We start from the raw sequence: 57,671 nt of genomic DNA, 5'->3' as shown, positions 1-57,671 counted from the left end.
GATCGCCCAGATCCAGCCGGGGACCCGGCCCGGCCCGAGCGCGAGCAGCACCAGCCCGGTGATGATCGCGGGTACGACGGCAGGCACCACCGCCGCACCGCGCACGGTCAGACCGAGCACGAGGGCGAAGAACACGCAGGCGCCCAGCCAGACCGCTCCCAGCAGACGAGGCGAATCCCATGTGTTCTCAGGCGTTTCCCCGACGTCGCCGGTGATGAAGCGCTCGATCTCGTCGAGGTGGGAGCCGATGTCGAGACCGGCCGGGGCGGTCAGGTCGGGGGTGACCGCGGGCGGCAGCCCCGCGGCCGTCCGCTCGTCGAGCGCGGGCTGGGCCGCCGCGACGGCCTGCGCCCAGAGGCCCTCCACCCGCTGGTCGACCTGGGCGACCTCGTCGGCGGCGCCCAGTTCGGTCATGGCCCGGCGGTACTGCTCGATGGGGTTCATCGGGACTCTCCTGAACGGGCCGGTGCGAACGGCACGAGCGGCCGGGGCCTGTTGTGAGCGGCGCGGTCGAACCACAACCCGCGCCTCGGCTGGGGATGCCACGTGACCAGGTCGGCTCCTGGCAGGCCGGACAGTTCGCCGCCGTGGACGTCCAACGCGACCCAGACCCCGATCTGGTCGTCGATCTGGGAGCCGAAGTCGGACAGGTCCTGCTTGAGCCGGTGCACTCCGCGCCACCAGCCCACCAGGTGCACACCGGATTCCGGTGCGTCGGCGAGGATCTGGCGCAGCAGCTCGTGTCCGGTGGCTGAATCCGAACAGGGTTGGCGCAGAACAGAATGGGCCGCGTCCACGCCGACGAACACGACGTAGTGGCGCGGACCCGGTGCGGTGGGCTCGGCGAGTTCCTTCAAGAAGGCCGGAATGTCCGACCGCGCAACGAAATCCGGCCGGTGACCGTGCGCCGAGAGCAGGTCACGGAGGTCGACGGCGATGCTGTCGGAACTACCGGACACCACCGTGAACCGCGCGTCGGCGACCGTGCACTGCTTCGCGATCGACGCCGTCGCGGCGGACAGCACGCCGTGCACCTCGTCCGGCCTGGTGCCGATGACCGCGATGTTGCGGCCGGGAGCACCGTTCAGCACGACCTGAGCACTGCGATCGGCGACGTCGAACGTGCGCCCGAGCAGCGCCGCCCGCTGGTCCGCCGAAACCGGCCGCAGTGCCCGGTAGTCCGCCGCGCACACCAGCTCGGGCACGTGATCACCGTCGAAGACCGAGGGCTCCGGCGAATCCGCGCGGCGCCGTTCCCACAGCTGGAGTTGGGTCGCGGCAAGCATGTCGTCGTCGAAGTGCGGGATGCGGACCTTGCGGTCGTGGCCGCGGACACCGGACTGCTGGTTGACGATCGCGTGGAACCGGGGCAGGGCCAGGGCCGCCTCGTTGTCGTCGGCCAGCACCCGCGTCGCCCCCGGCAGCGCGATGCGCAGGGTCAGCTGCGCCACCAGGGCGGGCCGCCCCCACAGCGCCTCGATACCGGAGACGTCCTGGCTGGACAGCACCAGGTGGATGCCGAACGAACGCCCTCGCCGGGCGAGATCTTCCAGCAGCGACGCGGCTTCCTCGGTCACCGCGTCCCGATCGGCGAGCAGCACCTGGAACTCGTCGATCACCGCGACCACCCGCGGCCACCGGCCCGCCGGGTCAGCCTCGCGCAGACCGGCGATGTCCTTGGCCCCACGGCGTTTCACCTCGGCGGAGCGGATGCGCAGCTGCTCGGCCAGGTGCCGCAGCATGGCCAGGCCGAACTCCCGGTCCTGGTTGATGTTCACCCCGATCAGGCGGGCGTGCGGCAGCCAGCCGGGATCGGCGGCGCTCGGCGCGAAGGCGGCGAAGGACACGCTCTCCTTGAAGTCCAGCAGGTGGAACTCGACCTCGTCCGGGCTGTACCGGGTCGCCAGGCTGAAGAGCAGCGCGTAGATGAAGTTCGTCTTGCCCGAGCCGCTCGGCCCGCCGATGAGCGCGTGCGGCGGCGAGTCCCCCAGCCGCACCTGCTCCACCGCTCCCCCGACGTCACCGATGTCCGCGACCAGTCCGTCCTTTGTGGACTCCGTCCACCAGTGCTCCGGCAGCAGGCCGGTCGCGGGCACACCGCCGCGGCTCAGTCGCTCGTCGAGGGCGGCCATCGCGGGCGATCCGGGAAGCGGGACGCCGTCCGGCCGCACGTCCAGCAGCGGTCCGGCCGTGGAGGCGCGGATCCGGCGCGGGCTGACGTGGACGGTCTCGGCGACCACCCCCGGCGGCACCGGCGTGTCGATCAGGATCGCGTGCAGCCCGCATTCCGGCCCGGCGCGCAACAACCACGCCAGCTCCTCCATGTGCTGTGCGCTGAGCATCGAGCCGAGATCGGAGAGGATCAGCAGCCGCCACTGCTCCGGCCCCGTCCGCCGGATCCGCTCGACGTCGTCGTTCAGCCGGGCGAGCAGGTTGTCCATTTGCCCGGGACCGGTCGGGTCGATGTCGAAGACCAGCCGCTGCTCGTAGACGTCGTCGCGGTCCAGGAACGCTGGCATGAACCGGTCCCCGATGACCAGCAACGACTTCGGCGGGGTGCTCGCGAGGGCGCGCAGCACGAGGTTGTCCACGATCGCCGACACCTCGGCGGCGCACTCGTGCGCGAGCGTCCCGTGCCAGGAGGGGTCCGGCGGGTTGATCACGACGTGCCCGCTGCCGAGCAGCGGGACGACCACGGGGACGTCCGCGCACCGCCCCGCGCCGACCCCGACGCGGGCGGTGCCGAACCGCAACGGCCCCGGCGCGCCCGCCTCGGCGAAGCGGGTGACGTGGTCCCAGTCCGCGAGGGCCTCGGCGGGGCCGAGCTCGCGGAGCATCCCCAGCACGTGCCCGACGGGCCCGCCGACGCCCTGGGCGGGCACGGCCGCGCCGCGCCGGGTCCGCGCGCTGCCCCGCGCCAGCGCGAGGCCGTCGTGGACGCGCGTGAGCGTCATCAGGTACTCGGCCTGGTCCTGGTCCATACCGGCGGCTCAGATCGACTTGGCGTAGCGCTGGGCGGAGTCCTGCGAGTGCGCGATCGCCTTGCGCGCGTCCGCGATGCTCGACTTCGCCTTGCCGAGCGCCGCCCGCGCCTGGGTGATCAGCTCGTTGCCCGCGCCCTCGGCGGCCTTGCTCAGCATCGACATCGCCTCGTCGAGCTTGGCGGATGCCTGAGCCAGTCCCTGCGCGCCCTGCCCCGCCTGCTCGTTCGCCCGCGCGATCGCGCTCTTCACCTCACTGATGGAAGCCACTTCCGCTGCGTCCTTTCTCCCGGTCGGCACGGCCGGTGCCGCGCTCCGAGTGCAGAACAGCAACTGATCCATTCGGTGTGAACACACTGCGCTACCGTGGCCGCGAACGCCGAACCCCGTTCGAGCCCTCGAACGCAGGTCAGGGCACATTTCCGAGCAGTCACCGGGAGAAACGGACCGTGGGCGATAAAGAAGGACCGATACCCCCGACGACACTCGTGTTGGAATTCCGCCAGCGATTGAAAGATCTTCGCGTCGAGGTGGGCGATCCGACCGGGGCGGAAATGATCCGCGCGGTGCGAAACACCAAGGGACCGCGGCTGCACCCGTCGACGCTGTCGGAGTTCGCCACCGACAAGCGGCCGACGTCGTTGCCCGGACAGGACTTCGTCCACGCGTACGTGCGCGCGTGCCTGCGCCACCGCGGTGACGCTCCCGAGGAGATCGAACGGCAGGTCTACGGCTGGCTCGCCTCGCGCACGGGCGTCGTCGTCGCACTCGGCACGAGCATCACCCCCGTCGAGGAGGAGACGCCCGAAGCCGAAGGGACTCCGGAGCAGGCCGTCGACCTCAACCTCGTCTGCCATCCGGCGGAACTCGGCGACGCGCTGCGGTGGTTGGTGATCACGTCCGGCCGCGAGCCGTCGTGGGTGGCCGCAGGGCTCGGGAAGAGCCCCGCGTGGTTCGAGAACGTCCTCGGCGGGCGCGAGCTTCCCTCGGCGGACGAGTGGGCCGAGATGCTGTCACTGCTCTCGGTCGACAAGGCCGATCTGACCGCGTGGCAACGCACCTACGAGCGCGTCGAGCACCACGCGGGCCGATGCACCGCGGTAGCGCCGAAACGCAGGCCCGCCCTCCTGATCGGAGCCGCCGCCGCGATGGTTCTCGTGGTCCTCGGCGGCGCCGCGTACCTGTGGTGGGGCGGCGACAGCCGCGACGCGAACGCCGAGCTGGCGCAGAACAGCCCCTGCCTGCGCGGCGGCCCCGGCTTCACCGTGCTCAACCACCACAGCAGCATGTTCGTCAACAACCAGGACCGGCCCCGGATGGGAATGCAGCGCGGAGTGACCGAACTCGGCGTGCGTTACGCGAACGCCCACCCGCACGATGAGTACAAGAGCTGTCTGTTGTCGTTGCGCGCCAACACTTCCAGCGGCCCGCAGTGCCTCGCCTCGGGCGGCGGGGCGGAGATCGTCTGGCAGCCGTGCGACGACGCGCGGCGCACGCAGCAGTGGGTCCACGAACCGCACTGGAACCACGAGTCCGTCCAGTGGGACCGCCTGCACTCCGCGGCCGATCCCGAGCGGTGCCTGCAACAGGCCAGATCGGGCAGCGCGGGCACACCACTGGTGCTCGCCGCCTGTTCGACCGACTGGTTGCAGCACTGGAGGTTGCTGCCACCACCCTGATGCGCAGCGCGTTGGCGGAGTCGGCGGGGAGCCGGAAATTGTAGTCTGGCCCCACCCGCGAATGCGCCGAGAGAAGGCGTGAGGTCCTCATGGCGACGAATCTGTCGAGGCCGCTTGAGCACGTCACGGCCTCCTACGACGATCCTGCCGCGTGGTCCCGGCCGACGCGCGACACGACCGCCGATCTCCGCGACGCCCCCGACCTGGCCGCCGCGCTCCCCGAACTGCTCACGGGGGCGATGGCGCTCATGGGTACCGAGGCGGGGAACATCCAGCTCCTCGACCCGAGCCGCGATTCGCTGGTGCTGGTCACCCAGGCCGGATTCGGCCCCGAGTTCGTCGACCACTTCGCGGTCGTCGACAACGACGACGGTTCCGTCTGCGGCCGCGCCGCCTCGCACCGCGCCCAATCGGTCGTGGCCGACGTCCGCCGCGACCCGGCGTTCACACCGCACCACAAGGTGTTCCGCGCGGCGGGGGTTCGCTCGGTCCAGTCCACCCCCTTGGTCGACAACACCGGCAGGCTGGTCGGCATGATCTCGACGCACCTGCCGCGCCCCGGTCGGCCGTGCGAGCGGAAACTGCGGCTCATGGGGCTCTACAGCCACTTCGCCGGTGAGCTCGTCGCCCGGCTCCTGGGCCGCCCCTCGCCCTCGGTCACGGCCGAGGGCGCGACGGTGCGCCTGCTGACCGAGACGGTCACCCAGATCTTCGGCGCTGGGCTGAGCCTCGCCGCCGCCCAGTCGCTGATCACCGATGACGCCGCCGCGCAGCGCGTGCGGGCGGGCATCGCCAAGCTCAACGACGCCGTCCGGACGATCCACCGGGTCAGCGGCGAGATCCAGACGGGCGCGGCAGCGGCTCGGAAACGGCGACGTGCCTCGGCCGGGTGACTCAGTTCTTCTTCTGGATCGCGTGGTAGCTCACCCAGTCCCGCCGGTTGCACACCGCGGCGCTGTCGTTCGGCAAGGGCGGCATCCACCGGCCGTCGCGGAAGTAGACGCTTCTGTCCGGTCGCGTGCAGGTGATCGTGATCCGGTGGAAGCCGTCACCCCTGCGACAGTTCGATGCCGCCCCGGTCCCGTTCTCGATCAACCTGATGTAGCAGGAGGTCGGGGCGGCCTGCGCTTCGGTGGTCGCGCCGAGCACCGTGGTGCCGCTGATGACCGTGGTCAGCGCGAGTACATGGGCGAACTTCTTCACGACGTGTGGCCTCCTTGGTAGTGTATCGATTTACCACCTGTTCGGCGCACGACAGTAGGGTCATGCGGTTACCGCGTCAACTCACGTATCGCGGGTGCTAGAGCGCCTGGGCGGACGGGCGCAGCAGCAGCTCGGACACGGCGACGTGCCTCGGCCGGGTGACCAGGTAGGACACCGCGTCGGCGACGTCCTGCGGTTGCAGCCACTCGAACTCCGCCGTGCTGGCGTCGGTCAGCTCCGTGTCCACCATGCCCGGCTCGACCAGTCCCACCCTGACGCGGCCGACCAACTCCTTGCGGATGCAGTCGCTGAACGCGCCGACGGCGTGCTTGGTCGCGGCGTAGACGCTGCAACCGGGCGCGGTGATCCGGCCCGCGACCGAGCTGATCGTCACGACGTCCGCGATGCCGCGCGGTCCCTCGGCGGCGGCGACCAGGTGCGGCAGCGCGGCGTGGGTGCAGGAGAGCACCGCGAGCAGGTTGATCTCCACGGTCTGCCGCCACCGGTCGAGGTCGGCCTCCAGCGCCTCCTCGACGAACCCGATCCCGGCGTTGTTGACCAGGATGTCCAGCCGCCCGGTCAGCTTGACCGCCTCCAGCACCGCCGCCGTCGCCTGGTCGCGGTCGGTGAGGTCGGCGGGCACGGCGAACGCGCGGCCGCCCTTGCCCTCGATCTCGGCCACCACGCGGGCCACCCGCTCCCGGCGCCGCGCGACCACGACCACCGTGGCCCCCCGTTGGGCCAGGTCATGGGCGACGGCCTCGCCGATTCCGCTGGACGCGCCGGTGACCAACGCGACGGTTCCGGCCAGTTCCCTGTTCATCACCGGCGGATGGTTTCACGGGGGAAATGGGGCGACAAGGCGGTTCGAGTTCTCGCGCATTTTATTGAGGCGCACTCACGTTTTTGTGGATTCCCCGAGGTCGAGGAGGTCATTAGCGTCAGCCCCCCATGATGCCTGAGGGGGTATTCGTGAACTTCGCTCGAATGATGGTGGCTGTCACGGCGGCGGCGCTGGTCGCCGTTCCCGGAACCGCCGAGGCCGCGGCGTGCGCGTGGAAGCCCGTTCCCCTGCCGATGCCCGCCGGGGCCGTCCAGGCGGACGCGACCGCCGCCGACGGGGTCGGTGGTCACGTCGGCACGGCCGAGTTCGCCGGTTCGGAGCAGCACGTCGTGCGCTGGAGCGGCTCGACGATCACCGACTACGGCCGCGTGCCCGGGACCTTCCCGAACGGCCTGACCGCGCGCGAGGTCAACCGCGGCGGCGTGATCGTCGGCAATGCCAGCCAGCTCTACTCGTCGGTGGCGTTCCGCTCCGCCGGGACCGCGCTGGCCCGGCTGCCGCTGCCCGCGGGCACCACGTCCAGCCGCGCGAACGCGATCAACGACAGGGGTGACGCGGTCGGCTGGGCGGTGCTGCCGGACCGAACCCGCAAGGCCGTGCTGTGGCCCGCTGACCGTCCAGAGACCGCAGTTGAACTGGGGGGACTGCCCACGGGGTTCGTCGAGGCTGTCGACATCGACGAGGACGGCACCATTCTGGTCCGCCACTCCAACGACCAGTACAACTCCACCTCGTACAAGTGGCGCGACGGCGTGGCCACCGCGCTGCGCGCTCCGGCCGGGGTGAAGAGCGCGGAGGCCACCGGGATCGCGGCCGGTCGTGTCTCGGGCACCTTCGTGTACCAGGACGACAGCAGGCGCGCGGGTCTGTGGGACGCGGCGGGCGCTCCGCAGGTGCTGCCGCAGGGCAACCGCGCCGAGAGCGTCAACCGCGGCGGCTTGGTGGTCGGCGTGATCGACGCGGGCGCGGTGCCGATCCTGTGGCGCAGCACCACCGTCGAGTCCGTGGTGCGCACGTCGGAGCCGCTGTACCTGGGCAAGGTCGGTGACGACGGCACCATTCCGGGCCACTACACGCGCCAGCCGAACAACCGGCACTCCCCCGTCGTTCTCCGCTGTTCCTGACTCCCCTGTTCCTGACTCAGTCGTCGCGCGCCTGACCCGCCACGTCGGCCAGGCGCGCGACGATCTGCTCGACGTCGTGGCGCGTGGTGCGGAAGTTCGTGACGCAGGCACGCATCCCGTGCTGACCACCGAGGCTCGCGGGTCCGAGGAGCGCCGTGCCCTCACCGGCGAGGGTGGCCAATGCCGCGGCGTGCTTTCCGTGCTTCATCCGGAAGCACACCGCGGTGAGCGACACCGGTGCCATGAGCTCCAGATCTCGTTCTGCGTCAACAAGATCGGCCATGTACTGAGCCAGGTCGAGCATGTGGTCCATCGCGGCCCGAAAGGCTCCGACACCGAAAGTCCGGAGGGCGCTCCAGATCTTCAGCGCCTTGAATCCGCGCGACAGCTGGGGCCCGTGGTCCATGTAGTCGATCATCAGCGCGTCCTCCGCGACCGTGAGGTACGAGGAGGAGAACGCGTACGCGTCCGTGAGCGTGCTGCGATCGCGCACCAGCAGACAACCCGCGGCCAGCGGCGCGAAGAGCAGCTTGTGCGGGTCGACGGCAATGGAATCCGCGCGGCCACACGCTTGGAACTCCTCCCGTTTGTGTTCGGAGAGCACGAAAAGCCCGCCGTACGCCCCGTCGACGTGCAGCCACAAGTCCTCGCGTTCGCACACGTCCGCGATGTCGGCGATCGGGTCGATGGAGCCGCTGGTGACCGTTCCCGGGGTGGCGACGACGCAGAACGGCTCCCGCCCCGCCGCTCGGTCCGCGCGGATCTCCTTCTCCAGCAAGTCGACGCGCATCCGCCACTGGTCGTCCGTGGGGATGCGGCGGACGTTGTCGAGGCCGATGCCCAGAATCGCCGCGGCTTTGTCGACGCACCGATGCGCTTCAGCGGAGGTGTAGACGACCAGTATCCGCTCGCCCATTTGCAGGCCCTGTTCACGAAAACGCGGGCGTCGCGCGTGCAGGGCCACGGTCATCGCGTTGAGGGTGGCGATGGAACCTCCCTCGGTGAGAATCCCGCCCGCGTGCTCCCCCTGGCCGAACAGCGCGGAGAGCCACGCGACCACGCCCCGTTCGACCACACTCGCCGCCGGTGAGAGCTGCCAGAAATTGCAGTTCTGGTTGATGGTGGCGGCAATCGCCTCCGCGTACGGCGCGATGCCGTTGGGCGGTCCGAGCACGTAGGCGAGGAATCGCGGGTGAGCCACCGTGGTGGAATTCGGCAGGATCTTCTCGTTGATCTCCCGGAAGAGCCCTTCGACCCCGATCCCCTCTTCAGGAATCGCCAGCAACGCCTCAAGGGCATCGCGGTCCACGTCGGGCACCAGGGGACGTTCGGGGATCGAGCGCTCGTAGTCGTCGAAGAAGGCGGTCAGCAGCTCTCCGGCTTTCTTCCGCTCCGCCTCGTCCAAGTTCAGCATGGTTGGTCACACTAGGAAGAACCCGAGGGCACGCGATGCCAAATCTGCCCCTGATGCGCCCTTCCGTAGCATCACGTGCCGTGGACAAGACAGATCGCGCAATTCTCGCGCACCTGATGGAGAACGGGCGCCTCGCCAACATCGAGCTCGCCGACCTGGTCGGCTTGTCGCCTTCCCCGTGCCTGCGGCGCGTGCGCCAACTCGAACGCGACGGCGTGATCACCGGCTACCACGCCGCGATCGACCCGGCCGCGATCGGTCGCGGGTTCCACGTGCTGCTGCACGTCGAGATGGCCCTCCAGGACCACGCCACCATCGAGGCGTTCGAGGCCGCCGTGCGCGAGATCGACGAGGTGGCGCACTGCCTGCGGATGTTCGGGCGCCCCGACTACCTGTTGTGGCTGGCCGTCCCCGATCTCCACGCCTACGAGCGGGTCTACATGGCCAAGCTCACCGGCCTGCCGGGGGTGGCGCGGACCAACTCCCAGTTCGCCATGGCCACCGTCAAGAGCACCCCCGGCCTCCCCGTGCCGTCCTAGCCCACATCCCGCCAGCGGCCATCAACGATCGCGAGCACCCCCCACACTCACCCCCACCACATCCCCCCGCGCAGCCCAATATCCCGTTTCGTACTCAAAACGGGCTATGGGAGCGCTCTTTTTCCCGCTATGAGTACGAAACGGGAGATCTCTAGGTTGAGGCCGCCTCACGTTGGGTCTGGGGGCGGTTGGGATGCATGGGCACAGTTTACTTGGTGTACGGGCATGCGGAGTGCGGCTCCGCCGGTGAGCAGCACCTTGGCTCCACCGCGGATCGCCAGGATGGGGGTCAGCGCGGTGGTCACCAGGGTGAGACCGCGGCGCCGGGCGAGGAGCGCGCGGACGGCCGCGGTGGTAGCGCAGCCCGTCGTGCCCACGGTCACGCGGCCCGGCGGTACCAGGGCGGCGACGCGCTCGGCCAGGAAGTCTCGCGACACCTGACAATTCATAGCGTTGCGCGGCGCGCACCGGTACAAACCATTGGCCTCGACCGAACAGTGGACGCTACGCTCGCGTACGTGAACGTCCTCGCGCGCCGATTTACCGGCCCCCTGACCCCGAACGGGCGTCGTGGGGCCAGCGCCGTGCCGCGCTGACGGAGCCCACCGGAGGAGCCCGCGGGTCAGGGGGAGTCGCCACCCGCTCGCCCCCTTCGGAAGAGGCCGTCATGCTCACCTCGGAACAGCTCGCCCGCGATCTCGCGATTCGTGATCTCACTGATCCCGCAACGGGTCCGCACGCCGTCCAGCTCATCGTCGACGACCTCGTCGACGTGCTCGCACGCCTGTGGGAATGCGAGGTCCGATGGTGTCGCGGGGATCGCGTGGTCAGTATCGCCGACAACTACGACAACCTCGGCTACGACGCCGCAGCGGTGACCCGCGACGCACGCTACACCCGCTACGTCGACCCGGATCGCATGCTGCGCAGCCATTCCAGCGCCATGATCCCGTCCGCCCTGCGCGCGCTCGCGGCGAATCCGGCCGACGACGTGCTGCTCGTGTGCCCGGGGATCGTCTACCGGCGGGACTCCATCGACCGCCTGCACACCGGGACCCCGCACCAGCTCGACCTGTGGCGGATCGGCCGGAAACCCTTGGGCCCGCTGAAAGAGATGATCGGAGCCCTGGTCGGCGGCGCCGAGCACCGCGTCGAGCCCCGCACCCATCCGTACACAGTGGACGGTCTTCAGGTCAACATCGTCCACAATGGAGAGTGGGTTGAGGTCGCGGAGTGCGGCCTCGCCCATCCCCGAGTGCTCGCGCGGGCCGGGCTGGACGAGTCGTGGAGCGGCCTGGCGATGGGACTCGGACTGGACCGGATGCTCATGCTGCGCAAGGGAATCCCTGATATCCGCATCCTCCGCTCCGACGATCCCCAGCTGCTGGACCTGCTCCCCTACCGGCCGGTCTCCGCGATGCCGTCGATCACCAGGGACATCTCCGTCGCGGTGGACGCCGACGATCTCGCCGAGGACCTGGGTGATCGTGTGCGCGACGCGGTGGGCGACGACTGCGTGGAGTCGGTGGAGATCGTGCGGGAGACGCCGTGCGCGGAGCTGCCGCCGCGGGCGCTCGAACGGCTCGGCGCGCGTGCGGATCAGAAGAACCTTCTCGTCCGGATCGTGCTGCGACGGTTGGACCGCACGCTCTCCGACACCGAAGCGAACGTGCTCCGGGACCGGGTCTACGCCGCCGTGCACCGCGGCAGCGCGCACCAGTGGGCGGCGGAGCCGCGATCCTAGGTGGACGCATCGACCGCACCCGCCGGGACACGGCGCCCGTAACCAGTTCGAGTGAGCCACTCTGCGTGACGACTGGAATGGGGTGATGCTGACGATCCGCGTACCCTGATGACCGACGGGAGTGCAGATGGCGGTCTCGACGCGAATTGTGCTCGCAATAGCGATGCTGATGACGGCGACGCTCAGTAGTCCTATCCGCGCGTTGTCTGAAGAAGTGCCCGGCGATGCCGCGATGGGCTCGCAGATCGCCAAGCACGAGGGGCGGGAGCCCGGAGCCGCACGCAGCTCCGCCCCGCCCGTGGACCCCGCGACCGGCGTCGCCGTCTTCGGCATCGACGTGAGCCGGTGGCAGGGCGATGTGGACTGGCCGCACCACTGGCACAACGGGGTCCGCTTCGCCTACGTCAAGGCGACCGAGGGCACGGGCTACACGAACCCGCACTTCGGCCAGCAGTACAACGGGTCCTTCCACGTCGGCATGATCCGGGGCGCCTACCACTTCGCGCTGCCGGACCGTTCCTCAGGCGCCGACCAGGCCAACTACTTCGTCAACCACGGCGGGGGGTGGTCGCGGGACGGCAAGACCCTGCCCGGTGCGCTGGACATCGAGTACAACCCGTACGGCGAGAACAAGTGCTACGGGCTCGACCAGCCGACGATGACGCGGTGGCTCAAGGACTTCTCCGACACCTACCACCACCGCACGAGCCGGTGGCCGGTGATCTACACCAGCACGAGCTGGTGGGCGATGTGCACGGGCTGGCACGCCGGGGACTTCAGCAACAACAACCCCCTGTGGGTCGCGCGCTACGCCGCCGCGACCGGGACGCTGCCGCACGCCTGGCGCGTCTACACGATCTGGCAGTACTCGTCGACGCCGATCGACCAGAACTCGTTCAACGGCAGCTACGACCGGTTGGTGGCGTTGGCACTCGGCTGAAGCCCGCGGGCGGCGTCGACATCGCGGTTCGGCACGGTGGTCGGGGCCTCCAGGTGCACGGCCCCGCTGGGCAGGATGCCCGCGCCGCCCGCCCGCGCCATCACGCGGTGCTGGGCGAGCACGTCCTCGCCACTGTGCTCCTCGGGCAGCTCGGTCCAGAAGTCGAAGCCGCCCACCGCTTCCAGCTGCGCACGGTCGAACAGCACGCACCCGCCGACCCACGCGATCTTGTAGGCGCGCCAGTCCCCCGGCCGCAGGCGCAGCCGCTGGGCGAGGTGCGTCGGATTGGCCGCGTTGTGCAGCGTCCACCGCGACCACTCCGTCGATCCCGGTTCGACCGACTCCGGGATCGGCGGGGTCTGCCATTCCTCGTACGGCGCGAGCTCCTGCGGGCGCACGTCGTCCAAATAGGACAGACCTTGTACGGCGTTGCCGACGAAACCGCAGCGCAGCGTGGTGATCGCCTCGTGCAGCTTGTCCAGGGTTCCGGGCTCCAGCCACACGTCGTCGTCGAGGAACAGCACGTACGGCGCGCTGGCGCGGCTGAGCAGGAAGGCGCGTTGCTGCGCGAGGCCGCGACGCGGCAGGTTGCGCAACAGTGACACCCGCTTTCCCTTGTACCGCAACACTCTCACCATGCACGACGCGGCCGGGCAGGCGTAGCCCGGTTCACCGTCGGACTGGTCGCTGATGGTCACCGTGAAGTCCGGCCCGTCCTGCGCGGCGAGTCCGGCGAGCGTGGTCGCCAGCTCGGCCGGGCGATCGCGGCTCGGCACGAGAACGTCGATGGCGGTCATGACGAACCGGTCCGGATGCGGTCGATCACGGCCGTGGTGGAGTGGTCGGAGAGGTAGTCGAGGATGTGCACCTCACCGCCGAGCGCGCGCACGATCGGAGTCTCCGGCAGCATGTCCGGCGTGTAGTCGCCACCCTTCGCGTACACCTCGGGCCGTAGCGCGCGTAGCAGCTCGGCCGGGGTGTCGTCGTCGAAGAGCACCACATGGTCCACACAGGACAGTGCTGCCACCACCGCGGCGCGGTCGGATTCGGTGTTGACCGGGCGCTCGGGTCCTTTGAGCCGCCGGACTCCCTTGTCGGAGTTGAGGGCCACGATGAGCACGTCCCCCAGCCGCTTCGCCTGGTTGAGGTAGGCGACATGACCGCGGTGGAGCACGTCGAAGCACCCGTTGGTGAACACGATCCGCCGCCCGGCCGCGCGGTGTTCCTCCACCGCCTTCGCCAGCTGACGCGGTTCGGAGAGCGCACCTTGGTCGCTGCCAAGGCGTTCGGCGAGTTCGGCCCACGAGCAGACCGCCGTTCCGGGCCGGTGCACCACGACATCGGCGGCGGCCTGCGCGAGCTCCGCCGCGGTGCTGAGCGGGACACCAGCTGCGGCTGCGATCGTCAGTGCCGCAACGAAAGTGTCTCCCGCGCCCGCCGTGAAGTTGTCCGGGGCCGGGCGCGCCCAGGTGCGGTGGGGCGGCTCGTCACCGTCGAACAGGACGGCTCCGTCGCGGTCGAGCGTGGCCATCATCGCGCGCGAGCCGGTCAGCTTGGCGAGCTTGCCGCGTTCGCGTTCGAGCACCGACAAGCGGCCAGACGCCTCCGCGGGAAGCGCGGCACCGAGCAACGTGGCGATCTCGTTCGCGTTGGGCGTCACGACATCCGGCTTCAACTCTTGCCAACGCGACAAGGAATGCGCGTCGACGACGAGCAGCGGGATGCTGTCGCGCACGGCCTTGATCGCCTCGATGACCTCCGACCCGAGCACGCCGATCCCGTAGTCGCAGACCAGCACCGCGTCGATCCCGGCAACCGCGCAGCTCACCGAGTAGGCCAACCGCGCCGAGACGTCCGGTGCGAGCGGACCGCGGTCACCGTCGTCGAAGCGCAGCATCAGCTGATCACCCGCGATGATCCGGCGTTTCGTGGTGGTGATCCGGCCCGGCGCGCGGACGACCTGTTCGGTGCGCACACCCGCGCTCCGCAGCGATGCCACGAGCCGATCACCCGGAATGTCATCCCCGACCGCCGTCACCATAAGGCTTTCCGCGCCGAGCGCCGCCAGGTTCACCGCAGTGTTCGCCGCCCCGCCGGGCACGAAGTCCTCTTTGGACACATCGACGACGGGCGCGGGGGCTTCGCGGCAGAGCCGGTTGCAGCTTCCCGTCATCCACCCGTCGAGCAGGGCGTCGCCGATCACCGCGATCCGGGGACGGCGCGCCGCGAGCGACCGGGGCAGTTCCGGCGTGAGTGCGCGGGGATTGCTCATCTACGGCCTCCGGCGATCGCCATGTGCAGAACCTTCGTGGTGGTCATCTCGTCGAGCAGTTCGGGCCCGTAGCCGTAGCCGGTCCCGCTCGCCCCGCGCGGCTGGGCGGCTCCCCCGGGCGCACCGCCGAACACGGCGTTCACCTTGACCGTGCCGACGGGCAGTTCCCGCCACGCGCGCTGTGCGTGCTCGGCCGAATCCGTGAGCACAGTCGCCGCGAGCCCGTACGGCCCGGACGCGGCTTCGGCAAGGCCCTGCTCGAAGTCCCGGACCACGCGCACCGGCGCGACGGGCCCGAAGGTTTCCTCGGCGAGCACCGCCATGCCGGGCTCGCATCCGGTGAGCACCGTCGCCGGGTACTGCGCCCCCGCACCGGACGGGATTTCCCCTCCAGCAACGCGTTCCGCCCCGCGTGCCAAAGCTTCCATCACGTGGCCGTGCACGTGGTCGCGGTGTCGCCGGTCCACCAGCGGCGGCAGCTTCGTGTCCACCGCGAGCCGGGTCAAGGCGGTGATGAACGGCCGCGCGATGTCCTGGTGGACGTAGATCCGTTCGACGGATGTGCAGATCTGGCCGCAGTTCGCGAACGCGCCGAGCGCGGCCTGTTCCGCCGCCCACTCCGGGTCCACGTCGGAGTCGATCAGCAGCGGGTCGTTGCCGCCGTTCTCCAGCAGGGTCTTCGACCCGGTGCGCGCGGCGGCTTCGGCGATCGCGTGGCCCGTCGCCGTGCTGCCGACATGCGCGATCACGTCCGCGTCCGAGTTGAGCACGAGCCGCGCGCCCACGTCGCCGTCCCCCATCAGCGTCCGCATCACGCCGTCCGGCACGTGGGCACCGAGGACTTCGCCGAGCACCAGGCCCGTGCGCGGACACCGCTCACTGGGCTTGTGGATCACCACGTTGCCCGTGACCAGCGCCGCGCCGATCAGCCCGCACGACACCGCGACCGGGTCGTTCCACGGCGTGAGCGCGATGACCACGCCGCGCGGTTCCGGCACCATCATGTCGACCGCCTGGTGCGCGCCCAGCAGGCTGCGGCCCCGGTGCAGCGGCCCCAGCTCGGCGTACTGGACCAGGGTCGAGGCTCCGGCCAGGACTCCTTCGCGGGCTTCTGCCGTGTCCCGCCCCGTTTCTTCGTGGTTGAGCCGGGCCAGGTCGTCCGCGCGGTCCCTCAGGTGCGCCGCGGCGGCGTGCAGGGCTGCCCCGCGCTCGGCGGCGGAGGTGCGCGCCCACCCCGGAAACGCGCTCCTGGCAGCGGCGCAGGCGTCCGAAACATCTTTCTCAGAGGCCATCGGCAGCTCCCACACGGGCGAACCGTCTTCGGGGCTGCGGATCTCGATCACCCTGGCGTGCACCACGTCGGTCATGCGGCCGGAATACCCCGCAGTTCGCCGCGAACACTTCGTTTGCCGCCGTTCACCAAGGGAAATCGAGAACATGCCCGACGTCACCCTGGGACCTCTGTGCGCCCCTGTTCCGGACGTGCGGCGGATCGCCGTGCTGCGCGGCGGTGGACTCGGCGACCTGTTCTTCGCCATGCCCGCCATCGAGTCCCTCGCCCTGGCCTACCCCGACGCGGAGATCACTCTCGTGGGCACCGCGCTGCACCGCGACCTCCTCGCCAACCGCCCCGGCCCGGTCAGCGAGGTGCTCGTCCTGCCTTCCCCGGAGTCCGAGGGCGAGTTCTTCGCTTCGCTGCCCCCTTTCGACCTCGCCGTCCAGCTGCACGGCGGCGGCAGGTGGTCCAACCCGTTCCTGCGACGGCTCGGCGCGCGCTGCACTGTCGGCCCGAACACCTCCGACGCCGTCGCCCTCGACCGGCCCGTACCGTTCACGTACTTCCAGAACGAGACCATGCGCTGGCTTGAGGTGGCGGGTTTCGCCGGTGCTCCCGTCGCCGCCTTGGAGCCGTCCCTCGCCGTCACCGAGGCCGATCTCACCGAGGCTGCGGCTCACTTGTCCGGGCTCCCCCATCCTGTAGTGACCGTCCACCCCGGAGCCACCGACCCCCGCCGCCGCTGGCCCCATTTCGCTGAGCTGATCACCGCTCTCGGCTCGCGCGCCGGGGTCGTCGTGATCGGCACCGAGTCGGAGCACCCTTTGCTGGAAGGGCTCCCCGCCCGCACGTTGACCGGCCTCAGCATGTCCGGCCTCGTCGGAGTCCTCGCGAGCAGTGCCGTCGTCGTCGCCAACGACAGCGGCCCCCGCCACCTCGCGCACGCCGTGGGGACGCAGACCGTGTCGATCTACTGGATGGGCAACGTCATCAATGCGGGCCCGGCGGGGCGGTCGCGGCACGGCGTGCACATCTCGTGGACCTCTCGCTGCCCCGTCTGCGGCACCGACTGCACCCGCCACGACTTGGGCCGGTGCGAGCACGACGCTTCCCTCGTCGCCGATGTCCCCGTGGCCGAGGTCCTCGCCGACGTGCTGTCCCGCTTGCCCGCACCTTGAGTTCTGTTCAGCCCACTCCCGAAGCAGCTCGTCTCCCTCGCGGAGCCACAGCAGGGCATCGTCGGCTTCGGTGAAGCAGTTTGGTGTCGTCGACGAACGCCTGCATGTCCGAGTAACCGGCTTTCGTAGATTTCCCTTCGGCTCCAGCGATATCGCGCACCCTCGTGGTCATCCGGCCCGGGGGACGAGTCCCTTGTCCCACAAGGAATCCGCTCAGAAGGGTGCCGGTTCCGCGATCGGTTCCGCTTCCGTTTCGGCGGTCTTGCCGTTCGGTGTCGTCCACACATGCCGCCCGTCCGGCAGGTTCTCGCACTTCCAGTTGGATTCGTGCTTCATCCGGTGGTGGCGCCTGCACTTCGGGCGGAGGTTGGTGATGGTGGTGTTCGTGCCGTCGAAGGGGCAGCAGTGGTCCAGGTCGCAGCGGTGTGCGGGCCTGTTGCAGCCGATGGCGGTGCAGGTGGGGTAGCGGGCGTGGATCAACTCCCGCTGCTTCGCAGACGGCCGATACGTCGTCACGTCCTCGGCTATCCCGGTAACCGGGTCGGTCAGGATGCGCTTCCAGATCCCGTTCGCCGCCACATCCCGGGCGATCTTCGCGGGCAACGGTCCGTAGCCGTGGAGCATGGCGGGCTCGTTGTCGAGGCCGAGGAAGGAGCCCATAGGCATCGTGAGGTAGACGGTGACCTGGCCTTGGGGTGCGCCGGTTTCCTTACCCATCAACAGATCCATCGTCACATCGGCACGCTTCTGATCCAACGTCCGGTGATCCTTGGGTAGGGCTCTGGCGATGCGGTCGATCCGGTCGTAGATCAGGGAGGCTTGCAGGGCGGGGAAGAACATCCTCAGTAGGCACATGCCGTCGTCTTGGGGAATCTTCTCCACCAACCTAGCCTTGCGCTTCTCCTTATGGCGACGCTCAGCGGCCTTCGGGTCCAGCTTGTCGATGAACCGGACCGCATGCCGACGTGTCGCGGTGTAGTCGTGGGTTTCGGCAAAGGCGAGGAAGTCCTGCTCGGCGATCGCGGCGTGCACGGCGGTGAGGGTGGAGAGCAGGTCGACGATCATCAACGCTTTCCCCTCGTCGACGCGGCCTTCGGCCAGCGCCCGCAACACCACAGGGCGACCGGTCAAATCCTCTGCGCGTTGCAACAGTCGGGCGGCCTTCGTCTTCGAGACCGCTAGTAGTCGCATGAGGATTTCTTCGGCGAACTCACGATCACATAGTTCAAGCTGAGCGACATACTCCATCAGCACGACCGCGAAGTCCGCCGACGCTTTCCCCATCGCGGTGAAGGAGACCATCAGTTTATGGTCGGGATCTACAGGGAACATGTCCCTATTCTATCGCACAATAATAGTCGATCATGGCTCTACGGAGTGAATTCCCAGGCGCCCGAAAAGCCCGAAAACGCAACCCCCACGAAACAGCAAGCCGCCAACGAGAATGGGTCGGCTTTACCTGGGGTGCGCGTGCCATACGCTTTCCGCGAGGGCCGGGGTTTCATCCCGTGCCCCCGAGAGGCCCAAGGGCACGCGCAAGGGGCCCCCAGGTCAAGCCGACCCCACGCTGGTACCGACGCAAGCCGGAAGCCCAGCCCCGCCGGAAGCCCAGCCCACAAACTCAACCCCGAGGCTCCACTAACCCCCGAACCACCCCCCAAGCCACCCCAGGCATCACAACAAGCAACCCCAACGCCACCTGAAGCGACCACAAATCCGCAATCCCCCCAATAACCGGACTGGCCACCCCACCAATACTCACAGTCAACCCCAACGTAATCCCACTAGCAGTACCAACACGAGAAGGCAAGTAATCCTGCCCCAACGTCACCTGCAACGAGAACGGCACATACAACCCCACAGAAGCCAAAGCCACGAACACATAAAGCCAAGGCGTGAACACAATCCCGGCAACAGCGACGACGGTAACCAAGTACGACCACCGCACAACGACAACCCGGTCCCAATGCGAGGCCAGGCGACCGCCCAGCACGGTACCCACCGCCCCGCCGAGGTAGAGCACGAACAGCGCGACGGCACCTCCGGCCACCCCGAAACGCGGCTGTGCGTACAGCGAGATGAACGTGCTCAGCCCGACGAACGTGATGGACCGACAGGCCACGGCCAACGAGAGCCGTACGAACGAAGCCGGATCGTCCTGTCCGGCCACAACAATACGAGCGGGGAGAGCACCGCGGCCCAGAACGGGCAAGCACAGCACGCTCCCGACGAGCGCGGGCAGCACGAGCAGCGGGGTGAAGCGCAAACCCAAGGGGGCCACGACAAGTGCGACCATGAGGGGCGCGAGGGCGAAGCCGATGTTGCCGCCGAGCGAGAACCATCCCATCCCGGTGTGGCTGCCGCGCGCCGCGATGCGGGCGAGGCGGGCGGACTCGGGGTGGTAGGCGGCGACGCCGATGCCGGACAGCGCAACGAAGAACAGCGTCAAGGGGTACGAACCGGAGACGCCGCTCAGGGCGATCCCGACACCGCCGAACAGGGTGCTCGCGGGGAGCAGCCACGGTAGCGCCCAGCGGTCGGTGAGCATGCCGAACAACGGCTGGGCCACGGACGACAGCAGTGACGCGGCGAGCACGACTCCGGAGACGGCGGCGTAGGTGTAGGACCGCTCAAGAACGAAGAACGGGACGAGCGCGGCGACGGAGCCCTGGTAGACGTCCACGCAGGCATGGCTGATCGCGAGCCGGATGACGGGTTTCACGACGTCAACGGAACCAAGGACAGCGGTGGCGCGCTTTCGATAAACTGCCAATAAATGACGGAAACCCGCCACATGCCCGCGGCGCCGACCCGAGCGCAGCGGCTGGCGTCCAGGGCGACCATCGACGCGCACCGCCACGACGATCACCAGATCATCTACGCCGCGCGCGGGGTGCTGGCGATCACGACGGACGCGGGTTCCTGGGTCGCTCCGGCGAACCGCGCGATCTGGGTGCCCGCGGGGACCGTGCACGCCCACGAGGCGCACGGCGAACTCGAACTACACTTGATCGGCTTGCCCGCCAAGGACAATCCGCTGCGCTTGACGGAGCCGACGGTACTGAGCGTGGGACCGCTGCTGCGCGAGCTGATCCTCGCCTACACCCACGCTCCGCACGAGGACAGCCCGGAGCGCCGTCGCCTGCGCGCGGTTCTGCTCGACCAGTTGCGGGTTTCACCGCAGGAACCGGTGCACCTGCCCGCTCCGAGAGACTCGCGACTGCGAGCCCTGTGCGAGATCCTGCGTGAAGATCCGGCGGACAACCGCGCACTCGCCGAGCTGGGCAAGGAGATCGGCGCGAGCGACCGCACGCTTTCCCGGCTTTGCAAGGAAGATCTCGGCATCACGTTCCCGCAGTGGCGCACTCAGCTGCGGTTGCACCACGCCCTGGTCCTGTTGGCCGAGGACACTCCGGTGACCGCGGTGGCGCATGCCTGCGGCTGGTCCTCGGCCAGCGCGTTCATCGACGTGTTCCGCCGGACGTTCAACCGCACGCCTACAGCATTTCTCGCAGGGCGTCGTCGGTCGGCGTCGGCTTGATCCCGAACGCGTCCTCGGCGGCGGAGGAATCGAGGACGAACGGACGCTGGAACTGGTACTGCACCTCAAGCATCTCGCGCGCGGTGGGGTTCAGCAGCCCGGCCAGCCGGAGCGCGAACCCGGGCATCTTCGTGAGCCGCACCCCGGACACAGCGGCCAGCTCGGCGGTGCGGGTGGCGAGCGCGCGCACGGACATCGGCGGCGCGGTGGGCACGTGCCACGGCCTTCCCCAGGCGCTCGGATCGGCGGCGACCGCGATCAGCGTCTCGGCGACGTCACCGACGTAGGTCCAGCTGTGCGGCGCGTCCAGATCGGCGGGAATCGACGCGCGCCGACCCGTGACGACCTTGGCCAGCACCAGCGCGCTGAACGGGGAAAGCGCGCCCGCCCCAAGGTAATCCGACCCGCGGACCTCGGCCGTGCGGATGACACCGGCCTCGTGCGCGGCCCGCTGAGCGGCCCACAACGAGGCCCGGACCTGGCCCTTCACCGAGTTCGGCCGCAGCGGCAGGTCCTCGGTCATCGGCACGTCGACCTGGCCGTAGCCGTACAGGTTGCCGGTGGTGACGAGCACCGCGCCGGTGGCCTCCGCGGCACTCACCAGGGAGGCGCCGAGCGGCGGCCACTCGGCGGGCCAGCGGTGGTACGCCGGGCCCGCGCAGCTGTAGAGCGCGACGGCGCCTTCCGCGTGCCGATCGAGATCCGCGGTCGCGTCCGCCGCGACGCGCTCGATCCCCGCGTGCTCGGGGCCGCCGCCACGCCGGCTGAGCAGGCGGACCCGCTCCCCCGCCTCCGCGAGCAACCGCGCCGTGGCCGAACCCACCGGCCCGGCTCCGACAATCACATGAAGCGCCATGCGTGCACCGTACGTCAGGGCCAGGAAGGCTCCTCGGCGTGGGCGATCACCAGTTCCCTGATCTCGCAACCCGCGGGCTGGCGGAGCGCGTTCAGGATCGCCGCCGCGACGTTCTCCGGCGGGTTGAGCTTGCTCTCGTCCGGCGGGCGGTACTTCTCGTCGCGCTCGTCGAAGAACCTGGTTCGCATTCCGCCCGGCACCACCAGGGTCACGCCGACGCGACCGGCCAGCTCCGTCGCGAGGGCCCGCGTGAACCCGACCACGCCGAACTTCGACGCGCAGTAGGCCGTCGCCTCCGGCAGTGCGCGCAGCCCCAGCGTGGAGGCCACGGTGATCACCTTGCCCTGACTGCGTTCCAGGTGCGGTAGCGCGGCGCGGACCACCGCGACCGTGCCGAAGAGGTTGACCTGGACCACCCGCTCCCAGTCCGATGTGGACACTCCGCTGAGCGGACCGCAGCTGTCGATCCCCGCCGCTGTCACCACCGCGTCGAGCCCGCCCGCTCGCGATGCCGCCTCTGCCACCGCTTCTTCGGCGGCACGGCTGTCCGAGAGGTCCACCGGCACGAAGTCGGTGTCGCTCATGGCCTTGTCCAGCACGAACGCCCGTCCACCCGCTTCGCGCACGGCCGCCACGACCGCGGCGCCCAGGCCGGATGCCCCTCCTGTCACCACAACTCGCACTGCTCGTGTCCTCTCGTGCTCATCCCGCCTCGGCCAGCGCCAAGGCCAGCCGGGTGGTGGAGTGTCCGGGGTGGTAGGGGACCGCGACGGCGCAACCGCCCCACTTGCTCAGCACGGCCGCCTCCGGCAGGTCCTCGGCGCGGTAGTCGCCACCCTTGACCCAGATGTCCGGCCGGAGAGCGTCCACAATGGACTCCGGAGTGTCCTCACCGAACACCGCGACCGCGTCGACGCAGGTCAACGACTCCAGCAGCTCGACGCGCTCCCGCTCGGGGTTGATCGGCCGGTCCGGACCTTTGAGCCTGCGCACGGACTCGTCGGAGTTCATGCACACGATGAGGCAGTCCCCCAAAGCCCTCGCCGCGGCCAGCGTTCTCGTGTGACCGGCGTGCAGGAGGTCGAAACATCCACCGGTGGCCACCACAGTGCCGCCCCGCGTCCGCACTTCCTCGGCCACCCGGCGAGCATCATTCGTGTCCACAATGGATACCGGCGCGACACCGACCGCGCCCGCTCCGCCTTCGGCCAGGAATCGGGCCGCGGCACCGACTGCCGCGGTGACGGCTTCCTCGGGGGTAGCACCGGCGAGCAGCCTGGTGGCGACGGTGACCGCGAAGCGATCTCCTGCCCCGCATGGGTCGATGACCGGCACGGTCGGCGCGGGCACGGCCAGCGGCAGGCCGCCCTGATCGAGCACGGCTCCGGCCGCCCCCAGCGTCACCGCGACCGCGCGCACCGACCACCGATCGCGCAGCCGCTGGGTGGCTCGGTGCGCGGCGGCGATCCCCGAGCCGGAAAGATCGGCCTCGCTGGCATTGGGAGTCACCACCGTCGCCCCCGGGATCGGCTCCGGCCCACGCGGATGCGGGTCCCACACGACGGGAACACGTGACGCGAGTTCGGTCAACATCGCGCGCAATCGCCTGTCCCACAACAACCCCCGGCCGTAGTCGGAGACCAGAACGGCATCAGCACCACGCAAGGCTTCGAGCATCTCATCGGTCGCAGTCGGCGCAGCACCCGGTTCGCCCTCGTCGATTCGCGCCAAGGACTGTCCAGCACAGCGAACACGCGTCTTCACCGAGGTCGGTGTCAGCGACGGCCCGGCGACCAGGTTGACCGCACTCAGCTCGCGGCGAAGTCGTTGTCCTGCTTCGTCTTCGGCGAGCGCCGTCACGAGCGTAACCTTGGTGCCGTCCCGCGCGGCGAGCACTGCCGCCAAGCCCGCTCCGCCTGGCCGGTAGCGGCGGTCGGTGAGGTCCAGCACGGGCGCGGGCGCGTCCGGGCAGATTCGGCTCACCGTGCCGACCAGGTCGACGTCGAGCAACGTGTCACCCACGACGACAAGGTTCACGACACCCTCCGCTGAGCGTCCACTTCGGACAGTGCGGCCTCGAACGCCTCGCACAGCACGTGCACGGCGACCAACTGGGCTTCCTGCACTGAACTGGTGGAGCCGGGCAGCGCGACGGCTTCGTCGACCGCCTCGTACAACGGGTTCGGCGTGGAGCCGGTCAGCGCCCACACCAGTGCTCCGGCGGTGTGCCCGGCTTCCGCCGCGCGCAACAGGTTCGGGCTGCGCCCGGAGGTGGACAACAGCAGCAGCACGTCGCCAGGACGGGCGTGCGCGGTGACCTGGCGGGCGAAGACCTGCTCGTAGCCGTAGTCATTGCTGATCGCGGTGACGCTCGACGTCTCCGCGTTGAGCGCGAGCGCGGAGAACGGGCGCCGGTCGTCCCGGAAACGGCCGACGAGCTCCGCGGTGAAGTGCTGTGCTTCGGCCGCTGAGCCGCCGTTGCCCGCCGCGAGCAACCGCGCTCCGGCGTCGAGGCGTTCGGCGAGCACGCGACCCCATCGGCCGAGAGTGCTGGATTGCTTGCGCAGTGCGGACAACGTGACCGTCAGCGCGTCGATGTGGTCGCGGGCGATCGGGTCGGGCAGGGTGCGGGTCATCGCATCTCACCCACCGACTGCTGCGGGATGACGACGGGCCGGGTGCGCTCGTAGAGCCGCGCCGTTTCCGCTGCGACCCGGTCCCACGAGTAGCGGCATTCGGCGCGATCACGTCCGGCTGTGCCGAACTCCTCGCAACGAATGGGATCGGTGACGCACGAACGCACGGCTTGGGCCAGCGCACGGGGATCGCGGGGCGGGACGTGCCTGCCGGTGACGCCGTCCACCACCGTGTCGACCAGTCCGCCGACCGCGCTGGCGACCACCGGCACTCCGCAGGCCATCGCCTCCAGCGGCACGATGCCGAACGGCTCGTACCAGGGCGTGCACACCACCGCGTCGGCCGAGCGCAGCAGCGCGGGCATGTCGGCGCGGGAAACCTGCCCCAGCAGGGAAACCCGGTGCCGGACACCGAGGCGGGTAGCGTGCGAGAGCAGCCGCCCCACCTCGGGATCGCCCGTCAGCCTCCGCTGTTCCGGGCCGCCCGCGACGACGAGTTCGGTGTCCGGCAACATGGGCAGCGCGGAGATCACGGTGTCCACGCCCTTGCGCGGCACCAGGCGCCCCACGGTGACAATGCGGTACGGCTGACGGCGTTCCGCTGCCGGACCGGTCGGCGAGAACATGGACAGGTCCACACCGCACGGCACCACTGACACGCGGTCCCGCGAAACGCCCATCCTGGCCAGCTCGAAGACTTCGTCGCTGCACGTCGCCGCGATCCGATCGGCCTCGCGGCAGATCAGCCGCTCGACCGAGATCCGCTCGCTCGGGCTGGTGTCGGCCGCGCCCTGGTGCCTGCGCTTCACGACGCCGAGCGCGTGGAAGGTCTGCACGAACGGCACGCCGAGTTCCTTGGTGGCGAGCAGAGTCGCCAGTCCCGACATCCAGAAGTGCGCGTGCGCCACGTCCGGGCGGTCGCGCGCCCAGTGCCGCCGGAGCACGTCGGCGAACTCCCCCATGTACGGCAGCAGGTCGTCCTTGGGCACGTGCTCCGCGGGCCCGGCGTCGACGTGCACGACGCGGTATCCCTGCGGTGTGCGCACCACTTCCGGAAGATCGGGGTCGTCCCGGCGAGTGAAGACCGTTGTCTCGTGGCCGAGCCTGCTCAGCGCCGCGGACAGCTCCGCGACGTGGAGGTTCTGGCCTCCTGCGTCGACGCCGCCGAGCGCGGCCAGCGGGCTGGCGTGCTCGGAGATCATGGCAACTCTCATCTCGTCACCTCCTCGCGGTGTCACTGGCGATCCGGCCGAGCAGCCGGTCCCAGTTCTCGATGAACGCGGCGAGCCCGTAGTGGGCGAGCGCGAACTTCCTCGCCCCCTGTCCGAGCCGGGCCGCCAACTCCGGCTCCGCCAGCACCAGGTCCAACGCGGCGGTCAGCTCGTCCACGCTGGTGGACACGAAACCCGCTTCGGCGGGCACGGCCCTGGCCGCCTCGGTGGCACACACCGCGACCACCGGCATTCCGAGGTGCATCGCCTCGATCAGCGACAGCCCGAGCGAGGTCCAGCGCAACGGGTGCACGTAGGCCCGGCGCCGCGCCAGCTCCGCGTGCAGCCGCTCGGTCGGCAGGTCGCCGACCGGTGTGATCCGATCGCAGCCGAGCTTCTCGGCGAGCCCGTCCAAGCCCATCCCGAACACGTCCAGCGGTGCGGCTTCGGCGAAGCGCGGCAACAGGTCCGTCCCGGTCACGCGCCACCGCCGCACCGGCTCGTTGATCACCACACCGGCCCTGGAGAGTTCTCCGGTGTAGCGCTCGCCGGGGTCGACGACACCGTGTTCGACAACGGTCGTGGGGGTGCTGCCGCAGTCCCACATCAGGTCGTTGAAGTGGGTGACGTGCGCGATGATCAGGTCGTCGCGGTCGGCCAGCGGATGACGCCCTCCTTTGGGCGTGTTGTGCTCCACAAAGACCGTCGGCACGCGCCGACCGAGCCACTTCCCGGCCAACTCCAGCTCTTCGGTCCTTTGCAGCACAACGACATCCACGTCGGTGTCGCGCAGCTCTTCTGGGCTGACCTCGCGTGCGGACTCCGGCCAGTCCCGACCGAGTCGTCCCGCGCCGAACGGGCCGCCATCGGGGAGTTTCGGCAGCAGGTACTCGTGCGATCCCTGCACGAAAGAGGTCGTCCATCCACCATGTACGTGCCAGACAAGGACTTTCACGCTGTCACCGCCTGGAGTTCGTCGACTGCCGCGACAACGGCATCGGGGGAAATCGAGTTCAGGCAGGGATGTCCGGGAATCGGGCACTCACGGGCCCGCGTTCCCCGACAGTCCGCCCACTGGTCACCGAGCAGGCGAACCGGAACGCCGTAGGGAGCCCACCTGCTCGCGGGCACCACAGGGGAGAACAGCGACACGACCGGAGTTCCCACCGCGGCGGCCAGATGCGCGGGCCCGGTGTTGCCAACGACAACGGCTTCCGCGCCCGCGAGCACCCCGGCAAGTTCAGCGAGGGTCGTCCTGCCACCGAGGTCGACACCGTGGTCACCCGCCACCAGTGCGGTCAGCTCGCTCTCGGCGGGACTGCCGGTCACGACCACGTGATGTCCGGCTTCCGCCAGCGCCACAACGGTTTCAGCGCATCGGTTCGGGGCCCACGCCCGTGCGGGAACGGAGGCGCCGGGGTGCAGCACGACATAGCGGTCCGGTCCTTCGTACTTCGGCGGCGCCTTCACCCGCAGGAGCCCGTCGTCGCCGTCCGGGAGCGCGAAACCCGCCGCCTCCGCCACCTGCAACGCCCGCTGAGCCTCGGGAATGTCGTCCTCTTGGCGCAACCTGGTGTCCAGCAACGATCCCGGGTAGTCGGTCGAAGCCGCCACGATCCGGGGCACCCCGGCCAGCCGCAGCAACAACGCCAGCGGCAGGGACGACTGGTGGAACGACGTGAGGATCAGTGCGACGTCGAAGCGTTGCGCGGCAAGGAACTCCACGAGGTCGCGCACCTCGGCGGGGTCGACCGGCGGCGGGTCGGGGACGATCCACGGACAGGCCCATTCGACGATCTCCGTGACGCCCGGCAGCAGCTCAGCGGCCTGGTAGCCGGACGGTCCGCACAGCAGGGTGACGTGGCCACCCGTCGCCGCGGCGCGGATCGCGGGCCCCGCCAACAACACATCGCCGTCGCTGTCCAACCGCGCCACGAGCACCCGGGCGCTCATGACAGCACGAGCCGAACGGCCGCTGGCAGATCATCGGCGACGGTGCCCGCGCGGCGGACCTCGTCGAGCAGCGTGATCGGCGTCGGCACGAGCACGGACCGCGTCCCGGCGCGCTCGGCGGCCAGGACGTCGGCCTCGATGTCGCCGACGAACACGGTCTCCTCCGGCAGCACCCCGAGCTCGGCGCAGGCCGCCAGCACCATGCCGGGTTCCGGCTTGCGGCACCCGCAGCCCTCGTCCGGCGCGTGCGGGCACACCTGCCAGGTGTCGAACCCGCCGAAGATCTCCTCCACCCGCGCGTTCACCGCGCCGACCTCGTCCCACGTCAGCAGGCCCCGGCCGATACCCGACTGGTTGCTGACCACGCCGACCGCGAGTCCCCCGGCGCGAGCTGCGGCGACAGCGGCGACCGCGCCCGGCATCGGCCGCACCAACGAGGGATTTCCGTTGTACGGCACGTCTTCCACCAGGGTGCCGTCGCGGTCGAAGAGGACCGCTCTAGCGGCCACGTGTTCCATGTTGACGGTGGTTGCCGCAGCGATCCGGGGTAAACGCATGGGGCGGAACTACTACTCTCCGTGCCCGCTTCTCCCCCCTTTCGGCCGCAGAGGACGACCCATGATCATCGCGTTGCGCGCATTGAAACTCGGCGACTTCCTGGTCGCGGTGCCGGCGCTGCGTGCGCTCAAGCGGCACTGGCCCGACCAGGACCTGTGCTACGCGGGCCCGGTGTGGCTCACCCCGCTGGCCGAGCTGACCGGGTGCATCGACCAGCTCCTGCCGACACCTGGCCTGGAGCCTTTGTCCACCAAGGTATTTCGACCGCTCGCGGCGGTGAACCTGCACGGCGCGGGGCCGGAGAGCAACCGTGTGCTCGACGCGCTGGAGCCACGGCTCCGGCTGGGGCATTCCGGCCACGGCTGGGACGGTCCGCCGTGGCGCGACGACCTCCACGAGCGCGAGCGCTGGTGCGAAATGCTGGTCGCGCACGGCATTCCGGCCGACTCGAACGACTTCCGGCTCAACCCACCGGTGATTCCCAGCCGATACCCCGGCGCGGTCGTGATCCATCCCGGTGCCGCCTACGGCAGCAAACGCTGGCCACCGGAGCGGTTCGCGCAGGTGGCGGCCGAACTAGCACGCCAAGGCCGAGAGGTCGTGATCACCGGTGGCCCGGGTGAGGAAGAGCTCGTTCAGGAGGTGCTCGGCAGCGCTGGTCACGGCGTGTGTGCGGCGGGGCGGACGGGCCTGCCGGAGCTGTGCGCGCTGATCGCCGAGGCGTCGCTGGTGATCAGCGGGGACACGGGAACCGCGCACCTCAGCTACGCGTTCGCGACTCCCTCGGTGGTGTTGTTCGGTCCCGCGCCGGTGTGGCAGTGGGGGCCGCCCCCGTGGTCGCCGCACGTCGTGCTCACCGTCGCCGAGCTGCGGCGGGGCGCGGCGTTCGACGAGGAACCGGATCCGGCCCTGCTCGCGGTGGGTGTCGAGGACGTGCTCGCTGCTTGTTTGGAGCTTGGCTCCCAGGGAATCCCCTCGCGTGGGAGGTGAACGTCATGCCCGGTAAGGAAGCCCTGCCCTCGACACTGAAGCGTTCATCGAAGAAGGCGCAGCGCACGTGGATCAAGGCGCACGACTCGGCGGTGGAGAGCTACGGCGAGGGAGAGCGTTCGCACCGCGTCGCGTTCTCGGCGTTGAAGCACACCCACGAGAAGGTCGGCGACCACTGGGAGGCCAAGGACGAGAACGGCCCCTCGGACAAGCAGGCCGCGCGCCGCTCGGGTGGCCGTAGCGGCAAGACCGCCGGTGGTGTGGACGCCAACGCCAGCAAGGAACACCTCTACGCCCAGGCGAAGAAGCTCGACGTGCCAGGCCGCTCCAAGATGACCAAGGACGAACTGGTCAAGGCCATCCAGAAGGCCAACAACCGCAAGACGGCGAAGGCCCGGTCATGAGCGAGATGCCGCCCGCGGAGAGCGGCATGTCCGGGTTGTCGCACCGCGAGGAACCGCCGCCCAGTCCCGCCGCGCACCGCCTGTGGATCGGCGTGCTCCTCGGTGGGACGGCGGCGCTGGTAGTGCTGGTGATCTTGCAGGCCTTCGTTTTCTGAGGGGTGACATGTCCGTCCCGTACTGGATATCGAGCACGTCCGCCCCTACGTACGATGCCGGCCCCGATCCGTCCGAAGTGGACGTTGCGGTGATCGGGGCCGGTATCGCCGGGATCACCACCGCCTACCTGCTCAAGCGCGCGGGCAAGCGCGTCGCCCTGGTGGAGGCGGGCGAACTCGCCGCAGGAGTCACCGGGCACACCACCGCCAAGATCACCGCCCAGCACGGCGCGATCTACGGCAAGCTGTTGTCCTCGTACTCCGCGGAGGTCGCCGAAGCCTATGCGCGCAGCCAGGAACTCGCGATGGCGTGGATCTTCGCCGAGAGCGCGAGCCTGGGCATCGACTGCGACCTGTCGCGCCGCGTCAACTACCTCTACGCCGAGCACGAGAAGCTCAACGACGAGGCGGCGGCCGCGGTCACCGCCGGGCTCGACGCGTCCTATGTGAACGATCTCGACCTCCCGTACACGGTGGAGGGTGCGGTGCGCCTTCCGGACCAGGCGCAGTTCCACCCGCGAACGTGGCTGCTGGGCTTGGCGCAGCACATCCCCGGCGACGGGAGCTACATCCGCACGGGGACGCGGGCGACCGGCCTGACCGAGGGCTCGCCCAACGTCGTCGAGACGACGGCGGGCGAGATCCGCGCCGAGCACGTGGTCGTCGCGACGCACTACCCGATCTTCGACCGCGGCCTGTTCTTCGCGCGCCTGCAACCGAAGCGCGACCTCGTGGTGGCCTCGGTGATCGACGGGGGAAGCGGCCCGAGCGGCATGTACCTCGCCCAGGACACCGGCCACTCCGTCCGCACCACGCCGCACGGCGACGGCAAGGACCTGTTGATCATCGGCGGTGAAGGGCACCTGGTCGACGAGGGAGCCCCGGTGGCGGAACGGTTCCGGCGCCTCACCGCGTGGGCGAGCACCCGCTTCGGCATCGGCGAGCCGGACTACCGGTGGATGGCGCACGATCTGTCCACACCGGACTCACTGCCCTACATCGGCCGCTTCCACCCCGGCACGCGCACCGTGTGGGTGGCCACCGGCTTCGCGCACTGGGGCATGAGCAACGGCACCCTCGCGGGGCTGCTCCTGCACGACCTGATCACCGGCGTGGAGAACCCGTACGAGCACCTCTACGACCCGCTCCGGCTCAACCTCAGGCAGTCGGTGCCGAAGCTGGTCGCGGCCAACGCCCACGTGGCCGCCCGGTTCGTGGGCGACCACGTGTCGGCGGTGGCGCACAGCGTGGTGGACAACCTCGCTCCCGGCGAGGCCAGGGTCTCCACGGAGGGAGCGCACCCGGTCGCGGCGTACCGGTCCGAGGACGGCGAGCTGCACAGGGTTTCCGCTCGCTGCACCCATCTCGGCTGCCTCGTCGCGTTCAACGACGGGGACCGGACCTGGGACTGCCCGTGCCACGGATCGCGCTTCGGGCTCGACGGCTCCGTGATCCAGGGGCCCGCTGTCCGCCCGCTCAGAACGGAGTGAGGATCACCCTGGCGGAACGCGGGTTCCCGTCGTGCACCAGCGACTCGAAGTGGCCCACGTCGTCGAAGGCGAAGCCGTATGCCTTGCCGTCCACCATGTTCGCGTGGATGATCTTCGAGTAGTGGTCGGTGATCGCGCGGGTGTAGAACTCCGCCGGGTTCACCGTGGGCTGGGTGTGCAGGAAGCCCAGCGTGGAGCGGTGCAGCGCCGCGCACAGGGTTCTCGCGATGGCGCCGATGTCGTTGTTCGGCGCCGCCAGCCTGCCGTCGCAGCCGAAGATGTCCCTGGAACTGGGTTCCTGGAAGGACGCGACGCGGGCCCCGGCGGTGTTGGTGAAGTGCATGACTCCACCGCCGTCAGTGCGGCCGATGAACCTCCTGCCCGGCTCGTTCTCGTACGGCACCACCGTGAGATCGGTGTTGCGGTAGGTGTTCCAGGCGCTCTTCGTGTAGCTGTCGAAGTAGCCACCGCCGAAGATCCCCGACTCGATGCCCAGGCGCGGCGCCAGCGCGCGCACGCGGGTGCCGTCGGAGCGGGTGTGGACGAGCTTGCCCCAGTCACCGCCCTGGTTGCGCAGTCCGTCGAGGATCTTGTCGCGGCCACCGGAAACCAGCTCGCCGGTCTTCTTCACCTGGCCGGTGCTCGCGGTGACCTCCACCGCGTGCGGCACGCTGAACATGTCCACCTGCGAGGAGTTCAGCCACAGGCCGCCGTTGTTGTAGGTGAACTCGCTCCAGTCGAAGAGGATGTTCCGGTTGGGGTCACTGGGGTTCCACGGCGCGGGCTGCACCAGGCCGTCCGGGGTGAGGAAGAACTTCAGCTTCTCCCCGAACGACATGTACAGCCGCCCGCCCGCGAGGTTGATCGGGATGTTCAGCGTCTTCGACCCGCCCTGGCCAGGGCCGGCGATGGACACGTCGGGCGCGGGCACGGGCGGGTTCCCGCCGCCGGGCCACGGGGTGAAGGAGCCCGCGGCGTTCACGTGGCCGAGGCGGCCGTTGTAGACGCCCAGGACGTACAGGTGGACCTGGTCGGCGCGGCCGGAGTCGTTGGTGACGGTCAGCGGCAGCAGGCTCGGCGCGGCCTGGGCCGGAACCGCGGTCACACCAAGCAGAACCGCGATCGCCGCCAGCCACGAGAGCAGTCTCGTTCGCAAGGGTCACTCCTCGTTGAGTGCGGGGGTCGAGCACACGAGGCGGCAGCTCCCGCGCCGTGGCGGCTGCGATGCGAGAGCGCTCTCATCGTGACTGCGCAACGACCCCCTGTCAACGCCGCGCGAGCTCACAAACCGGCTCTGCGACGTTCGTCGGTGCTCAGCGGGGGCCCGGCCAGCGGCGGGTCGATCGGCCCGCGCAGCACGTCGAGCAGTACTCCTGGCGCCATCAGCGAACTCATCGGCCGGGCGAGCGTGAACGCCCCGACCATCGCGTCGTACACGCGCGGCCGACTAACGGCTGTCAGGCTCATCCGATCGACGTAGGCGCGACGCGCCAGATCGAGCCGACCCGGCCGAGTCCCACGGACATCCGGGAAGTGCACGTCCTGTCCGGTCGCCATCTGCCACGCGCCGACGCCGACCTTGCAGATCGCCCGCTGCGCCTCCCGCGTGGACCCGCCCCCGGCGAGGATCGCGCGCAGCACGAACGCGCCGTGCGCCGCGATCGACATCCCATGGCCGTAGACGGGGTTGAACGCCGCGACCGAATCCCCCAGTGCGACAAAGCCTTCCGGCAGCTCCACCTCGTCGTAGCGGTACCGCCGGTTCGCCGTCGAACGGCTCGCGTGGACCTCGGTGAGCGGCTCGGCACGCGCGATCAACTCGCCCAGGATCGGGTGCCGCAGCTGGTTGTTCACGAAGTCGGTGTAGCCGTCCACCGTGGTCGGCGGCTCGCCGCCGCGCGTCCCGGAGACCGTCACGATCCACCGACCGCCCTCGATCGGTTGCAGCCCACCGCCCCGGCCCGGTAGGGGCACCCGGGAGTCAGGCTGCACGTTGATCACTGGGAAGCGGGTCCTCGCGGCCTCCGGGGCCTGGAAGATCCTGGTGGAGTACGCCAATCCGGAGTCGATGACCTCCGTCCGCGCCTCGTCGACACCCAGCTCGCCGAGCCACTTCGGCGCCCGCGTCCCCCGCCCCGCGGCGTCGACAACGAGATCGGCTTCCAGGACACCGTCCGGCCCCCGCACGCCCCGGACCCGCCTCGCGTCGCCGATCAGCTCGGTGACCGGGCTCTCGGTGTGGATGCGGACTCGCTGATCGCGGGCCACCAGGTCGCGCACGACCCAGTCGAGCAGCACCCGCGAGGCGCCGACGAAGAACTGCGATCCGCGGCGCCTGGGCATCCACCCCACGGTCATCATCGTGACGAGATCACCCGGGGCATTGGCGTCGTGCGCGCCCTCCGCGTACATGCGGTCCAGGAACCCGGGCACTAACGACTCGATCACCCGCGCGCCGCCGGAGAGCATCAGATGCGCGTGCACGGCCTGCGGCACGCCCTTGCGCGCCTCAGCGCCTCCCGGCAGTTTGTCGCGCTCCAGCACGACGATCTCGTCGAACCGTCCGCGCAGCGCGGCCGCGGTCACCATTCCCGCCAGCCCGCCACCGATCACCACAACGCGCGTACTCACAGGCTCGACCTCACAAACCGGCTCGGCGACGTTCGTCGACGGTCAGCGGGGGCTCGGCCAGCGGCGGGTCGATCGGCCCGCGCAGCACGTCCAGCAGAACTCCCGGCGCCATCATGGAACTCATCGGCTTGGCGAGCATGTACGTGGCGTTCATCGCCTCGTACACGCGCTGTCGGCTCACGGCGGTCAGGGTCATCCGATCGGCGAAGGCGCGCCGCATCCGGTCGAGCCGGGTGGGCTGCACCCCGCGGACGTCGGGGAAGTGCATGTCCATACCGGTGGCCATCTCCCACGGGCCCGCCGTGATCCGGGAGATCGCCCGCTGCGCCTGCCGGGTGGACCCACCGTCGGCGAGAACCCCGCGCAGCACGAACGCGCTGTGCGCCGAGATCGACATGCCCTGGCCGTAGACGGGGTTGAAGGCCGCGACCGAATCCCCCAGCGCGACAAAGCCTTCCGGCACGTCCAGCTCGTCGTAGCGGTACCGCTGGTTGGACGTCGTCCTGGTCCCGTAGACGTCGGTGAGCGGTTCCGCGCGCGCGATCAGCTCACCCATGATCGGATGGCGCAGCCGGTTGGTCGCGAAGTCCGTGTAACCGTCCACTGTGGCCAGTGGCTCACCACCGCGGGTCCCGGCGAGCGTCACGATCCAGCGCCCGCCCTCCATCGGCAGCAGCACGCCGCCGCGGCCGGGCTCCGGCAGGTGGGAGTCCGCCTGCATGCTGATGATCGGGAAGCGGGTCCTCGCCGCCTCAGGGGCTTGGAAAACCCTTGTGACATAAGCCAAACCGGAGTCGATGACCTCCGTTCGCACGTCACCGGCGCCCAGCTCGGCGAGCCACTTCGGCGCCCGGCTCCCGCGTCCGGCGGTATCGACGACGAGATCGGCCTCCAGGACACCGTCCGGCCCCCGCACGCCCCGGACCCGCTTCGCGTCGCCGATCAGCTCGTGGGCCGGGCTCTCGGAACGGATCTGCACGCGCGGGTCGCGGGACACCATGTCGCGCATGACCCAGTCCAGCAGGGCGCGCGAGGACGCGACCAGGAACTGCGATCCGCGACGCCTGGGCATCCACCCCATGACCATCGTCACGAGGTCGCCCGGGGCGTTGACGTGGTGCGCGCCCTCCGCGTACATGCGGTCCAGGAACCCGGGCACCAGCGACTCGATCACCCGCGCCCCGCCGGAGACCAGCAGGTGCGCGTGTCTCGCCTGCGGCACACCTTTGCGCACTTCAGCGCCGTCGGGCAGCTTGTCGCGCTCCAGCACGACCACCTCGTCGAACCGCGACCGCAGCGCGGCCGCCGTCACCATTCCCGCCAGCCCGCCACCGATCACCACAACGCGCGTACCCACGCGTCCGATCCTGCCGTACTCGGGTCGCTCCGCGCCGGAGACTCGTCCCCAAAGGGCGGGATCAGCGCAGCGCCTCCACCACCTCGTGCACGGAGAGCTTGTGCGAGCTGACGTAGTACAGCATCGCGCCCGCCGACACCGTCGAACTCCAGCCCGGGTTCACCACCAGCGTCCCGTCCGCGTCCCGCACCGCGAGCACGAGCGCCCCGTGCCTGCGCCCCAGCTCCGTCTGGCAGCGCTCGATCGGGACCTCGCCGAGGGAGTCGGGCAGGCGAACGGAGTAGGTGTTCGCACCGCCGTGGGTCATCAGGTCCGCGTAGACCTCCGCGATCCCCGGCGAGGTCAGCTCCTCGGTGATCATGCGCGGCGTGTGCCACGGCACGCAGTGGATGTTCACGTCGACGTAGTGCAGGAGCGTCGCACGATCCATGTCCCGCAAGGCGACCACGATGTGCGCCGCGGTGTTCAGGTGATCGACTCCAACCGCGACGGACAGCGCTTCGTTGTCGTCGCGGGCATCGATGAGCACGGCCTCCGCGCGGTGCACCCCGGCCCGGCGCAGCACGTCCTCCTCGGTCAGCTCACCGCGGACGAAGTCGATGTCCTGCGCGGGCATCGGGTGGGTGGCGACCTCGTCCCACGCGCACAGCACGACGCGGTGCTCGCCGTCCGCGAGCAGCTGGGCGACGATGCGTTCGGTGCGCCCCGGCTCGTACCCGAGCACCACGATGTGACCGGAGGCCGTGACGGTGTTCGTCCCCTGCATGCGGCGTCCCCTCGATCGCTCCAGCACCGACGTGAGCTTGGTGAACACGGTGGTCAGCGCGGCGATCCCGCCGACGATGACGTAGGCGCCGACGACGTGCCCGAACCCGGTCTTCGGGTAGAGGTCGCCGTAGCCCACCGTGGCCGCCGTGACGACGAAGTACCACCAGTAGCCGGCGGGCTGGACCAGCTCGCTGTCCGCTGGTTCGGCCAGCGCCATCAGCGGCCAGCTGGTCACGAAGACGAACACGATCACCACGACCGGCGTCAGCCAGCTGCTGAGCACGGCGAAGCGCGCGAGCAGTCTCGTCAGGAACAGCGGCACCCGCACACGCTAAGAGCGAGGGGCGGGTGATCGCCACTTGTGCGCGTCCGGCGTGTTCCGGACGTCACGCTTGACCTCAATCGCGGTTGAGTTCCTAGCGTCCCAGCCATGACGACACTGGTAACGGGCGCCACCGGGAACACCGGCAGGCACGTCGTGGCAGAACTGATCCGGCGGGGAGAACGAGTGCGGGCGCTGACGCGGAACCCGGCCGCCGCCAGGCTTCCGGCCGAGGCGGAGTTGGTGGCGGGCACGCACACGGCTCCGGAGACCTTGGGCGTCGCCCTCGACGGCGTCGACCGGTTGCACATCACCGCGACGGCGGGGCTCGCGGAGGTCGGCCCGGCGTTGGTGCGGCGCGCGGTGGACGCGGGTGTCCGGCGGATCACCGTGCTGTGGGGCGGTTTCGTGGGCCCGACGGAGCAGGCCGTCGCGGACTCGGGCGTGGAGTGGACTCGCCTGGAGGCGCAGGAGTTCATGTCGAACACGTTGACCTGGGCCGAATCCATTCGGGCGGAAGGAGTTGTGCGCGAGCCGTACGACAAGCCCAGCGCGCTGGTGCACGAGGCGGACATCGCGGCCGTGGCGGCGGTGGCGCTGCTGGAGGAGGGTCATTCGGGGCGCGCGTACAACCTCACCGGCCCCGAGGCGCTGACCCTACGCGAGCGGATCTCGTTGCTGTCCAAGGCGATCGGCCGCGACATCGCCTTCGTTCCGATCACGCACGAGCAGGCCGTCGAACGCCTCATGGCCACCGGCGTCTCCCGGGCGGACGCCGACTACGTCATCGGCTGGCACGCCAATCCCCCCGCGGAAGCCACAACCGTCGACCCCACAGTGCAGCACGTCCTGGGCCGCCCAGCGAAGACGTTCGCGCAGTGGCTGACCAACCACACCAACCGCTTCACCTAAGCCCCGACAGTAGGGGCGTCTTCAAGTACCCCCAACCCCCTCCCCAGCGGTCGCTAACCGCCCCCAACCCCGAGCGCGCCAAGGGGTTGGGGGCGGTTAGCGGTCGCCACAACCGGGGTTGGGGGTACTTGAAGACGCTCCAACCACGGTTGTGACAGTCACGCGTTGGTGGTCACACGTCAGCGGCGAGCGAGGGTGGCGACCTCGGTCGGGCTGAGCGGGCGGTCGAAGACGCGGACGTCGTCGACGGCGCCGCGCAGGTGGTCGACCTGGTTGCCGCCGAACTGGCCACGGCCGATCACCGTGGTGCCGGTGGACTTGGGCGCCATGCACGCGTTGTGCTCGGCGACCTTCGTGCCGTCGACGTAGAGCGAGAGCGTCCCCGCCTTGGCGTCCCGGACTCCGGTGAGGTGGTACCACTTCCCCACCTCCGGTTTGGTGGGCGACAGCGCGCGGAGGCCGACGAAGCTCATCGCCCACCGCTGTTCCTGGCCGGAGTACTGGAGGAAGAACGCGCTGTCCCGGCCGGTGTCCTGGCTGACCACGGTCTGGAACGCGCCGCCAGCCTCGTCGAGCTTGGCCCACGCCGACACCGAGTAGCTGCCCGCGGTGTTGACCTGGCTGACCCCGGTGTCGGCCTGGCCGTTGCCCGTGAAGGCCACGGCGCCGCCGGTCACCCGCTCGTCCAGGTCGCGTTGGTCAACGCGGCGTGCGCCGTGCCGACCGCGTCCTTGGCGGTGGTGCCACTGCCCTCGTCGAACTTGTAGGCGTGCACTCCGGTCAGCCCCGGTGTGCCCGGTCCGGGATCGGGCTGGCCGCCACCGCTGCCGTCCGCGCCGCGGATGATCTCCTCGTTCACCGCGCGCACCCGCGCGAAGTCCATCTTCTTCACCTGCCTGTCGTAGGTGAAGAAGCCGTTGACCTCGTGCTCCACGTCGGTGATCTGGGTGTAGATGGCCCCACTGATCGCGCAGGTCCGAGCCGCGGCGAGCACGTCCTTCTGGTTCTGCACGTAGCGCTTGGTGAGGGTTTCGGAGTCCTTCACCATCTCGTAGGCGTGCCCCTCGCCGAACCACATGTGGCCTTCGACCTCCAGGCCGTAGCCGCCGTGCTCGCCGTCGATGGCGGTGCGGGTGGCGTCCGGCATCGGCTTGGCCGGGCCCGGGTAGGCGTGCCAGTCGAGCACCTGCCCCTTGCCCGAGTCACCGAGGGAGTCGCAGCAGTTGACGCCGCTGTGCGCGTTCACCGGACGGCTCGGGTCCTGGGCGCGGACGGCGTCGGCGATGCGGCCGGTGGCCTCCCGGTTCCACTCCCCCCAGCCCTCGTTGAACGGCACCCAGCCGATCACCGAGGTCCAGTTCTTCTTCTGCTGCACCAGTTCCCGCAGCTCGCGCTCGAACTGCTGCTGCGCGTCCACCGGCGGCCTGCCACCGGTCTTCATGGACGGCATGTCCTGCCACACCAGCAGGCCGAGCTTGTCCGCGTGGTGGTACCAGCGGTCCGGTTCGGTCTTGATGTGCTTGCGCACGGTGTTGAAGCCGAGCACCTTGTGCTGTTCCAGGTCGAACCGCAGCGCCCGGTCGGTCGGCGCGGTGTAGATGCCGTCCGGCCAGTAGCCCTGGTCCAATGTGGACATCTGGAAGAGGATCTTCCCGTTGAGGGTGAGCCGGAGCTTGCCGTCCTTGCCGCGGGTGCTGCCGACCTCCCGCATGCCGAAGTAGGAGGACACCCGGTCGACCGGCCGGTTCCCGTCCTTGACGACGACGTCGAGGTCGTACAGGAAGGGCGTGTCCGGGGTCCAGAGCTTCGTTTGCGGTACTGGCAAACTCATCGGCCGGTCGGCGGCGCCCTCGGTGCGGCTGACCACCCGGCCCCCGTCGCGAACGACCGCCTCGACGGTGTGCCCGGCCCCGGTGCCCCCGGTGTTCACCGTGAGCTTCAGGGTGCCGGTGCCGATGTCCGGGACCATCTCCAGGGTCTCGGCGCGGGCCGGGGCGACCGGTTCCATCCAGACGGTCTGCCAGATTCCGGACGCGCCCTCGTAGAAGATGCCCCTGTCCGGCACCCTGCGCTGCTTGCCGACCGGCTGCCAGGTGGCGTCGGTGCGGTCCTCGACACCGACGATGAGCTCCTGGGGACCGGAGGGGGTCAGCGCCGCGGTGACGTCGGCGGAGAACGCGCCGTAGCCACCCTGGTGCGCGGCGACCTGCTTGCCGTTGACCCACACCGTGGCCTTGTAGTCGACCGCGCCGAAGTTCAGCTTCAGCCGGTTCTCCCCGACCTTCCAGTGCTTCGGCACAGTGAAGGTGCGGCGGTAGAACATGTGGTCCTCGTGCCGTTGGATGCCCGACAGCGCCGACTCCGCCGGGTAAGGCACGAGGATGCGTTCGGCCAGCGGCTTGCCCACCGGCGGCGCCTGGCCGGGCGCGGCGCCGGAGAACTCCCAGACCCCGTTGAGGTTCTGCCAGTCCTTGCGGACCAGCTGGGGGCGCGGGTACTCGGGCAGGGCGTTGTCCGGCCCCACCTCGTGGGTCCACGGGGTGACCATGCGGGGCTTGGCCGAGGACCACCGCGGCGCGGCGGCGGTCGCCGCGGAGGTGGTCATCAGCAGGGCGGAGGCTAACGCGATCGCGGTGGTCAGGAACCGCTGGACCGCTTTTCGGGATGACAGCACTGTCGAACACCCTTCTCAGGAGGACCAACAGGCGGATGCAGGCGGCGGGCATCGACCGGGACCCATTTCACATTCGTGGACGAACAGATGTCAACGCCTTCGATCAGCTTTCATCAACTTTGAACACCCGCACCGCCGATCGGCCCAATGAGGGACGGGCGCGTGTTGTTTTCTGTTCGACTGCGCCGTCAGTCCTCGAACGTCATGACCGGGTGCCGCGGGTTGCGCGAGCACGCGAAGACGTAGAGGACGCCGAGGCTGCCGAACTTCCAGCCGACCGGGTTGACGGTCTTCGGCTGGTGGCCGCACGAGTCGTGCGGGAACTCGTAGGTGTCCAGGCCGATCAGGGGCCGCCGCACCGCCGAGCACTCCGGGCAGCGCAGCAGGTGGTGCGGTTCCCCGCCGAACCAGGTGGTCCAGCCGCCGACCTTGCACCCCTGCGCGAAGGTCGCGGAGAGCGGGTGCTCGTCGATCCGGCACGGTTCCAGCAGGCAGGGCTTGGCGTGGAAGTGCTCGTCGTCGAAGCGCGGGCGCGGCGGTGGCTCCGCCGTCACGTCGGTGACCTCCGCCGCCGCCCGCCACACCACCGTGGCACCCGGCCCGTCCAGGGTGCCGCCGGGGCAGACGAACACCTGGAGCAGGTCCGTGCCCCGGGGGAAGGGCAGGCTCGGGAAGTCCTTGCGGTAGAGCTGGAGCGCGCTGTAGGCCGGTCCCGGCCAGGGCTCGTCGACCGGCCACAGCAGCGGGCCGCCGATGTGGCTCTGGTCCACTCCCGGCTGTCCTGGGGCCGGGTGCAGGCGCATGGCGGGCAGGGCGACTGAGGCGAGGTCTGCGTTCGTGGGCTGCACGAACCGGAAGCTACGAACGAACCGCGTTTGCCGCGTAGGCAAACCTTCACCCGGAAGCACGAACTTGCTCGCGACTTCTCTGTCCACAGTGGACTTTCTTGACCTGCCGCTCCACCTCGCCAGCGGACCCCCAGGAGCGCACTCGTGCCCGCCACGCGGTTTGACGCAGGACTGGGCGGCGATGGTATCTCTCACCGTTTGCCCCCTCTCCTTTTCTGGCGAAGACAGACACGGCCTGGTTCCGGCGCGGGGTCGGCTTGACCTGGGGCCCCTCGCGCGTGCCGAGGGCCTGCCGGGCGGGCACGGGAGGAACCCGGCCCCCGCGCGCGAGCGTATGGCACGCGCACCCCAGGTAAAGCCTCCGATCCATTGCGCCCCTTACCTTTTCAGCCCACGCCTGCACCACGCTGGAACCCTCACGTTCCAGCGCCGCGCCACTCCGGGGCTATAACATCAGTGGGCAGTCCACCCTGATGTTCCGCATGGGTGTCTGGTCAGGATCGATCCACTTCGGAGGGATGAAGCTCGGTATCCCGTGCTCGAAGATGATCACCCACTCCTGTGCGTGGATCACGTGATGGTGGTACACGCAGAGCAGGACGAGGTTGTCGAGATCGGTCGGCCCGCCGTCGATCCAATGCACTACATGATGAGCTTCCGGCCAGGAGGGTGGCCGATCACAGCCGGGGAAGGCGCATCCCTTGTCCCGCACGGCGAGCGCGCGTCTCTGGGCGAGTGAGGCGAGGCGTCGTCCGCGTCCGTAGGCGAGGGGTTCCCCCTTCTCCCCGAGGATGACGTGGGCGATATCGGCATCACAAGCGGTGTGCCGGGCCAGGTCCGGGGACACCGGCTGTCCGGTGTCGGTCCGGCCGCACCCGGTCTTGTTCGCCAGGTTGTCCGCGTCCATGGTGATGACCACCAGCGAGCGCGGGAGTCCGGGGATGTCGTGGGCGGTCATGGCGATGGTCATGGCCTCGACGAAGGCATCGGCCAGCCGCTGCTCAAACGTACGCGGGTCCTTCTCCCCATCGACAGATCGGGGTTTGCTCATCGCGAGGAACAGGTTGAAGATCTTCTCACCGTCGAGCGGACCCACCGTGGTGCGAAAGTGCAAGCTCCCGTCATTGCCCCGGGACATCCGCGCCGCCCGCCGCTCGAACGCTTCCTTCTCATCCTTATAGACGCCGTCGGGGTCGACCACGGTCCGCACGTACTTCCCGGCACGCTTCAGGAACTCCGGGTCCAACGTCGGCGCGACATCCGCCAGCACACGTTCAGCACCGGCCTCGTGCTCTGACGGGAGACGCTTGATCGCATCGGAGATGACCAGCGCGTGTTCGCCACTGATCTCACCCGCGTACATCGCCTCGCGGGTGTTCGGGAGGGTTGGTAGCTCGCGCACCAACCGCGTGCGCCGCTTGGCCTCTCCGGGATGGATCTGCAGCTTGTTGCACAACAGCATCGGCAGGTCCTTGCACCCGTAGGTGGCGTGCAGGACGCGTTCGTCGGCCTGGGTGTTGGCGTCGGTTTGCACAGCGGTGAGGAGTCTGCTGATCGCCTCTAGCTCCGACAGGAATTCGAGGTGCTCGTTCTCGGACAACTGATAGGAGTCGTTGGCCGCCAACTGCGCGGCGAGAAGATCCTTGATTGCCTTGGTATCCAACATGATCACACCTCCCTCCCGTGCGGATACTTCCACTTAATCACACCTTTCCGGAACGTACAAATCTTTGGTACACAAGGGAAAACCCGGCTCCGCACCTGCCGCAGGCCGCACGCGAAACGGTCGGCTTTACCTGGGGAGCGCGTGCCATACGCTTGTCGCGAGGGCCGGGGTTCCATCCCGTGCCCCTGAAAGGCCCAAGGGCACGCGCAAGGGGCCCCAGGTCAAGCCGACCCACGCTGGTACCGGCGCGAGCTGGAAGCCCAAGAAGCAACCCCCAACAGCCCTCCAACGTCAACAAACCATGCGCGTACTGGCAGCTCTACGTGGGCGTGACGTGGACCGAGCAGGGCACTCCGATCACGATCGCGGTTCTGTCCACAAAGGACACCAAGGAGGCGAAGGTGGACAACGCACTCCTCGCGAGAACAGCGAAGATCATCGTCAGCGCGTTGCGGTGAAGCCAGCTTTGGCGATCTCCGAAGCAGGGTACGGAGTCAGGCGGCTCTCGGTGAACAAGCCCCAGTAGAACTCGTTCATCACCGCGACGACAGGCGCGTTCCGTTTGACGATCTCCGCGGCGACCGGGGGCAGTTCGGGTTCCACGCCCTCGGCGCAGCGGCGGATGTAGGCGTTGCGCTCGGCGGGCCCGAGGCCGAGATGGGTCTGCACCAACCAGTTGACGACGCGCATCGTCACGTACACCTCGTCATGACTGGCGTTGAGGCGAACGAACGAAGACTCCTCCGAGGACAGCTCGAAGCGCGTCGAGGTGGCCAGGCCCAGATCGGCGAAGTACACCAGCCTGCCATCGGTGAGCAGGTTCCCGAAGTGCGCGTCGAAGTGGTGGAGCCCGCGCGTGTTCATGAACGCGGCGGTGGACCGCAGTTGCCGCTCCACCTCGGCGGCAACGGCCTCGGCGTCCTGTGTTTCGAGCCAGGAGGTCAGATCCGTCGGCAGGTACTCCTGGAACAGCACGACGCTGGACGAAGCTGCGGCTTTGGCCTCCAACCGGGAACGGACCGCGGTGGAGCCGTGCCAGAACTCCACGGTCTCGTCCACTTCGGACAGTTGCGGAGCGGTGGGCTCAGGCCCGTCCACCACGCGCCAGTGATAGGTCAGCGGGAAGTTCGGACACGAACCATCGAGCACCCAGTTCGTCGTCATCACGTTCGCGGCGACCTCGCGCCACACGTTGAAGCCCGGAGACCCCACCTCGGTCCCCGGAATCCCCACGCCGTACTGCGCATACGCGGGCAGCCCGAACAGGTTCGCGGTGGACAGCGCGTTCTCCCGATCGACATCCGCGAGCCGGATGCGCTTGACGAACACGCGAACGCCCTCGACCTCCATCAGCGACGCGGCGCCGCCGATGCCGGTGCCGAGGACCTGCGCCTCGTCGAGCGCCTTGGCCAGTCGCTGATCGCTGAGCAGGGTCAAAGCGGTCGACACCGCGCCGTAGTCGGCAATGCGCGCAGACAAGGTCACGCGGACGAACCTACGCGAAGTACGGCGATCAGGTAGCCGTCGCACCACGCGGCGTCGCCGGTCGAATCCGAGACAGGACCGCGAGACCGCAAAGCCGCGCGAACAAGCGGGCTACCGGAAATCCCGCGTCCTGAAGCGAAAAGCACGGTCCCCGACGCGTCCAGCAGAGCAACGGTCCCGCGAATGTGCCGCGAAGCCCAGACGCAGCAAGCCTCCCGGGAAGCGGCCGAACTCTCGTAAGCGGCGACGATGTCCCGAGCCGTGAGGCCGGGCCGGGCCAGCTCCGCGTCGGGCAGCAGCACTTCGGCGGCGAACGCGTCGCACGCCTTTTCCTGGAACCGCAAAGGGTTCGACGCCTCGAAGGTGCGCTCGCCGAGGTCCACGTCGGTCTGCTGGAGGTGGTGGCCCAGCTCGTGCAGGGCCGTGAACGCGCGCCGCCGGTGCGACAGCGAACGCCCGACGAGCAACGTCGGCGGGGTCAGCTCCGGGTGGTAGCTGCCGGAGACCGCGCACCCCCGCGAGCCGATGTGCTCGTCGACGAGCCGGAGGCGGATCTCCGGCCACGAAGCCATTTCCACGATCGGATGGGGTCGTAGTCGCCGCGCGGCTCCGGGCCACCTGCGGTCGAGGACCGCGAGCATGGCCCGGACCTGCGCGAGCACGAGCGTCCGGGTCAGTCAGCCCTCCCTCGGTGGTTCGGGATCGGCGGGGCGGTCGAGGAACTGCCGCAACCTCCCGCGCCAGTCGGGTGCCGCGCCGCCGGTCTGCCTGCCGGCCAGCGCGAAGGTGCCGTAGCTCGCGGTGAGCCGGGCGGTGGCCTCGTCGACGTCGTCGCGCCCGGCCAGATCGGTCCAGGTCGGCCGCCAGCGCGGGTGCTCCACCTCGGCGACCAGCTCCGGGGGCAGCGCGAGCACGGCCTGCGTGACGTCCTCTGTGGACAGTCCGGTTTCCGCAGCCACCACCGCCGCCAGGTCGGGGGTGAGCGGACGGGTACCGCTGAGCAGCTTCATCACCTCGTGCTGCGGCAGCCCGAGGGCCGAGCGCAGCAGGTCGATCTTGGGTCCCTTGCCGAGCAGCCCGGCCAGGGTGATCGGGGCTTCGCCGGGCTTGACCACGGGCAGCGCCGGGGCCAGCCGCAGCCGGTCGAGGGTGTCGTCCAGGTCCGCGCGCACGTCGGCGGCGGGTTCCAGCGCCGAGTCGACGGCGCGGCCGCGGCGGGTGCCGGGGGGCACCTCCTCGGCGGGCACCGGCACGGCCGTGGCCGCCCAGTGCACGATGTCCTGTCCCCACGAGTCCACCGGGCGGTCGAGCACCCGGATGGGGACGGGGCCGGTCAATCCGGCCCACAGTGTCGCGGGCACCCCGGAACTGGTCCGGGAACCGTCGACGACCAGGCAGAGGTCGTCCTCCGCCGGTGGGTCGAGCGTCACCGGCGCTGCGATGACGTCCCTGCCCTCCACGCTCAGGATGAGGACGAGGACCCGATCCCCGTCCCACCTGGCTCGCCACAGCTGACCGGTCGCGATCTCGGGTTCGGCGACGTCACCGAAGGGATCGACAGGTCCTCCCGCCTGGTCCAGCAGGTCGAGAAGGCGCTGTGGCATTACCGGGTCACTCATGGTGCACTCCCGTCTGGTCGGCCATTCGGGGTCTGGCATCCCTGACTGACGGCACAACTCGTCATTCGTCCGGTGTTCACCGGCCGTTCTTGCACAGCCAGATCACCTCGCGGGCCACGGCGCTGGCGTCGCCGCTGTCGCCGATCAGCTGGGCGAGCTTCTCCTTCAGCCGCTTCGCCCGCTGGTAGGCCTGGCTGCGGCCGATGCCGAGCAGCGCCTGGATCGCCCTGGGGTTGTCCAGGTAAGGCACGATCTTGCGCTCCCTCGGCGCGAGCATGCCGACGATCTCGGCGGCCACCACCGCGGCCTCCAGCTCCTGCTCGGCCGCGATCACCTGCTCCTCCGGGGTCAGCTCGTCGCCGAGGTCGACCGGGGTCCCGGCGTCGGAGTCGAGCGAGATCACCACGGGGTCGAGCACCACGGGGAAGCGGGCCAGGAAGACGACCACGATCTGGCCGAGCTCCAGGCTGCCCCCCGCCGCGGCGAGCACCGCCTTGGCCACGGCGGCGATCGAGGCGGAGTCGGCGACCGGGGCCCGCCGGGTCTCGCTGGTCCACTTGGGGATCTTGACGTTCGGCACCCCGCGCGCGGCCTCGACCAGGTGCTCGAACTTCCCTCCCCACGGCGGGCCCGTGCTCCCGGCCAGCCGCCACCGGCCCGCGCCGGGCTCGGTGGCCGGTACCTGTTCGAAGAGGGGGTTGGTGGAGAGCACCTTCTCCAGCGCGCGGCGCAGCGCACCGACCGCGGTCGTCCTCGCCCGGTCGACCAGCCAGCGGCGGATCGAGGTCCGCAGCAGCTTGCCGAGCGAGTCGTCGTCGGTGGCCAGCGCCAGCAGGTTGGCGGTGACGGGCTTGATCCGGTCGACCAGGAACTCACCGAGCAGGTCTTCCAGCTCGGCGGGCTGCCAGCCCTGCTCCGGGGTGAGCGCCGGGAACCTCCGCACCTCCTCGCTGAGCAACCGGAAGGTCAGCGCGAGGCACAGCGGCCCGAACCGGCGGTGTTCGCGTAACTCGTCGTAGGCGGACATGACGCACCCCCTCTCACATCTCTCCACATCGAACATACGCTCGAAAACACGGAGTGGATCTACTGATTCACGTTGAGTTATCCGACCGATGTCAGATCGTTTGCGGTCACTACAACCACCGGGTGAACCAGTCCCGGCCGCGGCGCAGCACGTCGATCTGGTGGGCGCGCTCGGCGATGCTGTGCTTTTCCCTTGGGTAGACGACGTATTCGTGCTCGACGCCGTGCGCGCGGAGGGCGCGGTGGAAGTACTCCGCCTGTGCCAGTGGGACGTTCGGGTCATCTTCGCCGTGCAGGATCAGCACGGGAGTTTTCACCTTGTCGGCGTAGGAGATCGGGCTCAGCCGGTCGTGCCGGTGCGGGCCGGTGCCCTCCCAGCCGGCGCTGCCGCCGAGGGTGCCGTCGTAGGTGGCCAGCTCCCCCGCCGCGACCATCTGCCCCCAGTCGCTGATGCCCGCGCCCATCACGGCCGCGCGGAAGCGGTCGGTCTGCCCCACCGCCCACGCCGCCATGAAACCGCCCTGGCTCCACCCGGCGAAGCCGAGGCGCTCCGGGTCGGCGACGCCCTCGGCCACCAGCAGGTCGATCCCGGTGACGATGTCGGTCCAGTCGTCCAGGCCGACCGCGCCCGCCACGCTCGCCGCGAACTCGTGCCCGTGCCCGGCGCCGCCGCGCGGGTTGGCCAGGAACACCGCGCAACCCCCGGTGGCGAACCACTGCCCGGACGGCGCCCAGTGCACGGAGAGCTTGTCGGCATCGCGGTCGTAGGGACCGCCGTGCAGGATGGTGACCAGCGGAAACGGGCCGTCGGCGCGCGTCTTGCCCGGCGGGAGGACCAGCAGGCCGTCCAGCTCCAAGCCGTCGGATGCCTTGTACGCCAACCGCTCCTGGCGCCCCCAGGTGATCTCGTGCAGTTCAGGACGGGTGTCGGAGAGCCGCGTGAACGGCCCGGACGGCGGACCCGCGTGGACGTCGATCGGCTCGTACGTCGTGCTCCGCAGCACAGCGACGACGGCGCCCGAGGAGCTGACTGACAGGACGTTCGCGAAACCGTCCATTGTGGACAGTTCGGTGCGCGTGTCGATCCGGTGCAGCGCGGAGTCGAGCCCGTGCGCGAACAGCGCGAGCAGCCCGCCGGAGGCGGGGGCGGCGAGGGAGATCGGGCACATCGGCATCCCGGCGCTGAGGTTGTCCGGCTTTCCCGACTCGTCGACGGAGAACACCGCCTCGCCGCCGACCGGCCCGGGTGGCGTGGTGGCGAGGAAGGCCAGCTTCCAGTCGTCGCCGGAGCGCCACCAGGTCAGTTCCGAGGGCACGGCCGGGGTCCGGCAGATCTCGCGCGTCTCCCCCGTTGCGAGGTTGACCACGTGCACCATCGAGTCCACGAAGCAGGCGTCCAGCTCCGTGTCCGGCCAGCTCAGCAGCGCCAGCGGGCCACCGCCGGGGCGCTGCGTCAGCTCGACCACATGTCGCTCGGACGGACCGATCGGAGCAGCGACCTCCTTGTCCGCCAAGGAGAACAGCCGCACGCGGCCGTAGCGGACGCGCTCGCCGTAGACCCGGGCGTCGTCGCGTTCGCGCTCGCGGCGCTCGTCCTCCTCGGTCGGCTCGTCGGCGGCCACGAGTGCGACCACACCGGGGTCGGCCAGCGGCAGGTGGTCGCTGATCCCGCCCTTCCACGTGGTCAGCGGCTCGGCCTCGCCGCCGTCGAGCCGGATGCGGTGCAGCTGCTGGGTTCCCCGCTCGGCGCGATCAGAGAGGAAGTAGACGGCCGCGGAGTCGGGGGCCCACCTGGGCGCGGTGTCGAGTGCGGTGCCCGCCGTCAGCTGCCGTGGCGGTGTGCCGCCGTTGGTGGCCGCGAGCCACAAAGCGGCGACAGGGTGCTCGTCGGCCTTGCTGAGCGGGTGCACGACGTAGACCACCCAACGGCCGTCCGGGGAGATGTCCGCCCTCCTCGGCACCTTGCCGTCGACGATCAGTTCCGCGGTCAGTTCGGGCACTCAAGCTCTCCTTCATCCAGTGGACCTCCTGCCGGAGCGGCTTCCCCGGTAGGCCAGTTCTCGTGCTTCGCGGAGCCAGTGCGGAATCATCCGCACCTCGTTGGGGCAGTTGCGCATCGGGTCGAACGACGGCTGCTCCAAGCCTTCGTTCGGGTAGAGCGCCAAGGTGGCCGCGGTCGTCCAGCGGCCGAGGAACGTCGTGGTCTGCAAGCTCAGCAGCAGCGGGCTCGTCGTGGTGGGCACGGCGGCCAGGTCCGCGGTGTCCCAGTGCTCGTCACCGCCGTGCGCGAGCGCGGAGATCCACAGCCGCCTGCCGTTCACGCGGTACGGCAGGATGCTGCCGAAGCGCGTCCGCCGCCAGGAACCCGCGGGTTTCGGCAGCATCCGGCCGAGCCGCCCGGCTCCCGAGCTGGACAGCGCCAGGTCCCACGGCTCGCCGTCCACTTCGACGCGCAGGGCCAGCCCGAGCACATCGGCCTTGTCACCGCGGCGCCCGGCGCCCTTGGACAGCCGGGCGATCAGCGGATGGGTGCCGGGGGGAAGCGGCAGCGGCCCGCGGTGCTCCACGGTGAGCGCGCCGTCCAGCGGAATGCCGAGCGGGTGGAACGCGCGCGCGTGCCGGAGGGCGGCGAGGCCGCGGAACGCGCCGGTCAGCAGCCGAGCCGGGCGCAGCAGCACCGCCGCGGCTTTGAGTTCGCTCTCTCGAACGGGAATCTTCACCATGACCAGCGAGTTCCCTGCTCCGGCCGCGGTAATCAGCGCGCGGCCGGGCGAGGTTTGATCCTCACGCCGGGCAGCGCGGGCGCGGGCAGCCGCCGGACCGGGCCCGCATAGCCCTCGACGCGGCCGAACTGCGCGGACTCCCCTTGCCACGCCTCGCGGAAGGCGGCGATCTCCTCGTGCGTGCGGCCGACGAAGTTCCACCACATGAGGATCTGCTCCTCGAACGGCGCACCGCCGATCAGCAGCAGGCGCGCGGGCTCCGCGTCGTGATTCACCAACGCGACACTAGCCGAACCCGTAGGGAGATAACCAAGATCGCTGGGTGCGAGCTTCGTACCGGCGACCGAGACGGCGCCGGTGTCCAGCGAGGCTGCCCAGGAAAACGCACAACGACGCGCCTTCGAGCCGGACCGGCTCCGCCGTATAGCTGACGAAGTCGCGGGCGGTGCGGCGATGCGCGTCCGGCAGCGCGACCCACAGCTGGACGCCGTGCAGCGGGCCGGAGAGCGAGGCAGTGGATTTCTCGGAGTGGCAGATGCCATCGCGGGCCCGTAGTGGTCGACGAAGCACCACGCGCCGATCAGGGATCGACGGCGCTGCGGCAGCGTGCGCCGCACGGTCATCGCACGCGGGCCGCCGAGCGGAACATCGCGCGCTGTCAGGACTTCCACGCTAATCCTCCTCGGAGAACCGGCCCCACGCGGTCTGCCGGGTGACACCGAGCGCCTCGCCGATGCGGCCCCAGGCGATCCCGCGTTCGCGCAGCCGCGCCACCCAGATCCGCAGCGCGACGTCGACCTGCTTCTCCACGGCGGCGACGCGCGGCAGCGCCTCCAGCATCTCCTCGTCGGTCATCTGGGTCGAGTCCGGCCACTCGACCGGTGCCTCGGCCGTGCTGGCGATGATCTCCACGCACATGCCGACGCAGCCGTCGCAGATGTACACGCCGGGTCCGGCGACGACCTTGTTGACCTCGGTGTGGTGCTTGGCGCAGAACGAACATCGGATGCCCACGGCGAACCTCCTCGCGTCAGGTCCAGCCTGACATGTCAGGTCAGCCCTGACAAGCTCCATCGAACGATGGACGCGGCACCGAGCGGTCGCACGATGTCCGCCACCCCCTCCGCCCGCGAGCCTGGACCGCATGGAGAACGAGGTCGTGGTCTCGATCAGGGACCTGCGCAAGTCCTACGGCGCGAAGGTCGCCGTCGACGGGATCTCGCTGGACGTCCGGCGCGGCGAGGTCTTCGGCGTGCTCGGGCCGAACGGGGCCGGGAAGACCACCACCGTCGAGTGCGCGGCGGGGCTGCGCGAACCCGACGGCGGCACGGTGCGGGTGCTCGGGCTGGACCCGGTGACCGATCCGGCGGTGCGGCACCGCGTCGGAGTGCAGTTGCAGCACGCCGTGCTGCCCAACCGGATGAAGGTGCGCGAGGCGATGCGGATCTTCGCGTCGGCCTACCCGCGGCACACCGACCCGGGCGCGCTGCTCGCCGAATGGGGGCTGGCCGAGCAGCACGGCACCGCGTTCGCCGCGCTCTCCGGCGGGCAGCGGCAGCGGCTGTTCATCGCGCTGGCCCTGCTCGGAGACCCGGAGGTGGTGGTGCTCGACGAGCTGACCACCGGGCTCGACCCGGCCGCGCGGCGGGACACGTGGTCCCTGGTCAGGGCGTTGCGGACGCGGGGGGTCTCCGTACTGCTGGTGACCCACGCGATGGACGAGGCGGAGCGGTTGTGCGACCGGCTCGTGGTGATCACGGGCGGCCGCGTCGCCGCCGCGGGCACCCCGGCCGAGCTGCGCGGCGCCCACCAGAGCATGGAGTCCGCCTACCTGGCGCTGACCGAGGAGGCCGCGTGATGCGCCCGCTGTTCGCGCTCACCCGCGTGGAGGTCGCGTTGTTCCTGCGCGAGCCCGCCGCGGTGCTGTTCACCCTCGCGCTGCCGTTGTTGCTGCTGTTCCTCAATGGCTCCAACGGAAACCAGCCAAGGGAGTTCTTCGGCGGAGCCGGGGTGGTCGACGTGGTGGTCGCCGGGTACCTCGTGTACGTCATGACCACCTCAGGGGTCTTGGGGATGGCCGAGACCCTGGCCGACTACCGCGACAAGGGCATCCTGCGCCGGATGCGGGTCAGCCCGTTGCGGCCGTGGCAGATCCTGGGGTCGCACGCGCTGACGAACCTCCTCATGAGCGTGTTGGGCGCGGCACTGCTCGTCGTGGTCGCCTCCGCGTTCTTCGGGTTGTCGCGACCCGCGTCGATCCCCTTGGTGCTGCTGGTGTTGGCTGCGGCCGCGTGCTGTGTGCTGGCGCTCGGGTTCCTGTTGGGCGCCATGCTGCCCACCGTGCGGATGACACAGGCTGTCTCCTCCGCGCTGTACTTCCCGTCGATCTTCATCTCCGGTGCGCTGTTCCCGCGCGAGAGCCTGCCGGAGTTCGCGCAACGGCTCAGCGACGTCCTGCCGGTCACCTACGCTGTGAACGCGATCCGGGCGGCCTGGGCGCACGGGGTTCTGGATGGGACGGCGCTGATCGTGCTGCTGGGGACCGCGGTGGTCGGGACGGCCGTCGCGCTGCGCGCGTTCAGGTGGGAGTCACGGTAGGTGGAAGAGCAGCTGTGGGAACGGATCTGGGTGTGGCACGCGCTGCTGGCCGCGATGGTGGTCGTGTCCACCGGGATCGCGCAGTCGGACACGCGGATGTCCGGCTCGGACCGCTTGCTCGTGCTCGGCCTGTCCGTCGCGGTGCTGGTGTGGCACTGGCTGATGATGGCCCGCCGTCCCGAGTGGTGGCTGCGGCCGTTGCCGATGACGGTCTACTGGGTCGGCATGACGGGCCTCGTGCTGGCATTGGTGACGCTGCACCAGCACCACTCGGTCATGCTGTACGCCTTGTACCCCTTGATGTTCGTAACGCTGGGCTGGTGGGCGATGCTGCCCGTCGCGGGGGTCACCGGGTTCGTGGCCTGGACGCTCGCGGGACCGGCCGCGCCGCGCGGAGTGCTGCTCAGCGTGCTCAGCTCGACCGCGGTCGCCCTGCTGATCGCGCTGTTCGTCAACGCGCTTGTAAAGCAGCACGAACGGCTGCGCGAAGCCCGTGCGGAGCTGGCCGAGACCGCGCGGCGCGCCGGAGTGCTTGAAGAGCGCGAACGGCTCGCACGCGAACTCCACGACACCGTGGCGCAGAGCTTCACCAGCATCGTCACGCAGCTCGAAGCAGCCGACCAGGCGTTCGACGGCCGCGCCGAGGACGCGCGCGAGCACGTCGTCACCGCGCGCACAACTGCCCGCGACGGGCTCGACGAGGTTCGTCGGTCTGTACAAGCACTACGGCCGGACCTGTTGGAGGAGGCGTCGTTGCCGCAGGCACTGGAACGCACGCTCCTGTGGTGGTCCGCGGCGTCCGGCGTGCGCGCGGAACTGCGCACCACGGGCGACGTCACCGCGCTGCACCCGGAGACGGAGACCGCGTTGCTGCGCGTCACCCAGGAAGCGTTGACCAACGTGGCGCGGCACGCGGACGCGAACCGGGTGATCGTGTCACTGTCCTACCTCGGGGACACAGTGACCTTGGACGTGGACGACGACGGCGCGGGCACCACGGTCGCGCGAGAGGGCGGATTCGGTTTGGTGGGCATGCGGGAACGGATCGCGGGCGTCGGCGGCGCGCTGATCATCGAGAGCGAGCCCGGCCAGGGCACCACGATCGCCGCCTCGGTTCCGTCATGATCAGGCTCGTCGTGGTCGACGACCACCCCGTCGTGCGCGACGGACTGCGCGGAATGCTTGCGGGACAAGCAGATCTGGAGGTCGTCGGCGAGGCGGAGAACGGCCGCGCCGCCCTGGACGTGGTGGCCCGCGAACTGCCCGACGTGGTGCTGATGGACCTGCGGATGCCGGTGCTCGACGGGGTCGGCGCGATCGAACGGCTCAGCTCAGCCCACCCGTCCGTGCGCGTGCTGGTGCTGACCACCTACGACGAGGACGCGGAGATCATCCGCGCGGTCGAGGCCGGTGCCACCGGGTGCCTGCTCAAGGACGCGCCGAGGGAGGTGCTGTTCCGCGCGGTGCGGGCGGCGGCGCGCGGGGAGCCCGTGCTCGCGCCGGGGCTCACGGCGAAGCTGCTCGGCCGGTTGCGCGGTCCCCAGCCGGAGTCGCTGACCGATCGCGAGGTGGAGGTCCTGGGCCTGGTGGCGAAGGGCCTGACCAACCGCGCGATCGGCCGCGAACTGGCGATCTCCGAGGCGACCGTCAAGACGCACCTGGTGCACGCGTTCACGAAGCTCGACGTGGACGACCGCACCGCCGCGGTGACCGTCGCACTTGAACGCGGGCTGCTGCGGTTGAACCAACGCTAAGCCCTGTCCCGCAAGCCGCACCCGCACTCCGCCCACCAAGTAAACTCCGTCCCATGCACTCCACGCGCCCGTCCACCCCATCCCCCGCGGGCGCCGTCTAGAGAACCCCGTTTCGTACTCATAACGGGAAAAAGAGCGCTCCAAAAACCCGTTTTGAGTACGAAACGGGAGTTTGGGCTGCGCTGAGGATGTTCTGGCGGGGCGTGACGATCGTTGGGTACCGCTTGCAGGACGCGCGCTAGTCGGTCACGTAGCGGAGCATCACCACGTGGTCGAAGTGCTTCGTCTCGGCCAGCCGGGCTTGGATTCGCTTGTCCAGCGACGGGAACATCGGTGTGCCACCGCCGAGGACCACGGGAGAGACGAACAGCTGGTACTCGTCGATGAGGCCGTGCGGCATCAGCGAAGCCGCGATGCCCGCGCCGCCGACCTCCATGACGCCGTCGCCCTCGGCCTTGAGCCTGCGAACCTCCTCGACCGCGTTCTCGCTGACCAGCCTGCTGTTCCAGTGGACCTCGGTGAGCGTGCGGGAGAAGACGACCTTGGGCTTCTCCGTCCAGAGCGCGGCGAACTCCCGTTGGATGGGCGGCGCGTCCTCGGGCACGTGCGGCCAGTACTCGGCCATCAGCTCGTACAGCCGACGGCCGTGCAGCGAGATCTCGATCTCGCGGTAGCGGTCGTTGTGGAACTGGTGCAGCTCATCGTCGGGGTCGGTCCAGTTGATGCTGCCGTCGCGGTCGTTGACGTAGCCGTCCATGGACACGCCGAACGTGTAGATCAGTCTTCTCATGACTGGGTAGACCTCCCGGGCGCGGAGAACTCATCGGACAAGGACGAGACAGGTTCCGCGGAACGATTGACAGCGAAAAGCTTCCCTTGATGTAGTCCGAGCAGGTTCCCGGACAACGTTGTCATCGAGGAGGTACGCCCACATGTGGCCTTCCAGTAGGCGATTCGTGGCCGGAACGGCAGCTGGACTGCTGCTCGCCGGGCTGCTGACCGGGACCGCGCACGCGGCTCCCCCGCCGGTCGACGGCGTGGAGCTGGTGAACCCCTTCGTCGGCACGAAGAACTTCGGCAACACCTTCCCCGGCGCGAGCGCGCCCTTCGGCATGGTGCAGGTCAGCCCGGACACCGGGGGCCAGGGCGGCTACGACTACGAGCAGGACTCGATCTACGGCTTCAGCCAGACCCACCTCTCCGGCGTGGGCTGCGGCGTCATGGGCGAGCTGCCGATGATGCCCACCACCGGCGCGGTGAACACGGTCGACCACAACGCCTACAAGTCGAAGTACTCGCACTCCGACGAGGAGGCCACGCCCGGCTACTACCGCGTGGGGCTGGCGAAGTACGGCATCAACGCGGAGCTGACCGCGACGCCGCGCACCGGCTGGCAGCGCTACACCTTCCCCGCGACGGGCGAGGCGAACGTCCTGTTCAACACGGGCAAGGCGAACCAGACCGTCTACGACTCCGAGATCCACATCGTCGGTGACCGCACCATCGAGGGCCGCGTGCTCGCGGGAGGCTTCTGCGCGGGCCGCGACAAGCACACTGTGCACTTCACCGCGACGTTCGACCGCCCGTTCAGCGCACACGGCACGTGGCGGGGCTCGACGATCACCCCGGGCAGCCGCGACGCGGCGGGCAGCGGCGGCAACGGCGGTTGGGTGAGCTTCGACGCGAAGACCGACCGCGACGTCGTGGTGAAGGTCGGCCTGTCCTATACGGGCATCGAGGGCGCGCGGAAGAACCTTCTCGCGGAGACGGCTGATTCCTACGACTTCAACGCCACGCGCGCGAAGCTGCGCCAGGCGTGGGTGGAGAAGCTGGGCGCCATCAAGGTCAGCGGCGGCCCCACGGATCGACTGCGCGCGTTCTACACCTCGCTCTACCACGCGCAGATGCACCCGAACCTGGCCGGTGACGTGGACGGTCGCTACATCGGCTTCGACAACAAGGTGCACACCGCGACCGGCTACACGCCGTACCAGAACTTCTCGTTGTGGGACACCTATAGGCCGCAGAACCAGCTGTTGCAGATCATCGAGCCACAGGTGGCGCGCGACGTCGCGTTGTCCGTGATCGCGATCGGTCGCGACGGTGGTTGGTTGCCGCGGTGGGCGCTCGCGGGCAGCGAAACCAACATCATGACCGGTGACCCCGTGGTGCCGTTCCTGGTGGAAGCGTGGTCGAAGGGCTTGCTCGCCGGTCACGAGGCCGAGGCGTACGCGTTGATGAAGACCAACGCCACGAGCACTCCCCCGGCCAATTCGCCGTACAACGGGCGCGCGGGCGTGGAGTACTACAAGAAGCGCGGTTACATCCCGTCCGGACTCAAGGTCGGTACGGACTGCGCGCACAAGGGCGGCGACAACGACTGCTCGAACCCGGCCTCGGCGACCATGGAGTACGCGGCCGCTGACGCATCGCTCGCGCTGATGGCGGAGAAGTTGGGGCACCGCGCCGACGCGCGCATGTTCGCCGAGCGCGGCCAGTGGTACCGCAACCTGTGGGACTCCTCGATCAGCCAGTTCCGCCCGCGCACCGTGGACGGCACGTGGATGACGCCGTACAACCCTGTTGACGCGGCGCACCAGTTCCACGAGGGCGGCGCGCACCAGTACCAGTGGCTCGTCCCCCAGGACCCCGCGGGGCTCGTGGAGCTGATGGGCGGGCGCAAGGCCACCGAGAAGCGGCTCGACGGTTTCTTCGCCTACGACAACCTGTTGGCCGATCCGGCGGGGACCGTGCGCAAGGACTGGATCACCAAGCCTTACGACTACTACGGCAAACCGACCTACAACCCGAACAACGAGCCCGATCTGCACGCGCCGTACATGTACCTGTGGGCGGGTGCTCCGGCGAAGACCGCGACGGTCGTGCGCGCGGCGATGACGTTGTTCACCACGGGTCCGGACGGCATGACCGGCAACGACGACCTGGGCACGATGTCGGCGTGGTACGTGTTCTCCTCGCTCGGCCTGTACCCGACCATGAACGGGGCGACGTTCCTCGCGATGTCCAGCCCGCAGTTCGAGTCCGCGACCGTCCGAATCGGACAGTTCGGCTCGCGGCAGGGCGGCACGCTGACGATCACCGCGCCCGGGGCGAGCGACACGAAGCGCTACATCCGCGACGTGGCGTTGAACGGCCGTGACGTGCGGCAGACGTGGGTGGACTGGAGCGCCATCGCGCGCGGCGGGAACCTCGCGCACACCTTGGACACCAAGCCGTCGCAGTGGGGCACCAACCCCAGCGCCGAGCCTCCTTCGGTGAACCGCGCGCCGCGTGACTCCCGTGTGCACCTCGATGCCTCGCTACGGGATCGCGTTGTGGCCACACCGATCGGCACGACCGACCTCACGGTCAACCTCGATGTGCTCGGCCAGTCCCCCGGCGTGCTCCCGGTCTTCGTCGAGCCGACCGCGCCCACCGGCTGGCAAGTGTCGCGCCAGCCACCGTTGGTCATCAAGTCCTTCACACAGCCCCGCCAGGAGACCGTGCCACTCCGACTCCGGATTCCTGCGGGCGTTCCAGCGGGCACTTATCCCTTGCAGGTCAAGGTATCTTCCCCCGGAGTCCCTCCGGTCACGCGCTCCATCGCCGTGGAGTTCCGACCCACGCCGACATGCGTGTCCGCTGTGGCCGGTCAATGCGCGGTGGACCTCTCGCACGACCTCAACCACGACGGCACGGCTACCGTCGCCCAGTCGACTCAGGGCGACTTCGACGGCAGCGGTTGGAGCTACGACGCCGACCTGCTGCCCGCTCCCGGCCCGGTGACGTGGGGCGGTGTCACCTACGTGGCCCCTCCCGCCCAGGGCACTTCGCCGAACTTCGTCGAGGCGCGCGGGCAGACGCTGTTGCTGCCCTCGAACGTCCACGGGCGTTTGAGCGTGGTTTTCGCTTCGCACAGCGGTCCGGTGTCCGCAGGAGTGACCGTGAATTTCGCGGACGGGACTTCGGTTGATGCTGTTGTGCAGGTTGGGGATTGGGCGGGTCCGACGCCTGCCGGGAGTACGGTCGCGCTCGCGATGCCGCATCGGATCAAGGCGGGGAGTGGGGTGGATGGGCCGCCGGTGAAGCTTTTCGCCAGCTCGGTTTCGGTACCGAAGGCTGTTCGGTCTATTTCGCTGCCCAATGATCCGAGGGTGGAGATTTACGCGCTCACTTTGCTTTCGGGGTAGGCGTTTCCAGCGGGGCTGGGCTTCCAGCGGGGCTGGGCTTCCAGCGGGGCTGGGCTTCCAGCTTGCGCCGGTACCAGCGGTGGGGTCGGCTTGACCTGGGGGCCCCTTGC

The 57,671-nt window shown here is 69.6% G+C and carries 52 protein-coding genes and 2 pseudogenes (1 of these 54 running past the window's edge); 19 read left to right on the top strand and 35 right to left on the bottom strand.

The genetic code is table 11. The features are described 5' to 3' along the window. The 3 genes in view from NLX83_RS37200 to NLX83_RS37190 are tightly spaced (at most 9 nt apart) and all read right to left on the bottom strand, a layout consistent with a single transcriptional unit that may run on beyond the window. Positions 1-444, bottom strand: partial view of a hypothetical protein gene (locus NLX83_RS37200; protein ID WP_254239971.1) — the start only. 819 nt of this gene lie to the left of the window's left edge; only the first 444 of its 1,263 coding nucleotides appear in the window; the start codon lies at positions 442-444; its stop codon lies off the left edge, out of view. Then, complete coding sequence (locus tag NLX83_RS37195; RefSeq protein ID WP_254239970.1) at positions 441-2,981, bottom strand: FtsK/SpoIIIE domain-containing protein; 2,541 nt, start codon at positions 2,979-2,981, stop codon at positions 441-443. The genes NLX83_RS37200 and NLX83_RS37195 overlap by 4 nt, the downstream gene beginning before the upstream one ends. A gap of 9 nt (positions 2,982-2,990) precedes the next feature. Further along, positions 2,991-3,251, bottom strand: a complete 261-nt coding sequence (locus tag NLX83_RS37190; RefSeq protein WP_254239969.1) for a hypothetical protein — start codon at positions 3,249-3,251, stop codon at positions 2,991-2,993. Positions 3,252-3,547: 296 nt separating this feature from the next. Here NLX83_RS37190 and NLX83_RS37185 point away from each other — a divergent pair, with 296 nt between their 5' ends. After that, positions 3,548-4,660 (top strand): helix-turn-helix domain-containing protein, encoded by a 1,113-nt coding sequence (locus NLX83_RS37185; protein WP_254239968.1) that lies wholly within the window; start codon positions 3,548-3,550, stop codon positions 4,658-4,660. Positions 4,661-4,749: 89 nt separating this feature from the next. Then, positions 4,750-5,553 carry a GAF domain-containing protein gene (locus NLX83_RS37180; RefSeq protein ID WP_254239967.1) on the top strand — a complete coding sequence of 268 codons (804 nt, stop codon included), beginning with the start codon at positions 4,750-4,752 and terminating at the stop codon, positions 5,551-5,553. A gap of 1 nt (position 5,554) precedes the next feature. On the opposite strand, the gene NLX83_RS37175 is transcribed toward NLX83_RS37180, so the two are convergent. Beyond that, positions 5,555-5,863 (bottom strand): hypothetical protein, encoded by a 309-nt coding sequence (locus NLX83_RS37175; RefSeq protein ID WP_254239966.1) that lies wholly within the window; start codon positions 5,861-5,863, stop codon positions 5,555-5,557. A gap of 97 nt (positions 5,864-5,960) precedes the next feature. After that, positions 5,961-6,686 (bottom strand): SDR family oxidoreductase, encoded by a 726-nt coding sequence (locus NLX83_RS37170; protein ID WP_254239993.1) that lies wholly within the window; start codon positions 6,684-6,686, stop codon positions 5,961-5,963. 149 nt (positions 6,687-6,835) lie between these two features. On the opposite strand from NLX83_RS37170, the gene NLX83_RS37165 reads away from it, so the two are divergent. Next, entirely contained in the window at positions 6,836-7,831 is a 996-nt protein-coding gene (locus NLX83_RS37165) for a hypothetical protein (protein WP_254239965.1), read from the top strand. Positions 7,832-7,847: 16 nt separating this feature from the next. On the opposite strand, the gene NLX83_RS37160 is transcribed toward NLX83_RS37165, so the two are convergent. Next, the gene (locus NLX83_RS37160; RefSeq protein WP_254239964.1) at positions 7,848-9,245 is read right to left on the bottom strand and encodes a pyridoxal phosphate-dependent decarboxylase family protein; all 1,398 of its coding nucleotides are present in this window, start codon (positions 9,243-9,245) and stop codon (positions 7,848-7,850) included. An 80-nt stretch (positions 9,246-9,325) separates the two neighbouring features. Here NLX83_RS37160 and NLX83_RS37155 point away from each other — a divergent pair, with 80 nt between their 5' ends. From NLX83_RS37155 to NLX83_RS37145, 3 genes are all read left to right on the top strand, one after another. Further along, positions 9,326-9,784, top strand: a complete 459-nt coding sequence (locus NLX83_RS37155; RefSeq protein WP_254239963.1) for an Lrp/AsnC family transcriptional regulator — start codon at positions 9,326-9,328, stop codon at positions 9,782-9,784. 667 nt (positions 9,785-10,451) lie between these two features. After that, positions 10,452-11,528 (top strand): PheS-related mystery ligase SrmL, encoded by a 1,077-nt coding sequence (gene srmL / locus NLX83_RS37150; protein WP_254239962.1) that lies wholly within the window; start codon positions 10,452-10,454, stop codon positions 11,526-11,528. 163 nt (positions 11,529-11,691) lie between these two features. Then, positions 11,692-12,468, top strand: coding sequence for a lysozyme (locus NLX83_RS37145; RefSeq protein WP_374118860.1), 777 nt, complete (start codon positions 11,692-11,694; stop codon positions 12,466-12,468). On the opposite strand, the gene NLX83_RS37140 is transcribed toward NLX83_RS37145, so the two are convergent. Genes NLX83_RS37140 through NLX83_RS37130 form a run of 3 tightly spaced genes read right to left on the bottom strand, consistent with a single transcriptional unit; the run spans position 12,435 to position 16,107 of the window. Then, on the bottom strand, positions 12,435-13,265 hold the full coding sequence (locus tag NLX83_RS37140; RefSeq protein ID WP_254239960.1) for a glycosyltransferase: 831 nt from the start codon (positions 13,263-13,265) through the stop codon (positions 12,435-12,437). The two genes, NLX83_RS37145 and NLX83_RS37140, sit on opposite strands and share 34 nt — an antisense overlap. Then, positions 13,262-14,740 carry a D-glycero-beta-D-manno-heptose 1-phosphate adenylyltransferase gene (gene rfaE2 / locus NLX83_RS37135; protein WP_254239959.1) on the bottom strand — a complete coding sequence of 493 codons (1,479 nt, stop codon included), beginning with the start codon at positions 14,738-14,740 and terminating at the stop codon, positions 13,262-13,264. The genes NLX83_RS37140 and rfaE2 overlap by 4 nt, the downstream gene beginning before the upstream one ends. Continuing rightward, a complete protein-coding gene (locus tag NLX83_RS37130) occupies positions 14,737-16,107 on the bottom strand; it encodes an aldehyde dehydrogenase family protein (RefSeq protein WP_254239958.1) in 1,371 nt (456 codons plus the stop codon). The genes rfaE2 and NLX83_RS37130 overlap by 4 nt, the downstream gene beginning before the upstream one ends. A 70-nt stretch (positions 16,108-16,177) precedes the next feature. On the opposite strand from NLX83_RS37130, the gene NLX83_RS37125 reads away from it, so the two are divergent. Further along, the gene (locus tag NLX83_RS37125; protein ID WP_254239957.1) at positions 16,178-17,194 is read left to right on the top strand and encodes a glycosyltransferase family 9 protein; all 1,017 of its coding nucleotides are present in this window, start codon (positions 16,178-16,180) and stop codon (positions 17,192-17,194) included. A gap of 213 nt (positions 17,195-17,407) precedes the next feature. Here the strand turns inward: NLX83_RS37125 and NLX83_RS37120 are convergent, their stop codons facing one another. Next, on the bottom strand, positions 17,408-18,526 hold the full coding sequence (locus NLX83_RS37120) for an HNH endonuclease signature motif containing protein (protein ID WP_254239956.1): 1,119 nt from the start codon (positions 18,524-18,526) through the stop codon (positions 17,408-17,410). A gap of 289 nt (positions 18,527-18,815) precedes the next feature. Beyond that, a complete protein-coding gene (locus NLX83_RS37115; RefSeq protein WP_254239955.1) occupies positions 18,816-19,916 on the bottom strand; it encodes an MFS transporter in 1,101 nt (366 codons plus the stop codon). Between the two features lie 54 nt (positions 19,917-19,970). On the opposite strand from NLX83_RS37115, the gene NLX83_RS37110 reads away from it, so the two are divergent. After that, entirely contained in the window at positions 19,971-20,735 is a 765-nt protein-coding gene (locus tag NLX83_RS37110; RefSeq protein WP_254239954.1) for an AraC family transcriptional regulator, read from the top strand. Here NLX83_RS37110 and NLX83_RS37105 read toward each other — a convergent pair. Genes NLX83_RS37105 through NLX83_RS37070 form a run of 8 tightly spaced genes read right to left on the bottom strand, consistent with a single transcriptional unit; the run spans position 20,692 to position 27,900 of the window. After that, entirely contained in the window at positions 20,692-21,591 is a 900-nt protein-coding gene (locus tag NLX83_RS37105) for an NAD-dependent epimerase/dehydratase family protein (protein WP_254239953.1), read from the bottom strand. The genes NLX83_RS37110 and NLX83_RS37105 overlap by 44 nt on opposite strands. A gap of 14 nt (positions 21,592-21,605) precedes the next feature. Continuing rightward, complete coding sequence (locus NLX83_RS37100) at positions 21,606-22,274, bottom strand: SDR family oxidoreductase (protein ID WP_254239952.1); 669 nt, start codon at positions 22,272-22,274, stop codon at positions 21,606-21,608. A 19-nt stretch (positions 22,275-22,293) separates the two neighbouring features. Further along, the gene (locus NLX83_RS37095; RefSeq protein WP_254239951.1) at positions 22,294-23,628 is read right to left on the bottom strand and encodes a PfkB family carbohydrate kinase; all 1,335 of its coding nucleotides are present in this window, start codon (positions 23,626-23,628) and stop codon (positions 22,294-22,296) included. Next, positions 23,625-24,227 (bottom strand): D-sedoheptulose-7-phosphate isomerase, encoded by a 603-nt coding sequence (locus NLX83_RS37090; protein WP_254239950.1) that lies wholly within the window; start codon positions 24,225-24,227, stop codon positions 23,625-23,627. Before NLX83_RS37090 ends, NLX83_RS37095 begins: the two co-directional genes overlap by 4 nt. Then, complete coding sequence (locus NLX83_RS37085) at positions 24,224-25,441, bottom strand: glycosyltransferase (RefSeq protein WP_254239949.1); 1,218 nt, start codon at positions 25,439-25,441, stop codon at positions 24,224-24,226. The genes NLX83_RS37090 and NLX83_RS37085 overlap by 4 nt, the downstream gene beginning before the upstream one ends. A 4-nt stretch (positions 25,442-25,445) precedes the next feature. Continuing rightward, a complete protein-coding gene (locus NLX83_RS37080; protein WP_254239948.1) occupies positions 25,446-26,393 on the bottom strand; it encodes a glycosyltransferase in 948 nt (315 codons plus the stop codon). Next, positions 26,390-27,391, bottom strand: coding sequence for a glycosyltransferase family 9 protein (locus NLX83_RS37075; protein WP_254239947.1), 1,002 nt, complete (start codon positions 27,389-27,391; stop codon positions 26,390-26,392). The genes NLX83_RS37080 and NLX83_RS37075 overlap by 4 nt, the downstream gene beginning before the upstream one ends. Then, positions 27,388-27,900 carry a D-glycero-alpha-D-manno-heptose-1,7-bisphosphate 7-phosphatase gene (locus NLX83_RS37070; RefSeq protein ID WP_254239946.1) on the bottom strand — a complete coding sequence of 171 codons (513 nt, stop codon included), beginning with the start codon at positions 27,898-27,900 and terminating at the stop codon, positions 27,388-27,390. The genes NLX83_RS37075 and NLX83_RS37070 overlap by 4 nt, the downstream gene beginning before the upstream one ends. A 109-nt stretch (positions 27,901-28,009) precedes the next feature. On the opposite strand from NLX83_RS37070, the gene NLX83_RS37065 reads away from it, so the two are divergent. From NLX83_RS37065 to NLX83_RS37050, 4 genes are all read left to right on the top strand, one after another. Beyond that, positions 28,010-28,939 (top strand): glycosyltransferase family 9 protein, encoded by a 930-nt coding sequence (locus NLX83_RS37065; protein ID WP_254239945.1) that lies wholly within the window; start codon positions 28,010-28,012, stop codon positions 28,937-28,939. 5 nt (positions 28,940-28,944) lie between these two features. Continuing rightward, a complete protein-coding gene (locus tag NLX83_RS37060) occupies positions 28,945-29,343 on the top strand; it encodes a ChaB family protein (protein ID WP_254239944.1) in 399 nt (132 codons plus the stop codon). Beyond that, a complete protein-coding gene (locus NLX83_RS37055; RefSeq protein ID WP_254239943.1) occupies positions 29,340-29,498 on the top strand; it encodes a DUF6480 family protein in 159 nt (52 codons plus the stop codon). The genes NLX83_RS37060 and NLX83_RS37055 overlap by 4 nt, the downstream gene beginning before the upstream one ends. An 89-nt stretch (positions 29,499-29,587) precedes the next feature. Next, entirely contained in the window at positions 29,588-30,988 is a 1,401-nt protein-coding gene (locus NLX83_RS37050; RefSeq protein ID WP_254239942.1) for an FAD-dependent oxidoreductase, read from the top strand. Here NLX83_RS37050 and NLX83_RS37045 read toward each other — a convergent pair. The 4 genes from NLX83_RS37045 to NLX83_RS37030 all read right to left on the bottom strand — a co-directional run bounded on the left by NLX83_RS37045 (position 30,975) and on the right by NLX83_RS37030 (position 36,066). Beyond that, positions 30,975-32,144, bottom strand: coding sequence for a beta-1,3-glucanase family protein (locus tag NLX83_RS37045; RefSeq protein WP_254239941.1), 1,170 nt, complete (start codon positions 32,142-32,144; stop codon positions 30,975-30,977). The genes NLX83_RS37050 and NLX83_RS37045 overlap by 14 nt on opposite strands. Positions 32,145-32,269: 125 nt before the next feature. Further along, positions 32,270-33,619, bottom strand: coding sequence for an NAD(P)/FAD-dependent oxidoreductase (locus NLX83_RS37040; protein ID WP_254239940.1), 1,350 nt, complete (start codon positions 33,617-33,619; stop codon positions 32,270-32,272). A gap of 10 nt (positions 33,620-33,629) precedes the next feature. After that, on the bottom strand, positions 33,630-34,976 hold the full coding sequence (locus NLX83_RS37035) for an FAD-dependent oxidoreductase (protein WP_254239939.1): 1,347 nt from the start codon (positions 34,974-34,976) through the stop codon (positions 33,630-33,632). Between the two features lie 61 nt (positions 34,977-35,037). Continuing rightward, positions 35,038-36,066, bottom strand: coding sequence for a potassium channel family protein (locus NLX83_RS37030; protein ID WP_254239938.1), 1,029 nt, complete (start codon positions 36,064-36,066; stop codon positions 35,038-35,040). Positions 36,067-36,174: 108 nt separating this feature from the next. On the opposite strand from NLX83_RS37030, the gene NLX83_RS37025 reads away from it, so the two are divergent. Further along, on the top strand, positions 36,175-36,978 hold the full coding sequence (locus NLX83_RS37025) for an NmrA family NAD(P)-binding protein (protein WP_254239937.1): 804 nt from the start codon (positions 36,175-36,177) through the stop codon (positions 36,976-36,978). Between the two features lie 179 nt (positions 36,979-37,157). Here the strand turns inward: NLX83_RS37025 and NLX83_RS37020 are convergent. From NLX83_RS37020 to NLX83_RS37010, 3 genes and pseudogenes are all read right to left on the bottom strand, one after another. Beyond that, a pseudogene (locus tag NLX83_RS37020) lies at positions 37,158-39,583 on the bottom strand (LamG-like jellyroll fold domain-containing protein). Positions 39,584-39,840: 257 nt separating this feature from the next. After that, on the bottom strand, positions 39,841-40,500 hold the full coding sequence (locus NLX83_RS37015; RefSeq protein ID WP_254239936.1) for a hypothetical protein: 660 nt from the start codon (positions 40,498-40,500) through the stop codon (positions 39,841-39,843). Positions 40,501-40,945: 445 nt separating this feature from the next. After that, positions 40,946-42,166 carry an HNH endonuclease signature motif containing protein gene (locus NLX83_RS37010; RefSeq protein WP_254239935.1) on the bottom strand — a complete coding sequence of 407 codons (1,221 nt, stop codon included), beginning with the start codon at positions 42,164-42,166 and terminating at the stop codon, positions 40,946-40,948. Between the two features lie 323 nt (positions 42,167-42,489). On the opposite strand from NLX83_RS37010, the gene NLX83_RS41480 reads away from it, so the two are divergent. Next, a complete protein-coding gene (locus NLX83_RS41480; RefSeq protein ID WP_256565022.1) occupies positions 42,490-42,624 on the top strand; it encodes a hypothetical protein in 135 nt (44 codons plus the stop codon). Here the strand turns inward: NLX83_RS41480 and NLX83_RS37005 are convergent. The 8 genes and pseudogenes from NLX83_RS37005 to NLX83_RS41675 form a co-directional block, all read right to left on the bottom strand. Then, entirely contained in the window at positions 42,608-43,651 is a 1,044-nt protein-coding gene (locus NLX83_RS37005; RefSeq protein ID WP_254239934.1) for a hypothetical protein, read from the bottom strand. The two genes, NLX83_RS41480 and NLX83_RS37005, sit on opposite strands and share 17 nt — an antisense overlap. Next, positions 43,648-44,313: an ImmA/IrrE family metallo-endopeptidase gene (locus NLX83_RS37000; protein ID WP_254239933.1), complete on the bottom strand. Its 666-nt coding sequence runs from the start codon at positions 44,311-44,313 to the stop codon at positions 43,648-43,650. Before NLX83_RS37000 ends, NLX83_RS37005 begins: the two co-directional genes overlap by 4 nt. A 15-nt stretch (positions 44,314-44,328) precedes the next feature. Continuing rightward, positions 44,329-45,270, bottom strand: coding sequence for a hypothetical protein (locus NLX83_RS36995; protein ID WP_254239932.1), 942 nt, complete (start codon positions 45,268-45,270; stop codon positions 44,329-44,331). 76 nt (positions 45,271-45,346) lie between these two features. Beyond that, positions 45,347-46,297 (bottom strand): hypothetical protein, encoded by a 951-nt coding sequence (locus tag NLX83_RS36990; protein WP_254239931.1) that lies wholly within the window; start codon positions 46,295-46,297, stop codon positions 45,347-45,349. Positions 46,298-46,406: 109 nt separating this feature from the next. Then, positions 46,407-48,296 carry a S9 family peptidase gene (locus NLX83_RS36985; RefSeq protein WP_254239930.1) on the bottom strand — a complete coding sequence of 630 codons (1,890 nt, stop codon included), beginning with the start codon at positions 48,294-48,296 and terminating at the stop codon, positions 46,407-46,409. A 12-nt stretch (positions 48,297-48,308) separates the two neighbouring features. Then, entirely contained in the window at positions 48,309-49,019 is a 711-nt protein-coding gene (locus NLX83_RS36980; protein ID WP_254239929.1) for a hypothetical protein, read from the bottom strand. Positions 49,020-49,051: 32 nt separating this feature from the next. Beyond that, positions 49,052-49,738: pseudogene (locus tag NLX83_RS36975) on the bottom strand (pirin family protein). Then, positions 49,692-50,033, bottom strand: a complete 342-nt coding sequence (locus NLX83_RS41675; protein ID WP_308209450.1) for a ClpX C4-type zinc finger protein — start codon at positions 50,031-50,033, stop codon at positions 49,692-49,694. The pseudogene NLX83_RS36975 and the gene NLX83_RS41675 overlap by 47 nt, the downstream one beginning before the upstream one ends. Positions 50,034-50,163: 130 nt before the next feature. On the opposite strand from NLX83_RS41675, the gene NLX83_RS36965 reads away from it, so the two are divergent. The 4 genes from NLX83_RS36965 to NLX83_RS36950 are packed head-to-tail and all read left to right on the top strand — an operon-like array spanning position 50,164 to position 53,371. Next, positions 50,164-50,877 carry an ABC transporter ATP-binding protein gene (locus tag NLX83_RS36965; RefSeq protein ID WP_254239928.1) on the top strand — a complete coding sequence of 238 codons (714 nt, stop codon included), beginning with the start codon at positions 50,164-50,166 and terminating at the stop codon, positions 50,875-50,877. Beyond that, positions 50,877-51,617, top strand: a complete 741-nt coding sequence (locus NLX83_RS36960; RefSeq protein WP_254239927.1) for an ABC transporter permease — start codon at positions 50,877-50,879, stop codon at positions 51,615-51,617. The genes NLX83_RS36965 and NLX83_RS36960 overlap by 1 nt, the downstream gene beginning before the upstream one ends. Then, positions 51,618-52,742, top strand: coding sequence for a sensor histidine kinase (locus tag NLX83_RS36955; RefSeq protein ID WP_254239926.1), 1,125 nt, complete (start codon positions 51,618-51,620; stop codon positions 52,740-52,742). It abuts the gene before it with no gap. Further along, positions 52,739-53,371 carry a response regulator gene (locus NLX83_RS36950; RefSeq protein ID WP_254239925.1) on the top strand — a complete coding sequence of 211 codons (633 nt, stop codon included), beginning with the start codon at positions 52,739-52,741 and terminating at the stop codon, positions 53,369-53,371. Before NLX83_RS36955 ends, NLX83_RS36950 begins: the two co-directional genes overlap by 4 nt. A 238-nt stretch (positions 53,372-53,609) precedes the next feature. On the opposite strand, the gene NLX83_RS36945 is transcribed toward NLX83_RS36950, so the two are convergent. Next, a complete protein-coding gene (locus NLX83_RS36945) occupies positions 53,610-54,161 on the bottom strand; it encodes a dihydrofolate reductase family protein (RefSeq protein WP_254239924.1) in 552 nt (183 codons plus the stop codon). Between the two features lie 166 nt (positions 54,162-54,327). Between NLX83_RS36945 and NLX83_RS36940 the strand changes: the two genes are divergently transcribed. After that, on the top strand, positions 54,328-57,561 hold the full coding sequence (locus NLX83_RS36940) for a GH92 family glycosyl hydrolase (protein WP_441296824.1): 3,234 nt from the start codon (positions 54,328-54,330) through the stop codon (positions 57,559-57,561). Positions 57,562-57,671 lie beyond the last annotated feature (110 nt).

This window comes from Allokutzneria sp. A3M-2-11 16 (assembly GCF_024213555.1).
GTDB lineage: Bacteria > Actinomycetota > Actinomycetes > Mycobacteriales > Pseudonocardiaceae > Allokutzneria.
This window is presented reverse-complemented; position numbering and strand designations above follow the sequence as displayed.

Excerpts from the sequence above, each read along its gene's own strand:
- NLX83_RS37125 (WP_254239957.1), top strand. The coding sequence starts at position 16,178 with ATGCCCGACGTCACCCTGGGACCTCTGTGCGCCCCTGTTCCGGACGTG.
- NLX83_RS37075 (WP_254239947.1), bottom strand. The coding sequence starts at position 27,391 with ATGAGCGCCCGGGTGCTCGTGGCGCGGTTGGACAGCGACGGCGATGTG.
- NLX83_RS37055 (WP_254239943.1), top strand. The coding sequence starts at position 29,340 with ATGAGCGAGATGCCGCCCGCGGAGAGCGGCATGTCCGGGTTGTCGCAC.
- rfaE2 (WP_254239959.1), bottom strand. The coding sequence starts at position 14,740 with ATGAGCAATCCCCGCGCACTCACGCCGGAACTGCCCCGGTCGCTCGCG.
- NLX83_RS37160 (WP_254239964.1), bottom strand. The coding sequence starts at position 9,245 with ATGCTGAACTTGGACGAGGCGGAGCGGAAGAAAGCCGGAGAGCTGCTG.
- NLX83_RS36995 (WP_254239932.1), bottom strand. The coding sequence starts at position 45,270 with ATGAGTGACCCGGTAATGCCACAGCGCCTTCTCGACCTGCTGGACCAG.
- NLX83_RS36945 (WP_254239924.1), bottom strand. The coding sequence starts at position 54,161 with ATGAGAAGACTGATCTACACGTTCGGCGTGTCCATGGACGGCTACGTC.
- NLX83_RS37110 (WP_254239954.1), top strand. The coding sequence starts at position 19,971 with ATGACGGAAACCCGCCACATGCCCGCGGCGCCGACCCGAGCGCAGCGG.
- NLX83_RS37130 (WP_254239958.1), bottom strand. The coding sequence starts at position 16,107 with ATGACCGACGTGGTGCACGCCAGGGTGATCGAGATCCGCAGCCCCGAA.
- NLX83_RS37145 (WP_374118860.1), top strand. The coding sequence starts at position 11,692 with ATGCTGATGACGGCGACGCTCAGTAGTCCTATCCGCGCGTTGTCTGAA.
- NLX83_RS37140 (WP_254239960.1), bottom strand. The coding sequence starts at position 13,265 with ATGACCGCCATCGACGTTCTCGTGCCGAGCCGCGATCGCCCGGCCGAG.
- NLX83_RS36960 (WP_254239927.1), top strand. The coding sequence starts at position 50,877 with ATGCGCCCGCTGTTCGCGCTCACCCGCGTGGAGGTCGCGTTGTTCCTG.
- NLX83_RS37065 (WP_254239945.1), top strand. The coding sequence starts at position 28,010 with ATGATCATCGCGTTGCGCGCATTGAAACTCGGCGACTTCCTGGTCGCG.
- NLX83_RS37120 (WP_254239956.1), bottom strand. The coding sequence starts at position 18,526 with ATGTTCCCTGTAGATCCCGACCATAAACTGATGGTCTCCTTCACCGCG.
- NLX83_RS37105 (WP_254239953.1), bottom strand. The coding sequence starts at position 21,591 with ATGGCGCTTCATGTGATTGTCGGAGCCGGGCCGGTGGGTTCGGCCACG.
- NLX83_RS37010 (WP_254239935.1), bottom strand. The coding sequence starts at position 42,166 with ATGTTGGATACCAAGGCAATCAAGGATCTTCTCGCCGCGCAGTTGGCG.
- NLX83_RS37170 (WP_254239993.1), bottom strand. The coding sequence starts at position 6,686 with ATGAACAGGGAACTGGCCGGAACCGTCGCGTTGGTCACCGGCGCGTCC.
- NLX83_RS37180 (WP_254239967.1), top strand. The coding sequence starts at position 4,750 with ATGGCGACGAATCTGTCGAGGCCGCTTGAGCACGTCACGGCCTCCTAC.
- NLX83_RS37085 (WP_254239949.1), bottom strand. The coding sequence starts at position 25,441 with ATGAGAGTTGCCATGATCTCCGAGCACGCCAGCCCGCTGGCCGCGCTC.
- NLX83_RS36965 (WP_254239928.1), top strand. The coding sequence starts at position 50,164 with ATGGAGAACGAGGTCGTGGTCTCGATCAGGGACCTGCGCAAGTCCTAC.
- NLX83_RS36980 (WP_254239929.1), bottom strand. The coding sequence starts at position 49,019 with ATGGTGAAGATTCCCGTTCGAGAGAGCGAACTCAAAGCCGCGGCGGTG.
- NLX83_RS37090 (WP_254239950.1), bottom strand. The coding sequence starts at position 24,227 with ATGACCCGCACCCTGCCCGACCCGATCGCCCGCGACCACATCGACGCG.
- srmL (WP_254239962.1), top strand. The coding sequence starts at position 10,452 with ATGCTCACCTCGGAACAGCTCGCCCGCGATCTCGCGATTCGTGATCTC.
- NLX83_RS37025 (WP_254239937.1), top strand. The coding sequence starts at position 36,175 with ATGACGACACTGGTAACGGGCGCCACCGGGAACACCGGCAGGCACGTC.
- NLX83_RS37195 (WP_254239970.1), bottom strand. The coding sequence starts at position 2,981 with ATGGACCAGGACCAGGCCGAGTACCTGATGACGCTCACGCGCGTCCAC.
- NLX83_RS37060 (WP_254239944.1), top strand. The coding sequence starts at position 28,945 with ATGCCCGGTAAGGAAGCCCTGCCCTCGACACTGAAGCGTTCATCGAAG.
- NLX83_RS36990 (WP_254239931.1), bottom strand. The coding sequence starts at position 46,297 with ATGTCCGCCTACGACGAGTTACGCGAACACCGCCGGTTCGGGCCGCTG.
- NLX83_RS36950 (WP_254239925.1), top strand. The coding sequence starts at position 52,739 with ATGATCAGGCTCGTCGTGGTCGACGACCACCCCGTCGTGCGCGACGGA.